Here is a 44368-nt window from a genome sequence, read left to right on the forward strand (position 1 = left end):
GCGCCTGGCGTGACAACGTGTTTGTCGAGCGTCTGTGGCGCTCCATCAAGTACGAGGAGATCTATCTCAAAGCCTATGACAGCGTGCGTGCTGCACGCTGCGGGATTGCCCGGTATCTGGAGTTCTACAATTCACAGCGCCCCCATCAGGCCCACAACCGAGCGACCCCTGATGAGGCGTACTTTGCAGCTTTGCCGTTTGCACAAATGCAGCCGGCATAACCCCGAGGATCTCGCTTAGCAACTGGGTTGAATTGTTCAAACAAGTGGGACCACTTCTTGGTGGTGGAAAAAGAGGGCCTAGATGCGGCTTCCAAAGAGGCCGCGAAGGGTTGCTTCTGGAGGTCAGCGCGGCGATAAAAATATTGCCGACTCCCGTCAATGCGCGGGCCTGTTGCGGGCACCGCATCTAACTTGTTAGCCAAGTGCAAGGACGCGGTATTGGCTGCTTTTGCTAAGACTGCCAAGGCCACGTATTCCTGCTGAAATGCCACGAGGCTGTCGTTAGGAATGCGTTTGAGCATTGCCCGAGCCCCAGGGACAAGATCTGCAGCCAGCAGGTTCTTACTGATCAATTCGTAAACCACTTGCTCTTTGATACCAAGCTCTGCAGCGGCCTGGCTGGGGGTGACCCATGGAATCGTGGTGCGCCGTTGTTTCTCCAGCCACTGCCTAGTGCTGCTGCGGCTTAAAACAAGCGCAGGGATGACAGTGCCTGTTGGCATTTCTATGGGCAATGAAGGGTGGCCCAGCGTGCTGAAAAGCGCTCGCAGCTCCTGGGGTGTCAATTGCCAAAACTGCAGCACATCCCGCAAGGTCACGGGGTCGTGAATTGCATGCCGAGTGCTGAGTGCTTTCAGGCGCGTATGAAAGCTTTGCAGTTCCGTTTTGCGGAAATACCAGTGAGATGCTTGACCCCATTCAGGGCGAGAGTCAGCGGACAGAATGCCGAGTGCGACAAACTGTCTCAGGCGAGAGCGTTTTAAGCCAAGCAACTTGGCTGTGTTCTTGAGGTCAAGGTATGCGGCTCTGTCAGGTATCAGCGACTCCACCTGGGCGGCATCCATCGTGATGACCTCGCGCGTGGTGCCATTGATCGACTGGATTCGATGCCCAGGGATGAAATCGCTGTGCACCAGGCGTTTGAGCATTTTGCGGGGCACGCCGATTTGGCGCGACACCTTGGCCAGCCCCTGCCTTGTATAGCCTTCGACGGTTTCCTGACGGAATAGTCGATTGCGACCGCATAGCTCACCCCGCCAGTGCTCCAACAAAAAGGTCTCAAAGCCTTCGCGCAGGAACTGAAAAACCGGAGCTTTAAGCTGCCCATAGATCACGCCGTAGAGGGGCTGAAATACTCTTCGGATGGCACCGTCATTCGGCGCTGCGTCCACAAAGCTTTGTAGGCACTGCCAATAGCCATCGGGCCATGCGCGAAGCAAAGCCAGCGTGCCTTGAACGATGCTCTGTGCGACGCCCAGATCCTCCAAGGCAGGAAGTTGGCCAGGCCTTTCGAGAGACGGTCCCTGTATGAAGCGTCCGGTATAGATCAGCAACTTGACCCATTCGGAAACGGTCAATTGCAGCTTCAGTTCTCCCCAATGCCAATCTGTACTTTCTTGGCAGGCCTGCGTAATCGCACGCATCAAGGACAGCTCTGCGCTGCCGATACTTTTCGTGGAGGCGCTGTAGCGCAGGCCACAGTGACATGAACCCGCGAGTGCCGTGTTCCAGGAGATAGGGGCTGCGCAGCTTGAACAGGCGTCGATCAACTCGCATTCATGCATATGACAGGCGGTCATCACCTTGAGCCGCCAGTGCGGACGAATCCATGCCCCTTCTTGCATGCAATGAGGGCAGACACGTGTTCGGTAGTGCGTGAAGGCTGCGGTGTGCAGATCCCAGTCCTTGACTGGAATTTCCAAATTCGGCACCAAGGGGGCTCCAAACTCCACCAGAGGCTGCCCGTTGATCAACTGAGAAAGCGCCGTAGCGTGCTCGATGCCCGATTGCTTCAAAAGACGTATGACTTGGAAGTCTTCATAGTGGTTGGCATGGGCAAGGCGCTCGATATAGCTTCCCAGGGGTTCGCCAGGAACCGGTGCAGGACGGATAGGCAAGACTTTCAACGCTTCCTCCTGGAAGGTTGTGCTGCACCGACGTCACCGAGCTGAAAAGGCTCTCCATTGCGGTCCAATGCTCGCCACTGAAAGCTCGGATCAAACGGGTTCAAGGGTCCGATGCCTGCAGGCCAGATGGATGCCGTGAATGCCGAAGCCAATTCGTTGGTCGTTATGCAGTCATTGCCGTTTTCCACAGCGCAGCTGTAGGCATGTACCAGGATCTGTTTCACATAGGCAATGCGCCCTTGCGTGGCAAAGTGCAGCCGCAGTCCCAGCTCTTTCCAGCTGTGGGGCTTAGGGTTCAGCGGAAGAGGCAGTGCTTCTGCCAATGACGTGAATAAACCAATGCTGCTGTTCTCGTTGGGCTCCTGCTCACCCGCTTCGATAGAGAGTGAAAGACGGTGCGAAAACCTGCGCCGCAGTTGCTCATTGACTTGCAGCAAGCCCTGCGTGCGAGGTAGTCCAAGCAAGGTCACAGGTAACGACAGCGCATCGATGAATGACTTCAACCAGTCGCCCACGAAATACTGGCTTTGCGTCTTCCCCCGGTCCTGGATGTGCTGAGCCTCGTCGAAGACCAGCATTTCCACGGAGCAGCCTTTGGCCAGCTTGACGGCTCGGGCCGTCTTGACAGAAATCGTGCCGCGCTCGGGCTGCAGATCTCCCAATTGCGTCAAGATGGCTTCCACGGTTCCGGCAATCGTTGCCGCTGCTGGGACGCTCACATTCAGCACAGGAATCACATCGCGATCCAGCAGCCGCTGCCTGGGATTGCCCTCGGTAAACATCCTGGCCAGCGTTGTCTTGCCGGTGCCACTTTCACCGAGCACCAAAAGGTTCTGAGCAATACCCGTCTGCCGGAACAAGCGCAGGTTCGCATCCATGCGCTCAAAAGATGTCTGAAATGCCGGAAACATTAGATAGGCGCTTTGCAGCTGCTTAATGGAGTCGTAGAACACTTCACTCATAAGCGCTCCTTGTTCCCTTTGAGGTCATGGACGGAGCGCAGCAGTGCGTACCTGGGTGGAATAAAGTCTTGGTTGGAATCTGCGAACGTGGGGGTCGCGGTTGATGGGGCTGGTGCTGCGGACGCGTTGGTCACTGTCGCGCGGGATGGCATGACCTGTGCCTGAGGCCGTGGGCTGGAAGCCGAAGGCTGCTTGGGTTGGCGACTGCTGATTCCCTGCAGTTTTGCCGCTCGTTTACGGTCACTGAGTTTGCGGCTGGACACCTGCTCACGCATCATGTCGATGATGGCCAAGCGTGCTTCTTGCCGGGCTTTGAAATTTGTTTGGGAAGCACCTCGTTCAGCGATTATTTTGCGGATGAGCTGGTTCTGAAACTGGGTCAACCCATTGGCGTAATCCCAGTCCAGCGCCCTGACCGCGACCGGGTTTGCGTCGCCAGGACCCCACACATGGATCTCGCCCAAATCATCCGGGTCGAAGACGATGCGCACCTCGGTACCCGGACCATGTGCTCGTAGCAAAGGAAGCAGTTCAGGGCCGCTGTAGCGAATGCCTTCAAGGAGGATTCCTTCTCGTTGCAATTTGCGTTGGCTAACTTGTCCGATGCGCTGAGCGAGAGTGTGGCGATCTCGGGGGAGCGTGGGTTCGTAGCTCTTGAGGCCTTCATGCCAGCGTGCCCAGGGCGTTTCTTTGGTGGTGCGATGCACAGTCTGCGCGTAGTCGTCGAGCAGCCATTTCTCAAACATCTGGGTGAACTCGCCCAAAGTAAGCACGGCATGTTTGAGCGGGTCATAGTCACCCCGGTGGTGCCATCTGGAAAAGCTTGTTCCAGGTAAAGTGTGAAGAAAGCGACGTGAAATGCTGCCAAGAAAGCGCTCCACCGATCCTTTAAACCATGGCTGGTACTTGGGGCAAAACAGCACGGACATGCCGAGATCCATCGCGACGCTTTGAAGTGCATCGGAATGAAATTCCAGGCCGTTGTCCACGACGAGCACTTGGGGCAGTCCGTGGCATACCCATGCATGCAGGGGTCTGAGTGACCGTATAGAGTCGCTGCCAGGCTGTATCGCCATCTTGGGCAAGATGGCATGCCTGAGCGCACCCATTACAGCTGCAATGGAGGGAGCTTGATAGCTCAGGTAATAGCCCAGGAGCATCTTGCTGTGAACGTCTATGCACACCGTCAGCGTAGGCCGTCCCAGGGGAAGCTGGGTGCGCTCATCAATCAAGAATAGATCCAAGACTGTGTGATCGCATTCCACGCGTTCCAGAATTCGGCTGGTCGTCACTTTGCCCGTCAATATGCGGAACTTGCGATCAGCCTCTGCGTTGCCGTTACGCAAGCTGAAGACCTCATAGGCCTCCAAACGGTGCATCAGTCGGTACAGCGTCCGTAGGGACGGCATGATCAAAAGGCCAGGGCCGTTGTGGCGTGACAAATTCTCTTGATCCACCTTGCCCTGCAAGATCGTTTGAATGACGGTTACGGTGGTTCGTCGTGACAGTTGGTGGGCTTCGGTAATCGCTTCTTCCGCAAGCGCTAATAGACGTGCAGACTGCTGTGGTACGTGAACGCCACGCAGGTCATCTCTAGAGATGAGTGCGCGGAAATCGCCTGTGCGTTGGTAGCGCCGAATCCAGCGCCAAAGCGTAGGTACGGAGGGTGGCTTGGGATCTCCCCGTTTGGCGGCCACCTCCTGTATCAAGGGGGTCAAAAACTTTCGTGTGAATATGGGGCTGCCGTAGGCCAGGATTCCTTGTACATAGGCTTTACGTCTTTCGAAATCCAACAGTGCCTTGGGCTTGAGATCGCTGAGTGGGCGTTTGTAGAGCGTGTTCTCTGCAGCGGATGCTGACCCTCCGGAAACCGGGCTCATGGCAGACAAGCTACCGCTGGCGTAAGCCTGCAACAGCTCGGTACGGTTCGATAAAACGAGCTGCCCAGAATCAAGGCGCTCCAGCAAGATGTCGCCATTCGGCTGTAGGCGCTCGATACGGTGCTCCGCACCTTGCCACTCAAAAACCGTGTGCTTGCGAAAGGCAAAACCATGCATGGTTTTCCTCCTTCATCAGATGCAGTTCGGTAGCTGGGCTGATTGGCACATCCAAATCGCACCACAGGTAGCCCATGAGCAGCAGGTTGGCGGGGCGCAAATGCAGCGTTGCCAGAGCCTGCTGTGCTTGCTGATACGGCATAGGGAAGTGCTTGCCCCATTGGCTCAGTGCCACTGCCACGGCAGCAGTGGTCGGCATCAAGTGATCGGCGTGTTGCAGGATCTGTTGCAGATTGGAAAGGCGAGGCTCCTGCCTGATCACAGTGTTGTCGAGCACCAAGAAGGCCCGTGCTGTGCGCGCCATATGTGCGGCAATGCAGGCGAGCTTATGTCCGACCTCTGCAGCTTGGAGGCTGCGCACAGGCTTGACTTCGACCAGCACGGCTTCGCCGGTATCAAGCACCACCTCAAAATCCGGGGTGTAGCGCCGTAAACGCGGGCCATCTGGGTACTGCAGCGTCAACGGCTGCTCGCGGTACTGAGCGACTCGATGATGGGCTTCAAACAGCGCGATGGCGTCACGCTCCAGCAGCCCTTCATGGTGTACCAGGCGGCCATTTTTCCTGCTGGGCACAAAGCCACGCAGGATGCCGCCCGTTGGGCGCACGATCTCGCGGGCACGATGATGCGGAAAAGATGAGGATTGGCTTCCGTGCCAGTTTCCTCTCCAAAAGTTTTCAGGCATAGGCTCTCCCATCCGCCTTGCCGTGGAGCAAAGCGGACAACGGTTTCATGCCCGAATGCAGACAAAGCTATGCCCTCACGCGGTCATAAACCAGTGAAATCAAAGAGGTAGGAGTGGGGGAAAGCCTTGACGCTGGCGAAAGCTATGGAGATACTGCGGGTGCAAGTCGGGGTATCTTCTGATGCTCCACCAGCGGGACTGTCCGAAAGGCTGTCCCGCTTTTCTTTTGCGGCTCTACATAGAGGCCTCCAATCTGGAGCGGCGTCTTAGGCGGCGCACAGGTTCAGCCTCGATGGAGGTAACACCTGTAGTGCCTTCACCAGGTAGCTCAAGAACATCGCGAATCATGCGAATTTGCCGAGAGGACAGCGTTCGAAAGTTGTCGCGAAGAGCTTTCAGAAGCCAATAAGCCTCTTCGTGTGTGTCTAGATCAACGATGAGCTTGCGTTGCGATGCATCGGCAGCTAACAGCAACTCTTGTTGCTCCTGCTGTGTAAGTGGCAGTGCTTCCGCGAGCCGGTTGACGAATTCTTCAGCGGGCGGCCCTTTGAGGCTGCTTTCCATTGCTGAAATGTATGTCTGGTCGTATCCGATCAGCGCAGCCAAATCCACCTGCCGTATGCCGTACTTCATACGCAGAGAGTGGAGGAGATTGGCGAAGGGGCTCACGTGACTTAATAGGCGGTGTATATGTTCAAAGAGTAATTGAAGAAACCAAAAAAGTCTATAAAAATCAATATGATATAAATACATCATATTGATTTTTAGTGGCCTTGCTGGAGGTTGTTATCCAGTTGATTTGGATAACTCCGGCGCCTTATCTCTACCTCGTTACGAGTCTCCAGATCAAGCCAAGAAAGACGGCTTTAGTCTGAGTACAGACGTTCACCAGCGACTGCTTGTGGCACCTAAGCACTGGACATCTATTTGTGAAGTCTCAGTGGGTTATTCGCATCACTGTCCATCTACATCAAGAGAATACTGTTGCGACATCGACATGACCCAGTAGTTCTTCACGGGCGACTGTCGCTGCCCGCCTAAGGAAAGCACCGGAGGACGGCTTCGAGCTATGTGTTACAAATAGAATTTTTGCCTGTGAGCGATGGCTAAGAATCTCGCACCAGAGAAAAGTCCAAATACATGCCCCCAAAACAAGGCACGACCCGCAAGCCGAGGAAGACCCAGCACGTAACCGCGGGCGGCGTCGTCCAGCCGTCGTCGCAAGTTCTTCTGCTGAACCCTGATCAGTGGGAAGAATTTATTCTTGCCGCCGCGCGGCAGCGAGTTCCTTCACACGGAGCACCCTATGCGGCGATCAAGCGACTGGGCGGCGCAGGCGACGGTGGCCGCGACATCGAGGCGCGTTATGGCCCGACGTTGGTGCGTGATGGCTGGGACCTGTACCAGGCCAAGCACTACAGGCAGGGACTGACGCAGACCGATGCCTTCCCGGAGATAGCGAAGTTCTTCAAACAGTTGGCCTTGAAGACCTACCCGCGTCCGAATTACTACTACCTTTGCTGTCCACATGCGGTCGGTAACGAGCTCCACAACACGATGGCCGCTGGCGCTGCTTCCTTTAAGGCGAAGTTTGTCGATGCATGGAACAATGGAAAATACGGGATGAAAGGCAGAGCCGCCGAGTTGACCCCTGAGGTCCAAGCTGCCATCGACGATTTCGACTTTGATCGCTTCATCGAGTGCCCGGTACATGAACTACTGGCTTGGCACGCGCTCGACAAGGCCGCCCACTATCACCTGTTCGGCATCGTGCCAAAACGCGGCGACGATGATCCGATGCCCGCCCAGCCTGCGGTACACGAGGGGAGGTATGTCGATGAGCTTTTGCGCGTCTACACCGAGCACAAGGCGTCGCCAGTAGCCCTGGCCGACCTGCCGGGAAGCGAGTACGCAGACCACTTCGATTCGCATCGACAGATCTTTTACTGTGCGGAAGGCCTGCAACGTTTCAGCCGAGACATCTACCCGAACGAACCTGAGTTTGATCGGCTGCTGGACATGGTTTATGCGGGCATTCGCCCCACGGTCGTGCAACTTCGGCTCAAGACGGGAATGGAACGGGTCGACGCGGCCGTAGATCGAGCGTCGTCGCTGCAGGTCCAGGAGAGTCGTCTGTCGTCGCAGCTTCGCGGAGGGGACCTGCCCGGCACCTGCCATCACCTTGTCATTAGAGGTGATCTGAAGTGGGTCAAATGAAAAAATCCAAGCCTCTCGCCGCCTTTAACTCGCCGTTCGAATTGGGCATTCGGATGGTGTACTTGCTCAATTCCTTGCAGCCGGCTGGCGCCGACCTCCAAAAGCTGGTTCTGCTCGACTACGCAATTGTGTACTCCGACGATCTTGATGGGCCACCTAGCCTTCACACGCCGGTCCCCTATCGCGGTGGCGAATACATGAGTCGTCGCGACCTCATCGCTCAAAGCCTGCACTTAATGAGCACCCGTGGCCTCGTCGCCGTGTCCATGGATGAGACAGGCATCACTTACTTCGCTGGCAACACCGCTAGAAGCATGGTCGGCGCGCTGACATCACCTTATCTACGCGAACTGGAGGGCCGGTGCCGCTGGGCAGCCGCCACCTTCGCAACCCTCAGCTCAAGAGACATGACCGAGAGATTCGCTCAACAAGGCTACCTATGGGGTGCTGAATTTGAAGGTGCCACCGCGAGGGGCCACCAATGGCAATAACGCTGAAGCACTTGTCAGTGCACGGTCCCGGTCTATTGCCAGCGAAGGTCGTTTTCGACGGTCGTCGCACCCTCATCCGCGGCCCCAGTGACACAGGCAAGTCACACATCTGGAAGTGCATTTGGTTTTTACTAGGCGGTACTGGGACACTCGAACCGTTCCCGGAGTCGCAGGGATACGACTCGCTGGAGCTCGCTTTCTTGCATGGCGAGCATGAATACCTTGTTCGCAAAGCGATGTCTGGCGGTGCCGCGCGCATTCTGGTGCGAAAGGACGATCTTTGGGTCCCTGACGGTACGCCGAATACGCTCCAAGACGTCGATCAGGATCTTGGCGAGCTGCTCGTTGGGCTATCTGGGGGCTCAGGCAAACTGGTGCTTCGCAAGCGAAGTGAGAAAGGCCCCCTCACTGGTGACGACCTGAGGCATTGGGCGCTACTCTCCCAGCCCAGCATGATTTCCGAGGACGCGACGAAGGGCAAAGGTCATGGCTCGGATAAGCATGTCTCGTCTTACTCGCTGTTCCTGAGTGGCCTCGATGACTCCGCGGTCGAGCTTTACAAGACCCCGTCCCAGAAAGACCAGGCTAAGGGAAGATTAGCGGCTGCCGAGGCAGAACTGGCGCGTCTGCAGAGCGTGATTCCAGCGGACACAGATCGAGCTTCCGCAGTTGCAGCCCTGGCACAAGTCGATGAGCGGCTGGACATGTTCGCCACGCAGCTCCAGGTGCGCTCTTCGGCCTTAAAGGAACTTCGGCAGCAGATCTTCGAGAAGGGCGACGCTCTTACCATCGCAACGACACAACTTGCCAGCGCCACATCGATGCGGGAGCGTTTCACGCTACTAGACCTGAAGTATGCGAGCGACCTTGCCCGCCTCGGAGCTACAGACGAAGGCATCGCGTTCTTCCAGGCTTTGGTCGAGACACCGTGCCCGCTCTGCGGCACGCCGGTTGAGCAGCACGTCGATCCCGGCAACCTGAAGCCTAGAGCTCCGACCAAGTACCGCGATGCGATAGCGGCCGAAGCGGAAAAGATCCGCGCACTCCGTCGCGGACTGCAACCATCGCTGGCTCAAGAACAGAAGCGCCTAGCTACCGCTACAGCTGATGTGCAACGGCTTACAGCGTCACTGAAGGAATTGGAAGAGCAGGAAAAGGCGGTGCTGCGTAGCGCGTCGCTAGAGTTCGACTCAGACCCGCGGGATCTCGCCGAGTCACACACGCGGTTTTCATCGATGATTGACGCCTTTGATGAAACCGTTCGGCTGACGAGCGAGATCGCGCGCCTCAAGGAGGCCACAAAACAAAAGCAGACGGCCCTCGTGCGCAATGTTGGCCAGCATGGTGACGATGTCGGAGTGATCGCACGCCAGATGCTCAACGACTGGGGATTCACGTCCATCCAGTCTGTGTACGTCGATCCGAAGGCCTGCGACCTAGTCATCGATGGCCGCCGACGTCTCAGCTATGGCGCGGGTAAACGTGGCCTGTTCCTGTCCGCCATGACAATCGCCTTGATGCAGCATGCTCTAACTAATGGCCATCCTCACCTCGGTGTCGTCGTGCTGGATTCGCCGCTAAAAGCCTACGCCCAAAAAGAGACGCCGGACAATGACCGGGAGATCCCCACGGCCACGGTGAACACAAGCTTTTACGCCTGGCTTTCTCGCTTCCAAGGCCCCGGCCAAATCGTCGTTCTGGAAAATGAACCGGTGGATGCGGTCACAGCCCGCGCTTTAGGCGCTATCGAGTTCACCGATGACTACACCCGCGGACGGCAAGGATTCTATCCGCCCAAACCGATGATTTCACCTGCGCCAAGCACGGGTGACGAGTCCGAGTACGACGATCTTGTGTAATGCGCCACTCGTGCTTCCAATCTAAGCAGCCAACTGACGAGCGAATGCCATGACTCGGCGTTGGCCAGTAGAGACCAGAGGATTCTTAGGAGGTCGCCTCTGACCCAGGAGTTCAATGGGGTGGAGAGGACAGCCGCTCCTAGGAGCTCTATTCAACGAAGCGACGGACTGCTCTCGCTGCATAGCAGCCATAGACTTCATTTCGAGTAAAAAAATAGCCCGGAGCAATCCGGGCTATTTTTTTCATCAACTTTGTCAAAAGTTTTTCACCAACTTGGCAAAGTTTTCAACAATGGTGGCATTCGACAGCTTAAACGTCGATATTCCCCGCGCGCAGCGCATTGCTTTCGATGAAGTCGCGGCGTGGTTCGACCTCGTCGCCCATGAGCATGGTGAACACGCGGTCGGCTTCGATGGCGTCGCCGATCTGCACCTGCAGCAGGCTGCGCACATTCGGGTCCATGGTGGTTTCCCAGAGCTGCTCGGGGTTCATTTCGCCCAGGCCCTTGTAGCGCTGGCGGCCCGTGGTGCGCTCGGCTTCGTGCAGCAGCCATTGCATGGCCTGGCGGAAGTCGGTGGCCTTTTCGCTCTTGGCTTTTTCGCCTTCGCCGCGCACGACCTTGGCGCCTTCGGCGAGCAGGCCGTTGAAGTTCTGGGCCTCGGCCGAAAGGGCCGCATAGTCCTGGCTGCGCACGAATTCCTGGGTCAGGATGGAGCTCTTGATGTTGCCGTGGTGGTGGCGGCTGATGCGCAGAATCGGCTTTTCGCTCACGGGGTCGATCTCGGCCGTGACTTCGGCAGGTACGCCCGTGGTGGTGAGCTCGCGCAGCTTGGCCTCCAGGATGGGCGCGCATTGCTGGGCCGCCTCGATGCTGTCCAGCGTGATCTGCACGCCATCGGCAATCGCACGCAGGGCTTCTGCGTCCATGAAGTTGGACAGGCGCTCGATGACCATCTCGGCCGCCACGTGCATGTGGGCCAGGTTGGCCAGCTCCTCGCCCTGCAGCGTGCGGGCGTTGACGCCGCCGGTGCTGACGCTGGCGTTGTTGAGTGCGATGCGCAGCAGGTACTGGTTGAGCGCGGGACCGTCCTTGAGGTAGAGCTCTTCCTTGCCGTTCTTGACCTTGTACAGCGGCGGCTGGGCGATGTAGATGTGGCCGCGCTCGACCAGCTCGGGCATTTGCCGGTAGAAGAAGGTCAGCAGCAGGGTGCGGATGTGGGCGCCGTCCACGTCGGCGTCGGTCATGATGATGATGCGGTGGTAGCGCAGCTTGTCGGGGTTGAAATCGTCGCTGCCGCTCTTGCCGTTGCCGTCCTCGGCGGCCTTGCCGATGCCCGTGCCCAGGGCCGTGATCAAGGTGATGATTTCATTGCTGGACAAGAGCTTTTCGTAGCGCGCCTTTTCCACGTTCAGGATCTTGCCGCGCAGCGGCAGGATGGCCTGGAACTTGCGATCGCGCCCCTGCTTGGCGGAGCCGCCGGCGGAGTCGCCCTCGACAATGTAGATTTCGCACAGCGCCGGGTCTTTTTCCTGGCAGTCGGCCAGCTTGCCGGGCAGGCCCATGCCGTCGAGCACGCCCTTGCGGCGCGTCATCTCGCGGGCCTTGCGTGCAGCTTCGCGCGCGCGCGCGGCTTCAACGATCTTGTTGCACAAGATCTTGGCGTCGTTCGGCTTTTCCTCCAGGTATTCGGTGAGCAGCCTGCCGACGATGTCTTCCACGGGGGCGCGCACTTCGGAGCTGACCAGCTTGTCCTTGGTCTGGCTGCTGAACTTGGGCTCGGGCACCTTCACAGAAAGCACGGCGCACAGGCCTTCGCGCATGTCGTCGCCGGTGACTTCGACCTTGGCTTTCTTGGCCAGCTCGTGGTCGGCAATGTATTTGCCGATGACGCGCGTCATGGCGGCGCGCAGGCCGGTCAGGTGGGTGCCGCCGTCACGCTGGGGGATGTTGTTGGTGAAACACAGCACCTGCTCGGCGTAGCTGTCGTTCCACTGCATGGCCACTTCCACACCGATTTCGGTGCCGGGAATGCCGCCATAGCTTTCCGCAGGGCGGCTGCCCATGGCGTGAAAGGTGGTGGGGTGCAGCACTTTCTTGCTGCCGTTGATGAACTCCACAAAGCCTTGCACACCGCCGGCGCCCGAGAAGTCGTCCTCGCGGCCGTCACGTTCGTCCTTGAGGCGGATGCGCACACCGTTGTTCAGGAAGGAGAGTTCGCGCAGGCGCTTGGCCAGGATCTCGTAGCGGAACTCGTGGTTCTCCTTGAAGATCTCGGTGTCGGGCAGAAAGTGCACCTTGGTGCCGCGCTTGTCGCTCTTGCCGGCCACGCGCATGGGCGAGGTTTCCACGCCGTCCACGATTTCTATGGGGCGGTTTTGCACAAAGCCGCGCGCGAAGTCGATCTCGTGGCGCTGGCCGTCGCGGCTCACGGTGAGCTTGAGCCAGGAGGACAGCGCGTTCACGCAGGATACACCCACGCCGTGCAGGCCGCCCGAGACCTTGTAGCTGTTCTGATTGAACTTGCCGCCCGCGTGCAGTTCGGTGAGCGCGATCTCGGCGGCCGAGCGCCTGGGCTCGTGCTTGTCGTCCATCTTTACGCCGGTGGGAATGCCGCGGCCGTTGTCGATGACGGACAGCGAGCCATCGGCGTGGATGGTGATCAGAATGTCGTCGCAATGGCCTGCCAGGGCTTCGTCGATGGAGTTGTCCACGACTTCGAAGACCAGGTGGTGCAGGCCCGTGCCGTCAGAGGTGTCGCCGATATACATGCCCGGGCGCTTGCGCACGGCTTCCAGGCCTTCGAGGATCTGGATGGCGCCTTCGCCATAGCCGCTGGAATCTTGTCCCTGGGGGGCGATGTTCTGGGGGACTGGCTGGTTCTCGTCGGTCATGAAGTGCCTTGCTGCAGCAAAAACAGGAGCTGTTTGCGCCTGTTCTGCCTGGGATATATCAATAAACTGGCTTGAAAGTGGCTGCCAGCTTGTGGTGGCAGCTCTCTTTTTTAAATGCGCATGGGCATGACGACATATTTGAAGCTGTCGTTCTCGGGAATGGTCACGAGGGCCGAGCTGTTGCCGTCCTGCAGCTCGATCTTGACCATGTCCTGGCTCATGTTGGACAGGGCGTCGATCAGGTAGGTGACGTTGAAGCCGATGTCGATGGTGTCGCCGCCGTAGTCGATGTCGAGCTCGTCCATGGCCTCTTCCTGCTCGGCGTTGTTCGAGGCCACGCGCAGCGTGCCGGGCTCCATGGTCAGGCGCACGCCCTTGAACTTGTCGCTGGTCATGATGGCGGTGCGCTGCAGGCTGGCCAGCAGCGGTGCGCGGCCCAGGGTCACGCTGTTCTGGTGGTTCTTGGGAATCACGCGGTTGTAGTCGGGGAACTTGCCTTCGACCAGTTTGGTGACGAACTCCATGCCGCCAAAGGTGAACTTGGCCTGGTTGTTCGCGAACTGCATCTCGATATGCGGCTGGTTCTCGCCGCCCGCATCCGACAGCAGGCGCTGCAGCTCGAGCACGGTCTTGCGCGGCAGAATCACTTCCTGCTTGGGCACTTCCACGTCGAGCTGGCTGCTGGCAAACGCCAGGCGGTGGCCGTCGGTGGCCACCAGGCTCAGGGTCTTGCCCTCGGCCACGAACAGGATGCCGTTCAGGTAGTAGCGAATGTCCTGCACGGCCATGGCAAACGACACCTGGCCCAGCAGGTCCTTCAAGACCTTTTGCGGCACGCTGAACGCGGGGCCGAAGGCTGCGGCTTCCTGTACCAGCGGGAAGTCCTCGGCCGGCAGGGTCTGCAGCGTGAAGCGGCTTTTGCCGCCCTTGAGCAGGATCTTGTTTTGCTGGGTCTCCAGGCTCACGGTCTGGTCGCCGGGCATGGTCTTCAGGATGTCGATGAGCTTGCGCGCCCCCACGGTGGTCGTGAAGTCGCCGGTGTCGCCACCGAGCTCGGCCGTGGTGCGGATCTGGATCTCCAGGTCGCTGGTGGTCAGCTGCAAGGCGTTGCCGGTCTTCTTGATCAGCACATTGGCCAGAATCGGCAGGGTGTGGCGGCGCTCGACAATCCCGGACACGGACTGCAGAACCGCGAGCACTTTGTCTTGTGTGGCTTTCAGAACGATCATGTCAACCTCGAATATTCAGAAAATGCAGGCCTTGAGTGGAAACGGTGGCGGCAATGGACCCTCTCTCGCCGCTGCAACCCCCCATTTTGCCGCGAGCATGTGACCGGGGCGGGGGAGTTTTCATCAACCTTTGAGTGTTTGCTCCAGCACATGAAGCTGCTGGTTGAGTTCGGTGAGCTGCTGGCGTTCGCCGGAAATCTTTCTGACCGCGTGCAGCACCGTGGTGTGGTCGCGTCCGCCGAACAGCTCGCCGATCTCGGGCAGGCTTTTCTGCGTGAGCTCCTTGGCCAGGTACATCGCAATCTGGCGCGGCCGCGCAATGCTGGCCGGGCGCTTCTTGCTGTACATGTCGGCGACCTTGATCTTGTAGTAGTCGGCCACGGTCTTCTGGATGTTCTCCACGCTGATCTGGCGGTTCTGGATCGACAGCAGATCGCGCAGCGCCTCGCGCGCCAGCTGGATCGAGACTTCCTTCTGGTTGAAACGCGAGTAGGCGAGGATCTTGCGCAGCGCGCCTTCGAGCTCGCGCACGTTGGAGCGCACGTTCTTGGCCACGAAGAAGGCCACTTCCTCGGGCATCTCGGCGTTTTCGGCGCGCGCCTTGTTGATCAAAATGGCCACGCGCATCTCCAGCTCGGGCGGCTCGATGGCCACGGTCAGGCCGGAGTCGAAGCGCGAGACCAGGCGCTCGTGAATGTTGGCCAGACCCTTGGGATAAGTGTCGGACGTCATCACGATATGGCTCTTCTTGGCCAGCAGGGCCTCGAAGGCGTTGAAGAACTCTTCCTGGGTGCGGTCCTTGTTCGCAAAGAACTGCACGTCGTCGATCAGCAGCAGATCCAGCGAGTGATAGCGCTCCTTGAACTCGTCGAAAGTGCGCCGCTGGTAGGCCTTGACCACATCCGAGACGAACTGCTCGGCGTGGATGTAGAGAACTTTGGCGTCGGGCTTGTCGGCCAGCAGCTTGTTGCCCACGGCATGCACCAGGTGGGTCTTGCCCAGGCCCACGCCGCCATAGATGAACAAGGGGTTGTAGAGGTGGCCGGGCGAGCCCGCCACATGCATCGCAGCCGAGCGCGCCATGCGGTTGGCCGTACCTTCGACCAGGGTGTCGAAGGTCAGGGCTGCGTTCAGCCGTGTGCGGAAAACCGGGGCCGCAGGCTCTTCGCTGGCCGCCGCAGGCGTGGCCATGGTGACGGTCTCGGGTGCGGCGATACGGTCGCCCGATGGGGGGCGGACATAGGTTCTGACAACGCTTTCTCGCTGAGCGAGCGCTAACTCAAGGGCCACGGGCTGGCCGTACAGGGATTCGAGCATGGCCGAGATGCGGCCTGCGTATTGAGCACGAATCCAGTCGAGCTTGAAGCGGTTGGCCACGTAAACCGTGACCTTGGAAAAATCTTCTGCAACCTGCGCGCTCAGAGGCTTGATCCAGGTATTGAATTGCTGCTCCGGCAGTTCCTGGCCCAGTTGTTCAACGCAGACTTGCCACAGGCTCTGGCCTGCGTCATTCATAGGTTCCTCGGTCATTGTTGAATCTTAAGCTGTGGATAGGAGGAACGGTCTAGAGTCGTGCATTGTAGCTTTTTGGAAAGTTATCCACAAAATATCAGATGCTTTTTCTGCGCCGGGGCCGAATATCCCTTGCGCCCCCTGGAATTCCTCAGGCATTGCAACAAGCGCGCAACGCTGTGATAATCGCGGGTTTCCCTGAATGTGTTCAGGGTGATATGTCCCGGGCGCCTGGCCTGCACTGACTGGTTCACAACTGGAAGGGCAAGGCTGGAGCTTCGGGGGCCGCTTGGATGAGGGAGTATTGTCCCGCAGGGCGGCCAGAGCAAAACTGAACCTTATCAAGGAACCATCATGAAACGTACTTACCAACCTTCCAAGACCCGCCGCGCCCGCACCCATGGTTTCCTGGTTCGCATGAAGACCAAGGGTGGCCGCGCCGTGATCAACGCTCGCCGCGCCAAGGGCCGCAAGCGCCTGGCCGTCTAAGGCCACAGCTGTTGCAGGGCGGTCTGTTCTCGCACCGCGTTGTGCGCCCCTTTGCCGGGGTGTTCCCATGCAAAGGCTGAAAACGCGTCCGCAGTTCCAGGCGGCCATGGCTGCCGGCACGGTCTCGCGCACTGCACATTTCGCCTTGCACCGCATGGCGCTTGTGCAGTCACCTGCCGTCAAGCCTGATACAGGGCCCGGATCCCAGGATCCGCAGGCCCTGTTTGGCGTTGGCAGCTTGCGTGAGCAGGCCTGGCTGGGTGCCATGGTGCCCAAGCGCTGGGCGCGCCGCTCGGTCACGCGCCATGCGATCAAGCGCCAGATCTATGCGGTGGGCGCCGAGCATGAGCTGCTGCTGCGCCAGGGCGCGCATGTGGTGCGGCTGCGCTCGGGCTTCGACAAGCGCCAGTTCGTGAGCGCGAGCTCCGAGGCCTTGAAGCGTGCCGTGCGCGAGGAGTTGCAACTGCTGTTTGCCGAGGCTGGTCGTCGCCTGGCACGCCAGGCCGGGGCCCAGCCAGGCGCGACTGCAACTGCAACCACAACTGCGCAGGCCCGGCCATGATGCAGCGCTTTCTGATGACCCTGGTGCGCGGCTACCGCTTGTTGCTCAGCCCCTGGCTGGGCTCGGCCTGCCGATTTACCCCGACCTGCTCGGCTTATTCTCTCGAAGCGCTGGAGAAACACGGCGCTGCGTTAGGCTCTTATCTGACGGTGTGCCGGCTGGCGCGCTGCCATCCTTGGTGTGCAGGCGGGCATGATCCCGTGCCAGAGCGCAGGCCCAGGCTGTTTTCCTGCCTTGGCGCGTCAGGGGCCGCACAATCTTCCTCTTCTGAGAAGTCTTCATGAACGATATTCGCCGCACCATTTTGTGGGTGATATTTGGCTTTACGCTGGTCTTGCTGTGGGACAAATGGCAAGTACACAACGGCAACAAAGCCACATTCTTTCCCACACCGCCTGCTGCCACGGCCCAGGCTTCCGAAGCCGGCAAACCTGCGGCCACCGATGCCAGCGTGCCTGCGGCCTCTGCTGCGGCCGCTTCGCCCAGCGCCGTTCCCGGTGCCGAGCCGGCCGCCGCCGAGGCTCCTGCCGCGCCGCGCGAGGATGTGGTGGTCAGCACCGATGTGCTGCGCCTGACCTTTGACAGCCAGGGCGCGAAGCTCAAGCATGCCGAGCTGCTCCAGTACGCGGACTCGCAGGACAAGAGCCGCCCCTTCGTGCTGTTCGACGAGAGCGTGCATCGCGTCTACCAGGCCCAGTCCGGCCTGATCGGCGGCGCTTTCCCCACGCACAAGACGCCCATGAACGTGCTGCCCGGCGCGCGCGAGCTCAAGGAGGGCGAGGATCAGCTGCAGCTGCGCTTCGAATCCGCCGAGCAGGGCGGCGTGAAGCTGGCCACGACCTGGACCTTCAAGCGCGGCGCCTACGACATGGGCGTGCGCCACGAGGTCATCAACAATGGCAGCGCCGCCGTGAGTCCGCAGCTCTATGTGCAGCTGGTGCGCGACGGCAACAAGCCCGAGGGCGAGCAGACCACCATGTACTCCACCTTCACGGGCCCGGCGGTCTATACCGACGAGAAGAAGTACCAGAAGGTCGAGTTCAAGGACATCGAGAACGGCAAGGCCAGCGTGGAGAAGACTTCGTCCACGGGCTATGTGGCCATGGTCCAGCATTACTTCGCCAGCGCCTGGCTGCTGCCCGAGGGCACGGCGCACGACAACTTCGTGCGCAAGGTGGACAACAACCTGTATGCGGTGGGCTCGATCGCCTCGCTGGGCCAGATCGAACCCGGCCATACCAAGAGCCTGGACGCGCGCCTGTTCGCGGGCCCGCAGATCGAAAAGAAGCTGCAACTGCTGAGCCCTGGCCTGGAGCTGGTCAAGGACTACGGCATGTTCACCATCCTGGCCAAGCCCATGTACTGGCTGCTGGACAAGCTGCACAGCTTCCTGGGCAACTGGGGCTGGTCCATCGTGGCCCTGGTGCTGCTGCTCAAGATCGCCTTCTACTGGCTCAATGCCAAGGCCTACTCCTCCATGGCCAAGATGAAGGCCATCAATCCCAAGATTCAGGAAATGCGCGAGCGCCTGAAGGACAAGCCCCAGCAGATGCAGCAGGAGATGATGCGCATCTACCGCGAGGAAAAGGTCAACCCCATGGGCGGCTGCCTGCCCATACTGGTGCAGATCCCGGTGTTCATGACGCTGTACTGGGTGCTGCTGTCCAGCGTGGAAATCCGCAATGCGCCCTGGATTGGCTGGATCACCGACCTTTCGGCCAAGGATCCGTACTTCATCCTGCCCGTGCTGATGACGCTGTCCTCGCTGCTGCAGACCGCGCTCAACCCCGCGCCGCCGGACCCCATGCAGGCCAAGATGATGTGGATCATGCCTCTGGTGTTCAGCGTGATGTTCTTCTTCTTCCCGGCCGGCCTGGTGCTGTACTGGCTCACGAACAACATCCTGTCGATCGCCCAGCAGTGGATCATCAACACGCGCATGGGGGTTCCGCCCCAGTTCAACCTGCCCAAGTTCGGCAAGGCCGACGCCGGCAAGTAAGCCACCCGGGGCCCTGCTGGCCCCGGCTGAATCCCAAGCCCGCAGATGCGGGCTTTTTTGTGCCCGGCTGTTGGGAGAGATGGATGAAACATAGCTGCTAGCGCAAGCCCTATACGGATTTCAAGATGATTTCCATCTGAGATCGTTATGTGGAGAGTGGTAGCAGCTCTTATAAAGCGAGCGTTCTTTTCCCCACGGCCAGGCCGCTGCAGGCATGGCGGCTATCATCGCGGCCTGCATCTCTCTCCCCTTTCAAGGCCTTGCCATGTTGTCTCGCCATCACCAGCCCATCGCCGCCATTGCCACCGCACCGGGGCGCGGAGCCGTGGGCATTGTGCGGGTCTCGGGCAAGGGTCTGGGGCCGCTGGTGCAAGCCCTGTGCGGGCGCGAGCTCAGGCCGCGCGAAGCCAGCTATCTGCCCTTCAAGGACGCCAGGGGCGCGCCCATAGACCATGGCCTGGCCTTGTTCTTTCCCGGCCCGCACAGCTATACGGGCGAGGACGTGCTGGAGCTCCAGGCCCATGGCGGCCCCGTGGTGCTGCAACTGCTGCTGGCACGCTGTCTGGAGGCGGCCCAGGCTCCGGGCGAGGGCGGCCAGGCCCTGCTGCCCGCGCTGCGCCTGGCCCAGCCGGGCGAATTCACCGAGCGCGCTTTTCTGAACGACAAGATCGACCTGGCCCAGGCCGAGGCGATTGCCGACCTGATCGACGCCAGCACCGAGGCCGCGGCACGCAGCGCCAGCCGCTCCCTGTCGGGCGCGTTCTCCGAGGAAATTCACGGCCTGCGCGATGCGCTCGTGCACTTGCGCATGCTGGTCGAGGCCACGCTGGACTTTCCCGAGGAGGAAATCGACTTTCTGCAGAAGGCCGACGCCGCAGGCCAGCTCACCCGCCTGCATGCCCAACTGGCCCAGGTGCTGGAGCGTGCCCACCAGGGCGCGCTGCTGCGCGAAGGCATCAAGGTGGTGATCGCCGGCCAGCCGAATGCGGGCAAGAGCTCGCTGCTCAATGCGCTGGCCGGGGCCGAGCTGGCCATCGTCACTCCCATTGCGGGCACCACGCGCGACAAGGTGCAGCAAACCATACAGATCGAGGGCGTGCCCCTGCACGTGATCGACACGGCAGGGCTGCGCGAGAGCAGCGACGAGGTCGAGCGCATCGGCATTGCGCGCGCCTGGGACGAGATCGCGGCCGCCGATGCCGTGCTGTTCCTGCACGACCTCACGCGCCACGACGAGGCCGACTATCAGGCCGGCGATGCAGCGATTGCCGCAAGCCTGGCCCAGACCCTGCCGGCCCAGGTGCCGGTGATCCATGTCTGGAACAAGACCGACCAGGCCGCAGCCCAGGACCCGGGCCTGGCGCTGTCGGCGCGCACGGGCGAGGGCCTGGATGCGTTGCGCCGACGCCTGCTCGAAGTCGCGGGCTGGCAGTCCGCGCCCGAGGGGCTTTACCTCGCGCGCGCACGCCATGTCGAGGCCCTGCAGGCCGTGAGCGCGCATCTGCAGGAGGCCGAAACCCAGCTCCAGGCCCGGGCCGCGCACCTGGACCTGCTGGCCGAGGAACTGCGCCTGGCCCAGATCTCGCTCAACAGCATCACGGGCGAGTTCAGCTCCGATGATTTGCTGGGGGTGATCTTCTCGAGCTTTTGCATCGGCAAGTGAGGCAGGACTAGTGAGTCCTTGCATGACTTGCTCGGGAAAAGCACGTTCAGCAGCATAGACGTGCTATCTTGCGCGACAAAATTTGCTGATTCGGAAGCGGGACAAAGCCTTGGTTCCATCCTGACTCTGGCTTAGCATGCGCGGGCCGCGGTGTGCCGCGTTCCTGTTGGCCGCCTGAGCGCGGCTTGGTCAAGAAGCTATTCGTCCAGGACTTTCATGTCTTTTGCCTCCGACAACGATTTGAGCCGCCTGAGTGCGGCCGTGACCTCGGCCGTCGCCGTGGATGGCGTGCAGACACCGCTGACTGCCCAGCAATGGACCTTGCTGGCCCCCTATCTGTTGCCCGTGAACCTGGCGGCCGGCGAAGTCCTGTTCGCCCAGGGAGCCGAGGATCGCAGCCTCTACTTCATCGAGTCGGGCAGCTTCAGCGTGCACTACCAGGACAGCAAGGAGCGCATACGGCTGGCCATGGTCGGGCCCGGCGCCATCGTCGGCGAAGGCGCGTTCTTTGCCCACCGCCCCCGGCGCGCCACCGTGCAGGCTGCATCCGCAGGCCGGCTCTGGTGCCTCACGGCCATGCGCTTTGCCGAACTGGGCAACCGCCTGCCGGCCCTGGCCTTGAACGTGGCCATGATGGCGGGCCAGGTTCTGGCACGCCGCGCCGTGGATAGAAGCCGGCGCGTGGCCAGTACCTGATTTTTTGCGTCAGGACATGGGTTCAACCCCTGGGGAGCTGGGGATAAAGGCACAATACGTTTTATTTGTGACTTTTTGTGAATTTAAAGGCTCCCATGTCTTTGTTTGGCTGGTTGAACCGGCTTACCGGCAAGCCGCACCCGCTGGCGCAGCAGGCTGCTGAAGGCTTGCGTCCTCAAGCTGCGGTGCGCAGCCAGCGCTCCGAGCGCCGCGAGCAGCTTTATCTGGTGGTGCGCAACGTCATGGTGCGCGCCGGCGTGCTGTCCGCAGGCTACAAGTTCAAGGTTCTTTCTCTGGACAAGGTGGGGCAGCGCTTCGTGCTCATGGTCGATGTGGCCCCGAGCTACGGCGAGCAGGCCTTGCGGCTGCGTGCCATCGAGAACCTTCTCGTCCAGACGGCGCAGAGCCGGCTGAATGTGGCGGTGACATCGGTCTACTGGCGCATCAGCGAGCAACTGGCCGAGCAGCCCGCAAGACCAGGGCCGGCCGGCATAGCCCAGGGCCAGGCTCCGAAGCCCGGGGACGAGGCCCTGGAGCCGTTCGAGCCCGTCAGCGCCGAGGAGATGCAGGCTTTCAAGCTGGCGGCGTCCCTGCCGCCCATGGAGCGCAGCAGGCCCTTGCTGGGACCGGGCAGCAGGTCGTCGATACGGCATGCATCGTCGGGCGAGAACACCCATCTGGAGCTGGGCATGACCCAGTTCGGCGAGCTGCACTAGGACGCATAACCCAGCGAGCAACCCGGCGTGCAATCACCGGGCATAGGCGCTTTGCGCGTGTTCAATGACCCGCGAAGTCCACCAGTGTGAACAGCTCCAGGCCGCTGGCACGCAGGTGCTGGGAGCCGCCGAGCTCGGGCAGGTCGACGATGGCTGCGCCTTCCACGACAACGGCGCCCAGCTTTTCGAGCAGCTTCTTGCCGGCCATCATGGTGCCGCCCGTGGCGATCAAATCGTCTATGAGCAGCACCCGGTCGCCGGGCTTGACCGCATCGGTATGCAGCTCCACCGTGGCACTGCCGTATTCAAGTTCGTAGGTTTCTTCCACCGTGGTGAACGGCAGCTTGCCTTTCTTGCGTATGGGCACGAATCCCAGGTTGAGCTCGTGGGCGACCACGGCGCCCAGGATGAAGCCGCGTGCATCCAGGCCTGCCACCACATCGGGGCGCAGTGCGGACTGCATGTAGCGGTGCACGAAGGCATCGGTCATGACGCGAAACACCCGGGGATCCTGCAACAGGGGGGTGATATCGCGAAACTGCACGCCGGGAGTCGGCCAGTCGGGGACGGTGCGTATATGAGAGCGCAGAAAGTCGCTGACGCTGGTGGTGGTGTGCATGGCAAACGCAAAATCAGACAAAAGGCTGCCAGTGTACCCAGGGGCCTGTCTTCAGGGCCGCAGGGCTTGCAAGCGGCTTGTAGGCCGGCTCCATGCCCTGGCTTGCCCCGGGTGAACAAGGGACTGGCTCTAGAATCCGGGGGATGAATTCCAATGCCGCCACAACGCTGGATGCGAGCCGGACTTTGAGCCTGGCGCGCCATACCCTGGAGATTGAAGCCCAAGCCCTGAACACCATGTCCGAGCGCATGAACGGTGCGTTCACTCAGGTGGTGCAGCGCATTTTGCAGCTCTCGGGGCGGGTGATCGTAATGGGCATGGGCAAGAGCGGCCATGTGGGGCGCAAGGTCGCGGCAACGCTGGCTTCCACGGGTACGCCGGCCTTTTTTGTGCATCCGGCCGAAGCTGGCCACGGCGATCTCGGCATGTTGACCAGGGCCGATCTGCTGCTGGCCTTGTCCAATAGCGGCGAGACCGACGAGCTCACGGCCGTGCTGCCTGCGGTCAAGCGCCAGGGCATTCCGCTGGTAGCCATGACCGGCGGCCTGAATTCCACACTGGCCCGCCATGCGGACTGGGTGCTGGATACCCGGGTCGAGCGCGAGGCCTGTCCCCTCAATCTGGCCCCTACGGCCAGCACCACGGCGCAGATGGCCATGGGCGATGCGCTGGCCGTGGCCTTGCTCGATGCGCGTGGCTTTGCGGCCGAGGATTTTGCGCGCTCCCATCCCGGGGGCTCGCTAGGGCGCAAGTTGCTCACCCATGTGCGCGATGTGATGCGCAGCGGCGCAGACCTGCCCCAGGTCGAGCCCGCAACAGGCTGCCTGGCGCTGATGCGCGAGATGAGTGCCAAGGGCCTGGGCTGCTCGGCCGTGGTCGACGGGGCTGGCTTGCTGCAGGGTGTGTTCACCGACGGCGATCTGCGCCGCTGCGTGGAGGCGGGCATGGACTTGCGCGCACTTCTGGCCGGTGACGTGATGCATGCGAACCCGCGCACCATTGGTCCCGATGCCCTGGCCGTGGATGCGGCCCGCATGATGGAGGAGTACGGCATCACGGCCGTGCTCGTCACCGATGTGCAGCGCCGCCTGCAGGGCCTGGTCCATGTTCGCGATCTCATGCGAGCCAAGGTGATTTGAGATGGGACGACACTCCCTGAGTCGCTTAGAGCGTGTTCACGATCTCCTCGCGGCGCGCCAGTGCCTTTGCGGGGCGGTCCCGGGCTTGGCCGCGCCAGTTTCATGCCATGGATGACTGAATATGCGTTTATCTTCCTTAGTGCCGGTTCAGAACTGGGATGCGCAACTGCTGCTGCAGGCCCAGGATGTGGGCGTGGTGTTTTTTGATGTCGATGGCGTGCTCACCGATGGCGGCCTGTTGTTCTCGGGCGAGGGCGAGCAGCTCAAGCGCTTCAACACGCTTGATGGCCATGGGCTCAAGCTGCTGCAAAAGGCCGGCATCACTCCGGCCGTGATCACGGGGCGCGATTCCCCGGCCTTGCGCCTGAGGCTGCACAACCTGGGCATCGTGCATGCGACGTTCGGGACGGAGGACAAGCTTCCTGCGGCCCAGGCCATGCTCCAAGCGCTTGGCTTGGACTGGAGTCAGGCAGCGGCCATGGGCGATGACTGGCCGGACCTGCCGGTGCTGCGGCGTGCACGCTTTGCCTGCGCTCCGGCCAATGCCCATGAAGAGGTACTGGCTGCGGCCCACTGGATGACGTCGCGCTGTGGCGGGCAGGGAGCCGTGCGCCAGCTTTGCGACCTATTGCTGGCCGCGCGTGGCGCCTATGCCGGGTTGCTGGCTGAATACGCGTCATGAAGCCATCCTGGCGCAGGGTTGCGGACCGCTTATCGATTTACCTGCCCGTGTTGCTCATGGGCCTGCTGGCCCTGGGCAGTTGGTGGCTGGTGCGCAGTGCGCCTCAGCCGGTGGCAAGCGGGCCTGAAAAAGCTCCGGTGCATGAGCCTGATTACTTCATGAAGGACTTCTCCATCAAGAGCTTCGATGTCACGGGTCGGCTCAAAAGCCAGCTCGAAGGCAGCATGGCGCGCCACTATCCTGATACCGACACCTTGGAAATAGATGATGCGCGCATGCACACAGTTGCGCCGGACGGCCGCATCACCAATGGCCGTGCCAAGCGCGCGCTCAGCAATGGTGACGGCTCCGAGGTGCAGTTGTTCGGCAATGCTGTGGTCACGCGCCAGGCCTTTACTTCGGCCGCGGGCAAGGCCTTGCCCCAGATGCAGTTCGAAGGCGAGTTTCTGCATGCCTGGCCCAACGAAGAGCGTGTGCGCTCCAATCAACCCGTGGTGCTGACACGGGGGGCTGACAGGTTCACGGCCGACAATCTCGAATATGACAACCTGGATCAGGTCATGCAGATGAAGGGCCGGGTGCGCGGCGTCATCCAGCCTGCGCCATCCAAGGCCCAATGAGTGCCGCAAGCCCGTGGCGTCCGGGGCTTTAACCCAGGGGATGAGATGAATGCGTTTCCCGAACTCGGGCCAGCACCGCTGGCCTTCATCACCGGAGCGTCCAGCGGCATAGGCCAGGCTCTGGCACTGCGCTGCTATCAGGCGGGCTGGTCGCTGGCCATGGTGGCCCGGCGTGGAGCGAGCATGGCGCAGTGGGCGGCCGAGCAAGGCCTGGATGCGAGCCGCTATGCGATCTACGAAGCCGATGTGGCCGATACCGAGAGCATCATCGCTGCTGCCCAAAGCTGCATGCAGCAGCAAGGCCTGCCCGATCTGGTCGTGGCCAATGCGGGCGTGAGCTGGGGCGTGGATACGGCGCGGCGTGAGGATCTGGACGTGATGCAGCAGGTGCTGCAGGTCAACGTATTGGGCGTGGCTGCGACCTTCCACCCCTTCATCGAACCCATGCGCAAGCGTGGCAGCGGCCGCATGGTTGGCGTGGCCAGCGTGGCCGGACTGCGCGGCTTGCCTGGTCATGCAGCCTATTGCTCCAGCAAGGCTGCGGCCATTGCCTATTGCGAAAGCCTGCGCGGCGAGTTGCGTGGAACAGGAGTCAGTGTGCTTACCTTGTTGCCTGGTTATGTTGATACGCAACTTACCAAGAGTAACCAATACGCCATGCCGTTTTTGCTTTCTCCAGAGGCCTTTGCGGAAAAGGCCTGGCATTTGATTCAAAGCTCTCGCAGTTACGCCATCGTTCCATGGCAGATGGCCTGGGTTGGCAGGCTGATGAAGATCATTCCAAATGCGTTGCTCGACCTTGCGCTGGAAAATAGAACGCGAAAAAATCGACATTTGGAAACCTTGGACTGAATGTTTTTCTAATGAAATGCAAAAGGTTATTAATTCAGCAATATAAGTTGGCGTGAATATATAAAAAAGCTCTCGAAAGAGAGCTTTTTATTTTGAATCAGAGATGATGCGTTGGGCGGTAAGCCGCGAGCTTATTCACTGTGGTTATTATTACCCCATCCTCCACGGTTGCCTCCGCGCGGTCCCGAGCCATAAGGGCTGCGGAAACCACTGTCATTACGACCGCCATTGCCGTCTCCACGGTTGCCGCCAAAGCCGGAGTCACGGCTGTAGCCGCCTTCGCTGCGAAACCCTCCACCAAAGCCGCCCGAGCGCGGCGGCCGGGGCTCCATGGGACGGGCCTCATTGACCACCAGGCTGCGGCCGCCCAAAGGCTGCCCGTTCATGCCCTGTATGGCGGCCTGTGCCTCTGTCTCGCTGGACATCTCGACGAAGCCAAAGCCTTTGGAGCGTCCGGTGTCACGCTCCATCATCACGCGGGCGCTTGTCACGGCACCGTACTGGCTGAATACCTGCTCCAAGTCGTTGTCACGCACACCGTAGGGAAGGTTGCCGACGTAAAGCTTATTACCCATTGAAAACTCCTCAACTCCTTTGATTAAGCGCTTGGCTTCAGGATTCAGATCCAGCAAATTCCCTTTTTGAAAGAATTTGACAAACTTTCCTAAACACTTCGCGATCGAACTGATTTGTTCGAAATAGGATTATGAGGCAGAAAAAAAGAAAAAATATATACTCCAAATCGCGAATGAACAACGAATAGAAACAAAAAAGAGGCCTTTAAGGCCTCTTTTTTCAGGTATTAACCCGAGTGATTAGTAGCTGCGACGGCCGCCACCAAAGCCACCTTCGCGGTTGCCACCGCCGTAACCACCACCGCCGCCGCCGAAGCCGCCGCCAAAGCCACCGCTACGGGGAGGGCGGGGCTCCATGGGACGAGCTTCGTTGACGACCAGATCACGGCCGCCACGGTTTTGGCCGTGCAGGCCCTGAATAGCGGCTTGTGCTTCGGCATCGCTGCCCATTTCCACAAAGCCAAAACCCTTGGAACGGCCGGTGTCGCGCTCCATCATCACCTTGGCGCTGTTAACGGCGCCGAATTCGCTGAAGGCCTGCTCCAGATCGTTGTCGCGGAAGGTGTACGGCAGGTTGCCGACGTAAAGTTTGTTGCCCACAGAGGACTCCTGAAAAAACTGATAAACGCGATGGAGCCCTAGGGAGTCAACAGATGACAACGTTAGAGACGCAAACGCACTCGCTTCCACCTGAACCCAAGTTCAAAATGGACGCTCCAGCATTATGTGGCAGAAGTTTTGTGATTCTGTTACCAATTGGCAAAAATTCATGTTCGTCACAACACAAAAGTCCCCGTGATTACCCTGTCCTTGCGCCAATGCATAAGCATATTCCATGGCGCATCGGACTTGGATGGCGAACTGTTATGATCGCGGCCTACTGTCTTTGGGGAGTAGGCCGTTCGCAGCCAATGGCTGCGAATGCATGCGTCAACAAACTTGGGCCACCAGGCCTATGGCGCATGCGGCGCGCAGCGCAATGCTGGGCGTGACCGGGCGAGACCATTGACTGCGCACCGACCTTAAAGGCCGGAGTTGGTGCGTGGTCAATGTGCGCTCTATCCGGCCGGATTACATCCCACCATGGAAGCGTTCCTGATCTCCACCTCTGTTGTTGCCCTGGCTGAAATGGGTGATAAGACCCAGTTGCTGGCGCTGGTGCTGGCCGCCCGTTTTCGCAAACCCTGGCCCATTGTTTTTGGCATTTTGGTGGCGACGCTGGTCAACCATGCACTGGCAGGTGCACTCGGGGCATGGGTCACCAGTCATCTGGGTGAGAGCACCATGCGCTGGATCCTGGGTCTGTCCTTCATCGCCATGGCAGGCTGGATGCTGATTCCTGACAAGCTCGATGATGAGGAGGAGCTGGACAAGCATTCGCGCTGGGGTGTCTTCGGCACCACGCTGGTGGTGTTCTTTCTGGCGGAGATGGGCGACAAGACGCAGATCGTCACGGTCATGCTGGCCGCCAAGTACAGCGCCTATCTGTGGGTGGTGGCCGGCACCACGCTGGGCATGATGCTGGCCAATGCGCCCGTGGTCTGGCTGGGCGACAAGTTGGTCAAGCGCGTGCCGATACGTGCGGTGCATGTGATCTCGGCGCTGATCTTTCTGGTTCTGGGCCTGCTGGCGCTGTTCCTGCCGGGGACGGGCGTTTTGGCATAATGGCCGCTTACGCGCCGATTTGCTTGAGCTTGCGGGCGCTTTATAAATCCAGCTAAAGACGACCCCCGCGAACCCGGCCTCGTTTTTAGCGATGCCGGGTTTTTTCATGTCCTTCATCGTCACACCCCAATCCATGCATTTCGACGAGCCCCTGCCGCTGCAGGGTGGGGGCTCGATCCGCAGCTATGACCTTGCCTACGAGACGTATGGCCAGCTCAATGCGGACAAAAGCAATGCCGTGCTGGTCTGCCATGCGCTCAACGCCTCCCACCATGTGGCCGGTGTCTACGAGGGCCAGCCCAAGAGTCAGGGCTGGTGGGACAACATGATCGGCCCGGGCAAGCCCGTGGATACGAACAAGTTCTTCGTGATCGGGGTGAACAACCTGGGCTCCTGCTTTGGCTCCACGGGCCCCATGCATCCCGATCCTGAGACGGGCCGGATCTACGGTGCGGATTTTCCCGTGGTCACGGTGGAGGACTGGGTCGATGCCCAGGCCAGGCTGCTTGACCGCCTGGGCGTGGACCAGCTCGCAGCCGTGCTGGGCGGCAGCCTCGGCGGCATGCAGGCCTTGAGCTGGACGCTGCGCTATCCCCAGCGCATGCGGCATGCGGTGGTCGTGGCCAGTGCGCCCAATCTGAATGCCGAGAACATTGCGTTCAACGAGGTTGCGCGCCGCGCCATCGTCACCGACCCCGACTTTCATGGCGGCCACTTCTACGAGCATGGCGTGGTGCCCGCGCGCGGCCTGCGCATTGCGCGCATGATCGGCCACATCACTTACCTCTCGGACGATGTGATGAACCAGAAGTTCGGCCGCAGCCTGCGGGCTCCAGAGCTCCCCCCTGGCGCAGATCCGCAGCCCGGGGATGTGGCGCAGGGTCTGCGCGACTATCTGTACTCCACCCAGGATGTCGAGTTCCAGATCGAAAGCTATCTGCGCTACCAGGGCGAGAAGTTCAGCAACTACTTCGATGCCAACACCTATTTGCTGATCACGCGTGCGCTGGACTACTTCGACCCCGCGCGCGCGCATGACGGGAATCTGACCCAGGCCCTGGCCCAGGCCCGTGCGAGCTTTCTGCTGGTGAGCTTCACCACGGACTGGCGCTTTGCGCCTGCGCGCAGCCGCGAGATCGTCAAGTCCCTGCTGGAAAACAACCGCGACGTGAGCTATGCCGAAATCGACGCGCCTCACGGCCACGATGCCTTTTTGCTCGACGACGCGCGCTACATGGGCGTGATGCGCTCCTACTTCGATGGCATCGAACTCAATCTGAACAGCAAGGAGGCCGCATGAGCGAGCTGACCACCATGCAGACCATCGCGCGTCTGGTTCCTGCGGGCTCGCGCGTGCTCGACCTGGGCTGCGGCGACGGTGCGCTGCTGTCGTACCTGCAGCGCGAGCGCGGCTGTACGGGCTATGGCGTGGAGAGGGACGACGCCAATGTGCTGGCCTGCGTGCGCCGTGGCGTGAACGTGCTGCAGCTCAACCTGGAGGACGGGCTGGCCATCTTCGACGACAACAGCTTCGACGTGGTGCTGCAGATCGACACCTTGCCGCATCTGCGCAATGCCGAGGTCATGCTGCGCGAGACGGCGCGCATAGGCCGCTCGGGCATGGTCGCCTTTCCCAATTTTGCGCACTGGCCGAATCGTCTTTCCGTGCTGCGCGGGCGCATGCCGGTCACGCGCCGTCTGCCCTACCAGTGGTACGACACACCCAATATCCGCGTGGGTACCTACAAGGATTTCGAGGTGCTGGCGACCAAGAACCGGTTGCGCATTCTCGACTCGTTCGGCCTGCACAACGGTCAGATCGTGCGCTGCCTGCCGAACCTGTTGGCGGGAACGGCAGTGTTCCACTTTGAAAACACCTGATCCCCGGGCCCGCAGCCGGGCCGCGAGGCGGATCCGGGGCGGGCGTTGAGCTACCAAAAAAAGAGCTGTTACCGCTTGATAGTGTTGAGTTTCAAGTGGTTTTCATGCTGAAAACCTTGTACAAGAAGCGCTTGCAGCTCACTTTCTTGCCAGCGCCTGTTGCACGCGCTCGCCTGTGCTCCCACAGGCGGCTGCGTCATGGCCTGCGGGCTCAGACTTGCAAGCCCATGCAGGCCGGATAAAGGCCGCCATCCTGCACAATGGCCGGTATCTGGGGCTGGCCCTGCTGCCCCGAGGAGAACACACCATGAATGCACCGCTTGCCGCCCAGGTTCTGGATTCACAGGAGGCCTTGAGCCGGCTCAGCCAGAAGTGGGACCAGGACATCGTCCCCGAGCTCAGAAACTACATCACCATCCCCGCCAAATCCCCGATGTTTGCACCCGACTGGGAGCAGCAAGGCCATCTGGAAACCGTGCTGCGCAATGCGGCCGAGTGGGTCGAGGCGCAAAAGGTCGAAGGCCTGCGGCTGGAGATCGTGCGCCTGCCGGGCCGCACGCCGGTGCTGTTCTTCGAGGTCGATGGCACCCAGGCCAAGGCTGCCTCCAGCCCCACGGTGCTGATGTACGGCCACCTGGACAAGCAGCCCGAGTTCGATGGCTGGCGCAGCGATCTGGGGCCGTGGACGCCCAAGTACGAGGACGGCAAGCTCTACGGCCGTGGCGGCGCCGATGACGGCTATGCGGTCTATGCGAGCGTGGCTGCCGTGCAGGAGCTCAAGCGCCAGGGGTTGGCGCATCCGCGCATCGTGGGTCTGATCGAGACCTGCGAGGAAAGCGGCTCGCGCGACCTGCTGCCCTATGTGGATGCGCTGCGCGCGCGCCTGGGCGAGGTCGGCCTGGTGATCTGCCTGGACAGCGGCGCCGGCAACTACGACCAGCTGTGGCTGACCACCAGCCTGCGCGGCATGGCCAGCGGCACGCTCAAGGTGGAGATCCTCACCGAAGGCGTGCACTCGGGCGATGCCTCGGGCGTCGTGCCCTCGTCGTTTCGCATACTGCGCCAGGTGCTGGACCGGCTGGAGGACAGCCAGACCGGGCGCCTGCTGCCCGCAGGCTTTCACTGCGAAGTGCCGGCCGAACGCATGGAGCAGATACGCGCCACGGCCGCGATTCTGGGCGAGGACGCCTATGCGCGCTTTCCCTGGGCGCATTACGACTGCGGCGGCTCCACGCTGTTCGCCCTGCCCACGACCACCGATCCCGTGCAGGCCCTGGTCAAGCGCACCTGGGAGCCCACGCTCAGCGTGACCGGCGCCGAAGGCCTGCCCTCGCTGCAGAACGCGGGCAATGTGCTGCGCCCCTACACCGCCTTCAAGCTCAGCCTGCGCCTGCCGCCCCTGGTCGATGCAGCTGCCTGCGTACAGCAGATGAAGGCACTGCTCGAGGACAACGCCCCCTACCAGGCGCGCGTCACATGGGAGGGCCTGTCGGGCGCCAGCGGCTGGAATGCGCCGCCCATGGACGCCTGGTTCGAAAACGCCTTGAACACGGCCAGCCAGGCGCATTTCGGCACCTCCTGCGGCTACATCGGCCAGGGCGGAACCATCCCCTTGATGAACATGCTGAGCCAGGGCTTTCCCAAGGCGCAGATGATGGTCTGCGGCGTGCTGGGCCCCAAGAGCAATGCCCACGGCCCCAACGAGTTCCTGCATGTGCCCTACGCCAAAAAGCTCACGGCCGCCGTGGCCCAGGTGATGGCGGCCATGGCCAGCCAGCCAGCAGAGCAGACGGCTTGAGCGCAGCGGCCCAGGCCGATGATTCATATGAAAAACGCTTGTAGCGCTTGTCCAGCAAGCGCCACAAGCTATGTTTTTGATAGTTTCGAGGCATGAGCCATGGAGCCGCCGGCCGGACAAACACAGCCTGGCCGGACCGTGCAAGCGAGATTGACGCAGACGCTCTGCTGCTCCATGGTGGTGAACTGCATGGGCAGGCTCTGGCCTGTGATGCGATTTGCATAATGAAGCCAAGGAGAAAGCCATGTCCGAGCAAATCATCAGCGATGCCGCGCAGATCAGCCAACTGGCCGCGCCCGATGGCAGCCGCCTGGTACTGCATGACTGGCCCCAGCGCTCTTCGCTGCCGGCCAGGGCCACGGTTTTGATGGTCCACGGCCTGGGCGAGCATGGCGGCCGCTATGCGCTGGCGGCTCGCCATCTGAACGAATGGGGCTTCGCCGCACGCAGCTACGACCAATACGGCCACGGCCTGTCCGACGGACCGCGCGGCGGCCTGAGCAGTGACACGCGCCTGCTGGACGACCTGGCCTTTGTGATCGACGACACGCGCTCGCGCATGCCGCGCGGCCAGCCCCTGGTGCTGCTGGGCCACAGCATGGGCGGCCTGGTGGCGGCGCTGTTCGTGGCCAAGGGCATGCGCAGCGTCGATGCCCTGGTGCTCTCCTCGCCCGCGCTGGCCATCCACCTGAGCCCGGTGCAAAAGCTGATGCTGTCCGTACTGCCGCAGATCATTCCCAATCTGCGCGTGGCCAATGGCTTGCAGGTCGACTACCTGTCGCATGACCCCGCCGTCTGTGCGGCCTACAGAGCCGACTCCCTGTGCCATGACAGCATCAGCGCCCGCCTCGGGCAGTTTCTGGCCGAAGGCGGCGCCCAGGTCCAGTCCCGTGCGCGCCATTGGTGCGTGCCCAGTCTGCTGCTCTGGGCGGGTGAGGACAGGCTTGTCGATCCCGAAGGCAGCCGCCTGTTTGCCGCGCATGCGCCGGCCGATCAGCTCCAGTCCCAGTGCTTTGGCGGGGCCTACCATGAGCTGTTCAACGAAAGCCCGGAGCTTGCCGACCCCGTGTGGCAAAGACTTGGAGACTGGCTGGATGCGCGCTTTTGCGCATCGGGCATGGCAGGGCACGGCGTTCAGGGCGCTTGAGTCGGCTCAGTTCTCGTTTTTTTCGAGATCGTGCGCAGGCTCGGGTATCACGCCGCGTTCGGGCCCTGCAGGCTTTTGCCCGGGCAATTGGGATGCCGCAGGCCCGGGACTGCGCGGTGCAGCGCCTGGAGTGCCGACCTTGGCCGGGGGGGCGGGTATCACGGAAGCGGGCTCATGGAGGGCCAGGCGCTTTCCCGAGTAAAACGACCCCGCAACCTGGGTGCGCTGTACCAGACAATTGCGAAACTGCTGCACCAGGGCCTTGGCGGGCGCCTTGGGCTGGTGCCAGAACGCATCCAGATCGCCCTCGAAAGCCAGCCCGGGCAAGGCATAAATGGCCCGGCCCATGGTCTTGACCGGCGTGCCATGAAACAGCGAAGACAGGCCCACGGTGCTGTTGATCACCACCGTGCCAAGAGCCGCCTTGAGCAGTGAGGGCAGATACTGGTCATGGATGTAGAGCACGCGCTCGCCCAGGCCCAGGGCCTGGGTCAGATGCGCTATCTGCTGGCGGTAGTTCTTGTGGCCGCGGTCCATGGGATGCTGCTTGATGACCAGCAGGACATCGGCAGGAGCCGAGCGCGCAAACGAGCGCATGACTTCGGCAATGAAGTCGCGCACGCTGCGATAGTCGCTGTGCTCGCGCACCTGGCTGTCGTTGAAGACCTGCAGCGGTACGAGAAAGAACTGCTTGCGCTTTTCATGCACCAGCCGTTGCCCGATACCGGATTCGCTGAAGCGATACCACTGCTTGCGCAGACCCGCACGCAGCCAGTACCAGGCCTCGGGGTAGAGGTCAAAAGGCTTGTGGTGGCGGTACAGCTCGAAACGCTTGCGGCCCAGGCGAGCCTGTAGATAGTACTGGGCCGAAAACCAGGCCATCTTGGCAAACGGATTGCTGAACTTTTTGTGCTCGGCGGGCGGTGGCCTGGCATTGTCCAGGGCCACATGCATGGCCGCAGAGAACGCGTTGACCCCGCCTCTCTCAAAAGTCACATAGCTGGGGCGCACATAGCCCTCTTCGAATACAAAGACCTCTACGCCACGCAGCTTGGCGCGCACCACGGCCGAGCGGTGGTAACCGCGGCAGTCGCCAAACAGCACGACGGCATCGATTCTGTGCTGAATCAGCAACTGCTCGAAGAACCCCGTCCATTCGCTGGGCGCACCCTTGAAGGCGATGGCATTGGGCTGGCGGTAAAACCACTCGTCACCGGCGTTGAAGTTGACCTTGAGTACCTGCTTGCCGTGCTCCTGCAGGAACACGGCAAGATGCTCGAAGAAAGGGCCCATGGGCCCTTGGAGCAAAAGCACGCGCTGTCGTGTGCCCAGGCGCTGAAGAATGGGAGCGCCGGCCATGCTTGCCTGCCTCATTGCCCTCCTCCTGGACTGTGGCGGCTCCAAGCACACCCTGCCAGCAACAGCAGCATGTGCTTGTCCCACAAGCCGAAGATGAGGAGGGCTGATGGCATGGCGTTACTGCTTGTGCAACAAGGAGATGAGCAGCACACGGGCTTTGCGTAGCTGGCGTCTTAGAAAGCCGGAGCGTAGCTTGGCCATACGCCCCTTGGCTTCCAGCGCGTTGCGTTGCTCCAGAATGCGGTGAAGAACAGCCTCGCAGCTTGTATAGCCCTTGAGATCAGGGTCCCAGTAAAGCGGGTAATGTAATAAAGCCCCTGCCACAAGCTCATCCAGAGTCAGACTTCGCAGCCGCCTCTGAGGCTGCAGCCTATCCTCGGTCAGGCCCCAGCCTGCGTAAAAAGGTAGACCATGAACCACTACTTTCTTTTCACGCAAAAGAGCATCAAAGCCCGTGAGCGAGGTCATGGTGTGCACCGTATCGCAGGCGGCTATGCAACTGGTCACTGATGATCGGGTTTCTACATGATCAGCAAAGCACAAGATCTCGCTCAGAGCCAGACGCCCCTTGCGATTGCCCGATTGCACATCGGGATGAGGCTTGAAAACGATGAAGGCATCGGGGTGACTGGAGCGTGCTGCACGCAACAAATCCAGATTGGTCTGTACCTCGGGACTGCCAAAGCGAATGGAGGCATCGTCTTCCACCTGACCCGGTACTAGCACGACCTGGCGGCCTTTGTTGGGCCAGTCCACAGGCTCGCGCGGCTCCTGGTTGTACTTGGTAATCCCATGCTCCACGATGAAGGCTCGTACCTTGCGCGCCCGCTCAAGATCAAGCGCATCGAAATACCGGGTATTGAGCAAATGCTCCAGGTCGCTGGGGCCGCTTGCATCAAAGTAAATACCGCTGGCATCGAGCACGAAAGACTGGGGGGCAATCAGGTCCGAGCCCAGCCCTACCGAGCGCACAAAGCCATCTTCCATACGCAGCAGCCGCACATGGCATTGTTCGGCAAGACTTCTCAGCCCTTCGGGAGGAGCTGCGCCCCAGAACACCAGGCAGTCCTGGCCCTGGGGCTTGAGCCTTGCTGCTGCTGCTGCATCGGGCACAAAGTGCACTTTGTCAGGAAAGAGGGACAGCATGGGCCGCAGGTTGAAAGCCTTCCAGCGCCTGAAGCCCACGCATATCATGCGCTCCGCAAAGCGCTGGCTTATCTCGCGCTGGCGGGCCAGCCAGTCCATGACATCGAAGATATCGCCACGCTCATGCGTGACCGGATCCAGATAGTGCGTGTAGTGCAGATAGGCTGCAGCGAATAGCTCATCTACAGAGCGCTTGCGCGTGCGGCGGGTCAGGACGCTGGCATTTGCCTGCCGGTCATCCGTGGTTCCCCAGCCCGCATACCAGGGCAGACCAAAGCAACTCACGGGCTTGCCTGCGAGCAGCGCCTCAAAGCCCATGCCCGAGGTCACCACATAGACCTTGTCCATATGCGCAATCAAGTCCTGTGGATTGATGACTTCGCGCAGCACCGCGATGCGCGCATCCGCCTGTACATGCGTGAGATAGCCGCGTTTGCGCCCCGAGCTGACCTCGGGGTGGGTCTTGACGTAGATCGTGGCTTCGGGGTTTTCGTCCAGTGCAGCGGCCAGCATGGCCGCAAAGGTCTGGGCCGTGGCACCACCCAGTGCAACGCTCAAGTCACCTGCAGTCTGGTCAATGACCAGGACACGCTGCCTGTCATTGGGGCGCAGGGCCTCTTGTGCCAGTGCTGGCGCATGGTTGTATTTGCTCAGCTGCAAAGCTTGCAGCTTGGTCATGGCTGCAGCTGTGGCCTTGGTAACCAGGGCTGTATTGCTTTCGAGCAAATGCTCCAAAGCGCTTGGCTGGGTGCTGTCGTAGTAAACACCTTGCTTGTCCACGATAAGCGATAGCGGAGGAAAGCGATCGCCTGAGCCGAAGGAGCGCAAGAAACCATCCTCCAGTGCCACATAAGGCAAGCCATGCCTCAAGGCATACGAGCGGGCTGACCGGGTACTGGGGCGCAGCCCCCAGCCTGCGATGGCACTGGTGCGGGGAGGGCTCCAAGAGTGGACGTGTACCGTGGCACTGCCGATCAGCGCTGACAGAAATGGCAGCTTGAGTATGCCCCTGGAGAAAATTCCGAGGCAGCGCTCAGATGGCTGGAGGTGCATTTTTGAGGCCGAAGATCTGCAGCACGCCTACAACCTTGCCTGCATCTTCAACGACCAAGGCCCCCACCTTTTTTTCCTTCATATAGATCTCTGCCTCCGCAAAGCGGGTGTCGGCAGGAATCGTCAAAGGTCGGGCGGACATGATCTGGTGGGCACACAAGTGCTTGACTTCATCCTGTGCCTCAAAAGCCCGGCGCACATCGCCGTCAGTAATGATGCCGCACAGCTGGTCTTGCTCCATGACCAGCGCCAGCCCCAGACGCCCATAGGTAATGGCGTTGATCACATCCCTAAACGCCGCACCGGGCGTGCAGGTGGGTAGTGGACCTTTGTCCATGACATCGCGCACACGCGTCAGCAGCCTGCGCCCCAGGCTGCCGCCGGGGTGAAAGCGGGCAAAGTCCTCGGGCTGGAAGTCGCGCTTGACGGTCAATGCCACGGCGAGTGCATCGCCCATGACCAAGGTCGTGGTGGTGGAGCTGGTCGGCGCCAGATTGTTCTTGCAGGCCTCACGCTCGACCCCGACATCCAGGGCCACATGCGAGTTCTGGGCCAGAGTGGACTGCATGTTGCCTGTCAGGGAAATGATCTTGTTTTGCTGATACTGCAAAAAGGGCAGTATTCGCAGGATCTCCTCGGTTTCGCCGGAGTTGGATATCAGCAAGGCCACATCGCCGGACCGGATCATGCCAAGGTCACCGTGGAACGCCTCGCCAGGATGCACAAAAAAAGCCGGCGTACCTGTGGAGGCCATGGTGGCCGCGATCTTCTGGCCGATGATGCCCGATTTGCCCATGCCCACAACCACCACGCGGCCACGCATGCCCATGACGATTTCCACTGCGGTGTCAAAGCACTTATCCAGACGCTCGTGCATCAGTTGCAACGCCTTGATCTGGATCTCTATCGTTTCGCGTGCGGTGGCGAGCACCTCCTGGGATTGCTCTTGCTTCATGTCAACATCACTTCAAGTCTATTGCGCCATGCGTGTCATGACTGCGGCGTAGCCCCGGGCGGAGCCCAGCAGCTCTTGCTTGCCTTGCGCTTGCAAGATCGCATCGGCCAGTTCTCGAAACGCGCCTTGGCCCCCTGGCGTTGACAGGACAGCAGTGGCTGCGTTGCGCACATAGCTGGGGGCTTCGGGCACGGCATAGCTCAGGCCGCAGGCTGAAAAAGCCGGCAGGTCTATGCTGTCGTCGCCAATGCAGGCCGTTTGTTCGGGAGTGGATCGGGCCTGGGCCATCAGCTCGTGGCAGGCGGCAGCCTTGTCCTTGACACCGAACATCGAAAGCTCGATGCCCAGATCCGCGACACGCTTGCGCAGGGTTGCGGAGTCGCGGCCCGAAAGTACGGCTACCTGTATGCCGCTTTCCATCAGCAATTTCATGCCAAGGCCGTCACGCACATGGAAGCGCTTCATGCATTCGCCCGTCGCGTCGTAGAAAAGGCCTCCGTCCGTGAGGACGCCATCTACGTCGGTGATGAGCAGTCTTATGTTCGCAAGTGAGGGCAGTTGCCCGGGCTGCTGGCCGGCCATCAGGGCGCGTACGCGCTCAAGGCATTCGGGCGTGTCCACGCCCGGGCCCGTAGGTTTTACGACATAGGCGCGCAACTTAAGGCCCGCTGCCATCAGGCGCAATTGCCCCAGCTTCTCGGCCCTCTCCGTCATGGGTTGCGGCAACCGGGCATAGCGCTGCAATACTTCGCGGCGATAGGCATAAACACCCACATGCTTGAGATAGCTGGCTTCGGCCGCGTCGCGTGGATAGGGGATGGGCGACCGGCTGAAATACAGTGCATCGCCGTTATCCGCCAGCACTACCTTGACCGCGTTGGGGTTGAGTGCTTCCTGTGCATCGATGGCATGGCATAGCGTTCCTACGGCTACGTCGGGGGCGGCCAGCATGCCCTCGGCCAGGCGTTGCACATCCTGCGGGCGCACCAGCGGCTCGTCTCCCTGCAGATTGAGATAGATGTCGGCCGGCACCTGCTGCATGACTTCGGCCAGCCTGTCTGTTCCCGATGGATGATGGGCCGATGTCATCACACAGCGTCCGCCAAAGCCTTGCACGGCCTGTGCCACGCGTTCGTCATCGGTTGCAACCAGCACAAGCTGTGCTGCAGCAACTTCGCAGGCTCTCTCATACACATGCTGGATCATGGGCTTGCCACAAATATCGGCCAGAGGTTTGCCCGGAAGCCGGGTGGAGCCGTATCGAGCGGGAATGACGATCGCCACCATGGGTGACTCCGCGTGGTCTTGCTGAAGCAGTGCTTTCATGTCAACGCCGGGCTGTCAGTCGATTTGCAATGGGGGGAAAGACTTCACCAGATCGTCTATGGCCTTCATCTGTGTGAGAAAGGGCTCCAGCTTGTCCAGCGGCAGGGCGCTGGGGCCGTCGCACTTGGCCTGGCTAGGGTCGGGGTGGGCCTCCAGGAACAGGCCTGCAATGCCCGTGGCCATACCTGCGCGGGCCAGTTCCACAATTTGCTGGCGGCGCCCACCGGAGGCTCCAGCCATCGGGTCGCGTTGCTGCAGTGCATGCGTCACGTCAAAAATAATGGGCAGATTGCCCGTGACTTTTTTCATCACACCAAAGCCCAGCATGTCGACGACCAGGTTGTCATAGCCAAAGCAGGTGCCGCGATCGCACAGCATGAGCTGATCGTTGCCGGCTTCCTTGAATTTCTCCACGATATTGGCAACCTGGGAGGGACTCAGAAACTGGGGCTTTTTGATATTGATCGGTTTGCCCGTCTTGGCCATGGCCACGACCAGATCGGTCTGGCGCGCCAGAAAGGCCGGCAGCTGAAGAATATCCACCACCTCGGCCACAGGCGCGGCCTGCCAGGGCTCGTGAATATCGGTAATCACCGGAACGCCGAATTCCTTTTTGACTGCCTCAAAAATACGCAGTCCTTCTTCCATTCCGGGGCCACGGTAGGAGTGGATGGAAGAGCGGTTGGCTTTATCGAAGCTGGCTTTGAAGACGTAGGGTATACCTAGTTTGGTTGTGATTTTTACGTAGTGCTCTGCGCATTTCAATGCAAAATCCCTATTCTCTAGAACATTAACTCCTCCGAAAATGGAGAAGAAATTTTCATTTGATAAATTGAAATTCATCTAATGCTGCAAAGAAATTTTTTGAATCAATTAATATGTCTCCAAAACTGTCATTTTCTAGACAGAACTTGAGAGGAATAGGGTTTACCCAATAAGCGGAATATTTTCCGGATTTTAGTTGAGCTGTCCTGAAATATGAAACTCTTGGACAGTTAGATTGCATTATTTCCATTAACAATGCCCCTTCGAGAGAGAAACCGTAGTTTGCAACTCCCATGCCATGAGGCCCAACCACACAAGAGGTATTCCGAAAAATATTTATTTGATCTTTGATTGAATAATCGCCTGGGTCAACTATATGAAATCCTCTGTTCTCTAAGCCAGAATAGATAGTTTCTTCATTTAAAACTCGTCTCATTTTTGCTCTACGACGAGAAACATAAACTTTATCGTAATTAAATAGTGATTTATTGCTCTTTGTTCTTTCAAGAATTTCGGAGAGGGCCTTTATGTAGTATTTACTTGGAGTATGAAGATGACCAAAAGACCCAAAGCATGGAATGATGATTTCCTCACATTCAATCCATCTGTTACCTGTAATAATAATAGACTCGGCAGGGATACCAATATCAATGAGAAATGATGAAAAATTATGGCTAATTTCTGAGCAGACAAAGTTAATTTTAGAAAAATCAATGCCAGCTTCTTTTAAGAGAATAATTGCTGGGAGGCATTCTCTTAAAAAATGATCTAAATTTCCAAAAGGATAAAACCATACACTTAATCCAGGGATTTTCAATGATGGAAACTGATCTTTATCCCAATATATCGTATCATTTATTTTTTTAAAAATTCCATTTTTTTCGTATGACTGTTTTGCGGCAGAACTCATAAAGTTCCATACGTAAAAACTATCGTAAAACATAGGCCAATAACGGGTGAACCCAGTTAATCTTGGGCCTATCGTACAGTTTTTTAAAAAAGATAAATATACTTCAGGTGTCGAATATCCTGCTGTGAAAATATCTTCTAAGCCTGAAAATTTTAGATCAGAATCTTGATAAAAATTAAATGATTTAATAGAAAAATCAGTTTTCTCTGAAGATGAGTATTTTGTAACTGATGCATCCCCTCCATGTGCTAGAGTTATCTTTCTGAGATCAATGGGGCTGTAGGCATTTATCATGATTAACTATGGCTTGAAAAAATGCCTTAGAGCCCTTATAGAGCTATTTTTGGAGTCCGCAAAAAATTTTCTAGGATGGGTTATCATTTTTTTTATTTTCTTATGGAATGTCGATTTTTTTTCTAATGTACTAATCGGCGGTATATTTGCTTTTTCATTAATGACTGTTAATTTCTCTTTTATGTCTTTTATATCTTTAACTTCAGGCGTGAAAGGCTTAGCTACAGTATTTGGCGGACTCGAAATTGGATTGGATTTTATTGCCGGTGATATTTTTTTTGAAAGTCCTATTGTGGTGGGCGATGAAAATATTGCGTCTAACTTTGCAACACCAGAATCATGAATAGAAACTAATTGCCCTTGGAGGAGTCTACGTAAGAACTCCTCGAACAAACGATATTCATCCAAATGCAGCATGCCAGATATTTTTTTTGATGAAAGATCCGCGACAAATTTCTTGTATGAATGTGGGTCGTAATCGTGAGTGAATCCTTTTTTACCAAAAAAAGCATTCCCAAACTGAGCAACCTTTAAACCATTAAAGGCTGCTTCAATGAGACTTTGTGAGTTGAGCCCTACAACGCAATTAGAAATGGAGAATAATTTTTCTATTGGGTAATTATCTATAATTTTTACTCTAGCCTGCTTTTCTTCTGGCAAATTTTTAATAAATTCATTTAATATGTTTAAAGTCAATTTAGAATTGACATTGACCTTCTTCTCTTCCCATGGATGAGATTTGAAGACGACATTCATGTTGTTATTAATTATTTCTAGTATTATGTCTTTATAAAAATGAATTGACGATAATCCAATATTTTTATATTCCAATAAAGAGAAATCATTAATAACTTGTCCAAAAATTGTGACGACCTCCCCTGGGTAGATGAAAATTATTTCTTCGCCAGAGGTAGGTTGTTCGACATTTTTATTTTTTGCAAGAATTACTTTGTTTATAGCCTTCATTCGATCTTTGTCCATTTCGTTTGCGTTAAGATCGGATGAAAGTGACTTAAATACCGCCTGATGACGAATGTCACAATTATTAGCTATTGGCTCATACTTTTCCTCGCAGTAATAGTCATTTCCGGTAAACAATGACTCCATTACCATAACCTTAGTTGGCGTATAGCGCAGAATTTCGATTAATGATCTTTGATATATCAATGATCCTGAAAAAACACAGCAATGTGTAAAAGGTTTTTCATCGAGAAGCGTCTTTCCCCAAAAATCTATCCAGTCCCATGCTGCAGCCATACATTGCATGAGAATAGGCTTATTTTCTTCTAAGATTTTTAAAAAAATATCTTGCCGTGTTTGGGGATATGAGGATGAGTACCATTCCTCTTGGCAAGCAACTCTGGATAAAGCTTCTGCTCGAGATACTTTAAATAAATTAACTCCCCTTATGGAGTATTTAAATAAAATATCAGGAGATAGATGTGATAAGACTCGAGTTCGTTCGTTTAAGTCGGCTGACTTTGATTCATAATTCCCATAAAGAGTGATCCAATCCCGTCGCTCCTTAATAAATCTTACAGATGATCCAGATTTTTCAATGAACTTATAAAAAGAGGGAAAGTTTCGTTGATTAATATGAAGATCATCAGGTATTAAAATGGAATACTTTTTAGCCATAGATGACCTCCAGATTTTCCTTTTCGTTCAATAGGCTTGGATTTTCTTCTATATAGGTTGGAGTTAGGATATTTTTTTCAATTATTTTTGAGTAAATTTTCAAATTTCCGAAAATTGAATCGCGCCATGTCGGAATATTTGATGAATATTCTTGGCATTTGCTTTCAATAACTCTGAATAAGTCTATATTTTTAGCATTTTTTTCAATCAATTCTGCATCTTCATCTGGATCTAGAGTTAAGAATAATCCATTTTCTTCATGTTTTATGAAATCTAAAGACATTCCTATCGGAGTTGAGAAAACAGGTGTTCCAGTGGCAAGGGCCTCGGGAATATTTGCGGGGCCACCTTCATGGCTGCTGCACATAAGAAGTGCGTCAATCTCGCTGTAAAATCCCTGAAAAATTCTGTAAGGTAGCCTTTCGAAAACATCAACCTCAAAACCTAAACTACGAAAATCAACAGCATCGATGCTTCGATCCTGTCCAACTAAAACAAATTTAATAATGTCAGGGTCAAGACGCTTTACCAACTCGGAGAGGTAGGCTTCCCCTTTAACCCGCCTTCCATAGCGGCGCGATGCAATACCGATGGTGAATTTTTTGGTTGAATCTCTTGTTTTCGTGGTTCTCCTAAGAACCTCATTGTTGTAGCCATGGGGGACGATATATAGCTTGTCCTCTTTTAACCCCTCATCAATTTTTAGAATTTCTTTTTGAGTACTATTAAGACAAATAACCGCTGAAGATTCATTGTATCTTGGAATGAATCTTTGTCTGGAATGCCATATATCTAAATCATTTAAATCATGATGAACTGTGCAGACAGAATTCTCTTTAAGTTTGGTTTCAAGATGAGGGCGATGGTAATGATATATATCGGCATTATTTATTGGTAAAGTACTCTCAATATGTTCTATCCAGTCTGGACTATATTTTTTAAAATAACTTAGAATCGCGGAAAATATACCACTGTCAATATCTTTACTCATGACATGGTTAATAATATATTTTTTTATTGGCATGAATTTTCCTAAGATACTTAGAGTCCAAAAACAACCTTCGCACTAATGGCGATTTGATAAATGATTTGCGTCATGTCCTTCCAGAACTGGCGCTTTTTCTCGTCCACCTTGGGCAGCACCAGAATCTGGTCGCCAGCCTTGATGGAGGCATTCGCAAACAGCTTTTCGGTATTTACCTGCTCAAAGCCGCCATCGCGGTGGGCCACGACCACGCGCGCGTTGTCGGCCAGCTGGGTAAAGCCGCCGGCGCGGTCTATGTATTCCTTGAGGCTCAAACTGCCGTCAAAGGCCACGGCATTGGGGAACAGCACTTCGCCGCTGACCAGCACCAGACCGTCCTTGCGCGGTATGCGTATCACGTCGCCGTTTTCTAGCAGCAGCTCATTGCGCTGGCTGGCCTGGGCAATCTGTACCTGGCCCAGAGGCTCGATCTGCTTGGCGCGCTCCACCCATTGCAGGGCCAGAGAAGTGGCCCCGGTTTTTTGAACAGTTGGCTAAGCGAGATTTCTTCCCGTAAAAATGGCCTGACAGCAGGCCGAATCTGGAGAAATCTATGACCATCAAATCAAGACGCAAGCACAGTGCTACCTTCAAAGCCAAAGTCGCGCTGGAGGCGGTGCGCGGCGAGCGCACCGTCGCTGAACTGGCTCAGCAGTACGAAGTACACCCCAGCCAGATTGCAGACTGGAAGCGGCTGCTGCTGGAGCGGGCGGCTGACGTGTTTGGCCCAGCACCTGGGCCTGCTGCCCCAACGGTGGATCT

40 protein-coding genes, 2 pseudogenes and 1 riboswitch are annotated in these 44368 nt (G+C 58.4%); of the genes and pseudogenes, 21 read left to right on the forward strand and 21 right to left on the reverse strand.

What is annotated here, in order from left to right; genetic code table 11:
• Positions 1 to 221, forward strand: a 221-nt coding sequence (locus G486_RS23635; protein ID WP_156920041.1) for an integrase core domain-containing protein, incomplete at its 5' end; no start/stop codon positions are given.
• Here the strand turns inward: G486_RS23635 and G486_RS0114815 are convergent.
• The 5 genes from G486_RS0114815 to G486_RS0114835 form a co-directional block, all read right to left on the reverse strand.
• A complete protein-coding gene (locus G486_RS0114815; RefSeq protein ID WP_027016249.1) occupies positions 146 to 2128 on the reverse strand; it encodes a TniQ family protein in 1983 nt (660 codons plus the stop codon). The two genes, G486_RS23635 and G486_RS0114815, sit on opposite strands and share 76 nt — an antisense overlap.
• The gene (locus G486_RS22445; RefSeq protein ID WP_051303556.1) at positions 2125 to 3090 is read right to left on the reverse strand and encodes a TniB family NTP-binding protein; all 966 of its coding nucleotides are present in this window, start codon (positions 3088 to 3090) and stop codon (positions 2125 to 2127) included. The genes G486_RS0114815 and G486_RS22445 overlap by 4 nt, the downstream gene beginning before the upstream one ends.
• Positions 3087 to 5147: a Mu transposase C-terminal domain-containing protein gene (locus tag G486_RS22450; protein WP_051303558.1), complete on the reverse strand. Its 2061-nt coding sequence runs from the start codon at positions 5145 to 5147 to the stop codon at positions 3087 to 3089. The genes G486_RS22445 and G486_RS22450 overlap by 4 nt, the downstream gene beginning before the upstream one ends.
• Entirely contained in the window at positions 5110 to 5832 is a 723-nt protein-coding gene (locus tag G486_RS0114830) for a TnsA endonuclease N-terminal domain-containing protein (RefSeq protein ID WP_027016250.1), read from the reverse strand. Before G486_RS0114830 ends, G486_RS22450 begins: the two co-directional genes overlap by 38 nt.
• Positions 5833 to 6066: 234 nt before the next feature.
• On the reverse strand, positions 6067 to 6588 hold the full coding sequence (locus G486_RS0114835; protein WP_051303560.1) for a helix-turn-helix domain-containing protein: 522 nt from the start codon (positions 6586 to 6588) through the stop codon (positions 6067 to 6069).
• 384 nt (positions 6589 to 6972) lie between these two features.
• Here G486_RS0114835 and G486_RS0114840 point away from each other — a divergent pair, with 384 nt between their 5' ends.
• The 3 genes from G486_RS0114840 to G486_RS22455 are packed head-to-tail and all read left to right on the forward strand — an operon-like array spanning position 6973 to position 10399.
• The gene (locus G486_RS0114840; RefSeq protein WP_027016252.1) at positions 6973 to 8049 is read left to right on the forward strand and encodes an ABC-three component system protein; all 1077 of its coding nucleotides are present in this window, start codon (positions 6973 to 6975) and stop codon (positions 8047 to 8049) included.
• Positions 8046 to 8540 carry an ABC-three component system middle component 2 gene (locus G486_RS0114845; protein WP_027016253.1) on the forward strand — a complete coding sequence of 165 codons (495 nt, stop codon included), beginning with the start codon at positions 8046 to 8048 and terminating at the stop codon, positions 8538 to 8540. The genes G486_RS0114840 and G486_RS0114845 overlap by 4 nt, the downstream gene beginning before the upstream one ends.
• Complete coding sequence (locus G486_RS22455) at positions 8531 to 10399, forward strand: hypothetical protein (protein ID WP_169728600.1); 1869 nt, start codon at positions 8531 to 8533, stop codon at positions 10397 to 10399. The genes G486_RS0114845 and G486_RS22455 overlap by 10 nt, the downstream gene beginning before the upstream one ends.
• A gap of 310 nt (positions 10400 to 10709) precedes the next feature.
• On the opposite strand, the gene gyrB is transcribed toward G486_RS22455, so the two are convergent.
• From gyrB to dnaA, 3 genes are all read right to left on the reverse strand, one after another.
• Positions 10710 to 13292, reverse strand: coding sequence for a DNA topoisomerase (ATP-hydrolyzing) subunit B (gyrB, locus tag G486_RS0114855; RefSeq protein WP_027016254.1), 2583 nt, complete (start codon positions 13290 to 13292; stop codon positions 10710 to 10712).
• 110 nt (positions 13293 to 13402) lie between these two features.
• The gene (gene dnaN, locus G486_RS0114860) at positions 13403 to 14521 is read right to left on the reverse strand and encodes a DNA polymerase III subunit beta (protein WP_027016255.1); all 1119 of its coding nucleotides are present in this window, start codon (positions 14519 to 14521) and stop codon (positions 13403 to 13405) included.
• Positions 14522 to 14644: 123 nt separating this feature from the next.
• Positions 14645 to 16051, reverse strand: coding sequence for a chromosomal replication initiator protein DnaA (gene dnaA, locus G486_RS0114865; RefSeq protein ID WP_084455316.1), 1407 nt, complete (start codon positions 16049 to 16051; stop codon positions 14645 to 14647).
• A gap of 336 nt (positions 16052 to 16387) precedes the next feature.
• Between dnaA and rpmH the strand changes: the two genes are divergently transcribed.
• From rpmH to G486_RS0114895, 7 genes are all read left to right on the forward strand, one after another.
• Positions 16388 to 16522, forward strand: a complete 135-nt coding sequence (gene rpmH, locus G486_RS0114870; protein ID WP_012207856.1) for a 50S ribosomal protein L34 — start codon at positions 16388 to 16390, stop codon at positions 16520 to 16522.
• Positions 16523 to 16589: 67 nt separating this feature from the next.
• A complete protein-coding gene (locus tag G486_RS0114875) occupies positions 16590 to 17084 on the forward strand; it encodes a ribonuclease P protein component (protein WP_027016257.1) in 495 nt (164 codons plus the stop codon).
• On the forward strand, positions 17081 to 17368 hold the full coding sequence (yidD, locus tag G486_RS23640) for a membrane protein insertion efficiency factor YidD (RefSeq protein WP_084455318.1): 288 nt from the start codon (positions 17081 to 17083) through the stop codon (positions 17366 to 17368). The genes G486_RS0114875 and yidD overlap by 4 nt, the downstream gene beginning before the upstream one ends.
• Entirely contained in the window at positions 17365 to 19083 is a 1719-nt protein-coding gene (gene yidC / locus G486_RS0114880; protein ID WP_027016258.1) for a membrane protein insertase YidC, read from the forward strand. Before yidD ends, yidC begins: the two co-directional genes overlap by 4 nt.
• 265 nt (positions 19084 to 19348) lie before the next feature.
• On the forward strand, positions 19349 to 20746 hold the full coding sequence (gene mnmE / locus G486_RS0114885) for a tRNA uridine-5-carboxymethylaminomethyl(34) synthesis GTPase MnmE (RefSeq protein WP_027016259.1): 1398 nt from the start codon (positions 19349 to 19351) through the stop codon (positions 20744 to 20746).
• A gap of 216 nt (positions 20747 to 20962) precedes the next feature.
• Complete coding sequence (locus tag G486_RS0114890; protein WP_027016260.1) at positions 20963 to 21442, forward strand: Crp/Fnr family transcriptional regulator; 480 nt, start codon at positions 20963 to 20965, stop codon at positions 21440 to 21442.
• A gap of 95 nt (positions 21443 to 21537) precedes the next feature.
• Positions 21538 to 22158, forward strand: coding sequence for a hypothetical protein (locus G486_RS0114895; protein WP_027016261.1), 621 nt, complete (start codon positions 21538 to 21540; stop codon positions 22156 to 22158).
• A gap of 61 nt (positions 22159 to 22219) precedes the next feature.
• Here G486_RS0114895 and G486_RS0114900 read toward each other — a convergent pair whose 3' ends face one another.
• Complete coding sequence (locus G486_RS0114900; RefSeq protein ID WP_027016262.1) at positions 22220 to 22777, reverse strand: adenine phosphoribosyltransferase; 558 nt, start codon at positions 22775 to 22777, stop codon at positions 22220 to 22222.
• A 143-nt stretch (positions 22778 to 22920) separates the two neighbouring features.
• Here G486_RS0114900 and G486_RS0114905 point away from each other — a divergent pair, with 143 nt between their 5' ends.
• The 4 genes from G486_RS0114905 (at position 22921) to G486_RS0114920 (ending at position 26070) form a co-directional block, all read left to right on the forward strand.
• Positions 22921 to 23916 (forward strand): KpsF/GutQ family sugar-phosphate isomerase, encoded by a 996-nt coding sequence (locus G486_RS0114905; RefSeq protein ID WP_027016263.1) that lies wholly within the window; start codon positions 22921 to 22923, stop codon positions 23914 to 23916.
• A gap of 121 nt (positions 23917 to 24037) precedes the next feature.
• Positions 24038 to 24598 (forward strand): KdsC family phosphatase, encoded by a 561-nt coding sequence (locus G486_RS0114910; protein WP_027016264.1) that lies wholly within the window; start codon positions 24038 to 24040, stop codon positions 24596 to 24598.
• Positions 24595 to 25218 (forward strand): LPS export ABC transporter periplasmic protein LptC, encoded by a 624-nt coding sequence (gene lptC / locus G486_RS0114915; RefSeq protein WP_027016265.1) that lies wholly within the window; start codon positions 24595 to 24597, stop codon positions 25216 to 25218. Before G486_RS0114910 ends, lptC begins: the two co-directional genes overlap by 4 nt.
• Before the next feature lie 45 nt (positions 25219 to 25263).
• On the forward strand, positions 25264 to 26070 hold the full coding sequence (locus tag G486_RS0114920; RefSeq protein WP_027016266.1) for an SDR family oxidoreductase: 807 nt from the start codon (positions 25264 to 25266) through the stop codon (positions 26068 to 26070).
• 131 nt (positions 26071 to 26201) lie between these two features.
• On the opposite strand, the gene G486_RS0114925 is transcribed toward G486_RS0114920, so the two are convergent.
• Together G486_RS0114925 and G486_RS0114930 are read right to left on the reverse strand one after the other, a co-directional pair.
• The gene (locus G486_RS0114925) at positions 26202 to 26645 is read right to left on the reverse strand and encodes an RNA recognition motif domain-containing protein (protein ID WP_027016267.1); all 444 of its coding nucleotides are present in this window, start codon (positions 26643 to 26645) and stop codon (positions 26202 to 26204) included.
• Positions 26646 to 26885: 240 nt separating this feature from the next.
• A complete protein-coding gene (locus tag G486_RS0114930; protein ID WP_027016268.1) occupies positions 26886 to 27245 on the reverse strand; it encodes an RNA recognition motif domain-containing protein in 360 nt (119 codons plus the stop codon).
• 276 nt (positions 27246 to 27521) lie between these two features.
• A riboswitch (yybP-ykoY riboswitch) is annotated at positions 27522 to 27704 on the forward strand.
• Between the two features lie 24 nt (positions 27705 to 27728).
• Here G486_RS0114930 and G486_RS0114935 point away from each other — a divergent pair.
• From G486_RS0114935 to G486_RS22460, 5 genes are all read left to right on the forward strand, one after another.
• Positions 27729 to 28310 (forward strand): TMEM165/GDT1 family protein, encoded by a 582-nt coding sequence (locus G486_RS0114935; protein ID WP_027016269.1) that lies wholly within the window; start codon positions 27729 to 27731, stop codon positions 28308 to 28310.
• 106 nt (positions 28311 to 28416) lie between these two features.
• Positions 28417 to 29610: a homoserine O-succinyltransferase MetX gene (gene metX, locus G486_RS0114940; protein ID WP_027016270.1), complete on the forward strand. Its 1194-nt coding sequence runs from the start codon at positions 28417 to 28419 to the stop codon at positions 29608 to 29610.
• Entirely contained in the window at positions 29607 to 30191 is a 585-nt protein-coding gene (metW, locus tag G486_RS0114945; protein ID WP_027016271.1) for a methionine biosynthesis protein MetW, read from the forward strand. Before metX ends, metW begins: the two co-directional genes overlap by 4 nt.
• A 307-nt stretch (positions 30192 to 30498) precedes the next feature.
• Positions 30499 to 31989, forward strand: coding sequence for a M20 family metallopeptidase (locus tag G486_RS0114950; protein WP_027016272.1), 1491 nt, complete (start codon positions 30499 to 30501; stop codon positions 31987 to 31989).
• Positions 31990 to 32233: 244 nt separating this feature from the next.
• Complete coding sequence (locus G486_RS22460) at positions 32234 to 33136, forward strand: alpha/beta hydrolase (RefSeq protein ID WP_051303564.1); 903 nt, start codon at positions 32234 to 32236, stop codon at positions 33134 to 33136.
• A 6-nt stretch (positions 33137 to 33142) separates the two neighbouring features.
• On the opposite strand, the gene G486_RS22465 is transcribed toward G486_RS22460, so the two are convergent.
• The 10 genes and pseudogenes from G486_RS22465 to G486_RS0114995 form a co-directional block, all read right to left on the reverse strand.
• Positions 33143 to 34510 carry a capsule biosynthesis protein gene (locus G486_RS22465; RefSeq protein WP_051303566.1) on the reverse strand — a complete coding sequence of 456 codons (1368 nt, stop codon included), beginning with the start codon at positions 34508 to 34510 and terminating at the stop codon, positions 33143 to 33145.
• A gap of 102 nt (positions 34511 to 34612) precedes the next feature.
• Positions 34613 to 36694 carry a capsular polysaccharide biosynthesis protein gene (locus G486_RS0114965; RefSeq protein ID WP_027016273.1) on the reverse strand — a complete coding sequence of 694 codons (2082 nt, stop codon included), beginning with the start codon at positions 36692 to 36694 and terminating at the stop codon, positions 34613 to 34615.
• Positions 36675 to 37649, reverse strand: a complete 975-nt coding sequence (locus tag G486_RS0114970) for a KpsF/GutQ family sugar-phosphate isomerase (RefSeq protein WP_027016274.1) — start codon at positions 37647 to 37649, stop codon at positions 36675 to 36677. Before G486_RS0114970 ends, G486_RS0114965 begins: the two co-directional genes overlap by 20 nt.
• A gap of 18 nt (positions 37650 to 37667) precedes the next feature.
• Positions 37668 to 38231, reverse strand: coding sequence for an HAD-IIIA family hydrolase (locus G486_RS24835; protein WP_034387884.1), 564 nt, complete (start codon positions 38229 to 38231; stop codon positions 37668 to 37670).
• A pseudogene (gene kdsB, locus G486_RS24840) lies at positions 38232 to 38975 on the reverse strand (3-deoxy-manno-octulosonate cytidylyltransferase); the annotation flags it as partial.
• 15 nt (positions 38976 to 38990) lie between these two features.
• Positions 38991 to 39818 carry a 3-deoxy-8-phosphooctulonate synthase gene (gene kdsA / locus G486_RS0114985; protein WP_027016275.1) on the reverse strand — a complete coding sequence of 276 codons (828 nt, stop codon included), beginning with the start codon at positions 39816 to 39818 and terminating at the stop codon, positions 38991 to 38993.
• Positions 39796 to 40944 carry a glycosyltransferase family 61 protein gene (locus G486_RS23650; RefSeq protein WP_084455322.1) on the reverse strand — a complete coding sequence of 383 codons (1149 nt, stop codon included), beginning with the start codon at positions 40942 to 40944 and terminating at the stop codon, positions 39796 to 39798. The genes kdsA and G486_RS23650 overlap by 23 nt, the downstream gene beginning before the upstream one ends.
• Before the next feature lie 6 nt (positions 40945 to 40950).
• Positions 40951 to 42582: a capsular polysaccharide export protein, LipB/KpsS family gene (locus G486_RS23655; RefSeq protein ID WP_084455324.1), complete on the reverse strand. Its 1632-nt coding sequence runs from the start codon at positions 42580 to 42582 to the stop codon at positions 40951 to 40953.
• Positions 42575 to 43606, reverse strand: a complete 1032-nt coding sequence (locus tag G486_RS23660; protein WP_084455327.1) for a glycosyltransferase family 4 protein — start codon at positions 43604 to 43606, stop codon at positions 42575 to 42577. The genes G486_RS23655 and G486_RS23660 overlap by 8 nt, the downstream gene beginning before the upstream one ends.
• 17 nt (positions 43607 to 43623) lie before the next feature.
• A pseudogene (locus tag G486_RS0114995) lies at positions 43624 to 44073 on the reverse strand (SLBB domain-containing protein); the annotation flags it as partial.
• Between the two features lie 86 nt (positions 44074 to 44159).
• Between G486_RS0114995 and G486_RS0115000 the strand changes: the two are divergent.
• A partial coding sequence (locus G486_RS0115000; RefSeq protein ID WP_027016023.1) for a transposase occupies positions 44160 to 44368 on the forward strand: 209 nt, incomplete at its 3' end.

This window comes from Comamonas composti DSM 21721 (genome assembly GCF_000429845.1).
Taxonomy (GTDB): Bacteria; Pseudomonadota; Gammaproteobacteria; order Burkholderiales; family Burkholderiaceae_C; genus Comamonas; species Comamonas composti.

Bases quoted from the DNA above. Each gene is read 5' to 3' on its own strand.
- G486_RS22445 (WP_051303556.1), bottom strand. From the start codon at position 3,090: ATGAGTGAAGTGTTCTACGACTCCATTAAGCAGCTGCAAAGCGCCTAT.
- G486_RS22450 (WP_051303558.1), bottom strand. From the start codon at position 5,147: ATGCATGGTTTTGCCTTTCGCAAGCACACGGTTTTTGAGTGGCAAGGT.
- G486_RS0114830 (WP_027016250.1), bottom strand. From the start codon at position 5,832: ATGCCTGAAAACTTTTGGAGAGGAAACTGGCACGGAAGCCAATCCTCA.
- G486_RS0114835 (WP_051303560.1), bottom strand. From the start codon at position 6,588: ATGATGTATTTATATCATATTGATTTTTATAGACTTTTTTGGTTTCTT.
- G486_RS0114840 (WP_027016252.1), top strand. From the start codon at position 6,973: ATGCCCCCAAAACAAGGCACGACCCGCAAGCCGAGGAAGACCCAGCAC.
- G486_RS0114845 (WP_027016253.1), top strand. From the start codon at position 8,046: ATGAAAAAATCCAAGCCTCTCGCCGCCTTTAACTCGCCGTTCGAATTG.
- G486_RS22455 (WP_169728600.1), top strand. From the start codon at position 8,531: ATGGCAATAACGCTGAAGCACTTGTCAGTGCACGGTCCCGGTCTATTG.
- gyrB (WP_027016254.1), bottom strand. From the start codon at position 13,292: ATGACCGACGAGAACCAGCCAGTCCCCCAGAACATCGCCCCCCAGGGA.
- dnaN (WP_027016255.1), bottom strand. From the start codon at position 14,521: ATGATCGTTCTGAAAGCCACACAAGACAAAGTGCTCGCGGTTCTGCAG.
- dnaA (WP_084455316.1), bottom strand. From the start codon at position 16,051: ATGACCGAGGAACCTATGAATGACGCAGGCCAGAGCCTGTGGCAAGTC.
- rpmH (WP_012207856.1), top strand. From the start codon at position 16,388: ATGAAACGTACTTACCAACCTTCCAAGACCCGCCGCGCCCGCACCCAT.
- G486_RS0114875 (WP_027016257.1), top strand. From the start codon at position 16,590: ATGCAAAGGCTGAAAACGCGTCCGCAGTTCCAGGCGGCCATGGCTGCC.
- yidD (WP_084455318.1), top strand. From the start codon at position 17,081: ATGATGCAGCGCTTTCTGATGACCCTGGTGCGCGGCTACCGCTTGTTG.
- yidC (WP_027016258.1), top strand. From the start codon at position 17,365: ATGAACGATATTCGCCGCACCATTTTGTGGGTGATATTTGGCTTTACG.
- mnmE (WP_027016259.1), top strand. From the start codon at position 19,349: ATGTTGTCTCGCCATCACCAGCCCATCGCCGCCATTGCCACCGCACCG.
- G486_RS0114890 (WP_027016260.1), top strand. From the start codon at position 20,963: ATGTCTTTTGCCTCCGACAACGATTTGAGCCGCCTGAGTGCGGCCGTG.
- G486_RS0114895 (WP_027016261.1), top strand. From the start codon at position 21,538: ATGTCTTTGTTTGGCTGGTTGAACCGGCTTACCGGCAAGCCGCACCCG.
- G486_RS0114900 (WP_027016262.1), bottom strand. From the start codon at position 22,777: ATGCACACCACCACCAGCGTCAGCGACTTTCTGCGCTCTCATATACGC.
- G486_RS0114905 (WP_027016263.1), top strand. From the start codon at position 22,921: ATGAATTCCAATGCCGCCACAACGCTGGATGCGAGCCGGACTTTGAGC.
- G486_RS0114910 (WP_027016264.1), top strand. From the start codon at position 24,038: ATGCGTTTATCTTCCTTAGTGCCGGTTCAGAACTGGGATGCGCAACTG.
- lptC (WP_027016265.1), top strand. From the start codon at position 24,595: ATGAAGCCATCCTGGCGCAGGGTTGCGGACCGCTTATCGATTTACCTG.
- G486_RS0114920 (WP_027016266.1), top strand. From the start codon at position 25,264: ATGAATGCGTTTCCCGAACTCGGGCCAGCACCGCTGGCCTTCATCACC.
- G486_RS0114925 (WP_027016267.1), bottom strand. From the start codon at position 26,645: ATGGGTAATAAGCTTTACGTCGGCAACCTTCCCTACGGTGTGCGTGAC.
- G486_RS0114935 (WP_027016269.1), top strand. From the start codon at position 27,729: ATGGAAGCGTTCCTGATCTCCACCTCTGTTGTTGCCCTGGCTGAAATG.
- metX (WP_027016270.1), top strand. From the start codon at position 28,417: ATGTCCTTCATCGTCACACCCCAATCCATGCATTTCGACGAGCCCCTG.
- metW (WP_027016271.1), top strand. From the start codon at position 29,607: ATGAGCGAGCTGACCACCATGCAGACCATCGCGCGTCTGGTTCCTGCG.
- G486_RS0114950 (WP_027016272.1), top strand. From the start codon at position 30,499: ATGAATGCACCGCTTGCCGCCCAGGTTCTGGATTCACAGGAGGCCTTG.
- G486_RS22460 (WP_051303564.1), top strand. From the start codon at position 32,234: ATGTCCGAGCAAATCATCAGCGATGCCGCGCAGATCAGCCAACTGGCC.
- G486_RS22465 (WP_051303566.1), bottom strand. From the start codon at position 34,510: ATGAGGCAGGCAAGCATGGCCGGCGCTCCCATTCTTCAGCGCCTGGGC.
- G486_RS0114965 (WP_027016273.1), bottom strand. From the start codon at position 36,694: ATGCACCTCCAGCCATCTGAGCGCTGCCTCGGAATTTTCTCCAGGGGC.
- G486_RS0114970 (WP_027016274.1), bottom strand. From the start codon at position 37,649: ATGAAGCAAGAGCAATCCCAGGAGGTGCTCGCCACCGCACGCGAAACG.
- G486_RS24835 (WP_034387884.1), bottom strand. From the start codon at position 38,231: ATGGCCGGCCAGCAGCCCGGGCAACTGCCCTCACTTGCGAACATAAGA.
- kdsA (WP_027016275.1), bottom strand. From the start codon at position 39,818: ATGAATTTCAATTTATCAAATGAAAATTTCTTCTCCATTTTCGGAGGA.
- G486_RS23650 (WP_084455322.1), bottom strand. From the start codon at position 40,944: ATGATAAATGCCTACAGCCCCATTGATCTCAGAAAGATAACTCTAGCA.
- G486_RS23655 (WP_084455324.1), bottom strand. From the start codon at position 42,582: ATGGCTAAAAAGTATTCCATTTTAATACCTGATGATCTTCATATTAAT.
- G486_RS23660 (WP_084455327.1), bottom strand. From the start codon at position 43,606: ATGCCAATAAAAAAATATATTATTAACCATGTCATGAGTAAAGATATT.